The organism is Serratia proteamaculans (assembly GCF_004684015.1).
In the GTDB taxonomy this organism is placed as follows: Bacteria; Pseudomonadota; Gammaproteobacteria; order Enterobacterales; family Enterobacteriaceae; genus Serratia; species Serratia proteamaculans_F.
Genome location: NZ_SRIA01000006.1, coordinates 1 through 55,800, shown reverse-complemented (window position 1 = coordinate 55,800; position 55,800 = coordinate 1). Strand labels below are relative to the sequence as shown.

Annotated in this window: 58 protein-coding genes, 1 tRNA gene and 1 pseudogene; 21 read left to right on the top strand and 39 right to left on the bottom strand. The window is 56.8% G+C overall.

The features are described 5' to 3' along the window. Positions 1-42: 42 nt before the first annotated feature. Positions 43-1,071: an S-methyl-5-thioribose-1-phosphate isomerase gene (gene mtnA, locus E5C26_RS04690; RefSeq protein WP_135315272.1), complete on the top strand. Its 1,029-nt coding sequence runs from the start codon at positions 43-45 to the stop codon at positions 1,069-1,071. A 17-nt stretch (positions 1,072-1,088) separates the two neighbouring features. Here mtnA and E5C26_RS04685 read toward each other — a convergent pair whose 3' ends face one another. From E5C26_RS04685 to E5C26_RS04675, 3 genes are read right to left on the bottom strand one after another with little or no spacing between them, the layout of a single operon-like run. Continuing rightward, a complete protein-coding gene (locus tag E5C26_RS04685; RefSeq protein WP_135315271.1) occupies positions 1,089-1,631 on the bottom strand; it encodes a 1,2-dihydroxy-3-keto-5-methylthiopentene dioxygenase in 543 nt (180 codons plus the stop codon). Further along, positions 1,628-2,317, bottom strand: a complete 690-nt coding sequence (gene mtnC / locus E5C26_RS04680; RefSeq protein ID WP_135315270.1) for an acireductone synthase — start codon at positions 2,315-2,317, stop codon at positions 1,628-1,630. The genes E5C26_RS04685 and mtnC overlap by 4 nt, the downstream gene beginning before the upstream one ends. Beyond that, entirely contained in the window at positions 2,314-2,928 is a 615-nt protein-coding gene (locus E5C26_RS04675; RefSeq protein ID WP_135315276.1) for a methylthioribulose 1-phosphate dehydratase, read from the bottom strand. Before E5C26_RS04675 ends, mtnC begins: the two co-directional genes overlap by 4 nt. A gap of 160 nt (positions 2,929-3,088) precedes the next feature. Between E5C26_RS04675 and E5C26_RS04670 the strand changes: the two genes are divergently transcribed. After that, complete coding sequence (locus E5C26_RS04670; protein WP_135315269.1) at positions 3,089-4,249, top strand: pyridoxal phosphate-dependent aminotransferase; 1,161 nt, start codon at positions 3,089-3,091, stop codon at positions 4,247-4,249. Beyond that, on the top strand, positions 4,237-5,010 hold the full coding sequence (locus tag E5C26_RS04665) for an amidohydrolase (protein WP_135315268.1): 774 nt from the start codon (positions 4,237-4,239) through the stop codon (positions 5,008-5,010). Before E5C26_RS04670 ends, E5C26_RS04665 begins: the two co-directional genes overlap by 13 nt. Before the next feature lie 36 nt (positions 5,011-5,046). Here E5C26_RS04665 and E5C26_RS04660 read toward each other — a convergent pair whose 3' ends face one another. From E5C26_RS04660 to E5C26_RS04615, 10 genes are all read right to left on the bottom strand, one after another. Continuing rightward, positions 5,047-6,399, bottom strand: a complete 1,353-nt coding sequence (locus E5C26_RS04660; RefSeq protein ID WP_135315267.1) for a nucleobase:cation symporter-2 family protein — start codon at positions 6,397-6,399, stop codon at positions 5,047-5,049. Between the two features lie 37 nt (positions 6,400-6,436). Continuing rightward, positions 6,437-6,772: a hydroxyisourate hydrolase gene (gene uraH, locus E5C26_RS04655; protein WP_135315266.1), complete on the bottom strand. Its 336-nt coding sequence runs from the start codon at positions 6,770-6,772 to the stop codon at positions 6,437-6,439. After that, complete coding sequence (gene uraD, locus E5C26_RS04650; protein ID WP_135315265.1) at positions 6,765-7,265, bottom strand: 2-oxo-4-hydroxy-4-carboxy-5-ureidoimidazoline decarboxylase; 501 nt, start codon at positions 7,263-7,265, stop codon at positions 6,765-6,767. Before uraD ends, uraH begins: the two co-directional genes overlap by 8 nt. Continuing rightward, on the bottom strand, positions 7,265-8,521 hold the full coding sequence (gene hpxK, locus E5C26_RS04645) for an allantoate amidohydrolase (protein ID WP_135315264.1): 1,257 nt from the start codon (positions 8,519-8,521) through the stop codon (positions 7,265-7,267). The genes uraD and hpxK overlap by 1 nt, the downstream gene beginning before the upstream one ends. Further along, the gene (locus E5C26_RS04640) at positions 8,521-9,762 is read right to left on the bottom strand and encodes a pyridoxal-phosphate-dependent aminotransferase family protein (RefSeq protein ID WP_135315263.1); all 1,242 of its coding nucleotides are present in this window, start codon (positions 9,760-9,762) and stop codon (positions 8,521-8,523) included. Before E5C26_RS04640 ends, hpxK begins: the two co-directional genes overlap by 1 nt. A gap of 43 nt (positions 9,763-9,805) precedes the next feature. Continuing rightward, a complete protein-coding gene (locus tag E5C26_RS04635; RefSeq protein ID WP_135315262.1) occupies positions 9,806-10,549 on the bottom strand; it encodes an amino acid ABC transporter ATP-binding protein in 744 nt (247 codons plus the stop codon). Then, complete coding sequence (locus tag E5C26_RS04630; protein WP_135315261.1) at positions 10,530-11,186, bottom strand: amino acid ABC transporter permease; 657 nt, start codon at positions 11,184-11,186, stop codon at positions 10,530-10,532. Before E5C26_RS04630 ends, E5C26_RS04635 begins: the two co-directional genes overlap by 20 nt. Beyond that, positions 11,186-11,851: an amino acid ABC transporter permease gene (locus E5C26_RS04625; RefSeq protein ID WP_135315260.1), complete on the bottom strand. Its 666-nt coding sequence runs from the start codon at positions 11,849-11,851 to the stop codon at positions 11,186-11,188. Before E5C26_RS04625 ends, E5C26_RS04630 begins: the two co-directional genes overlap by 1 nt. Before the next feature lie 12 nt (positions 11,852-11,863). Next, positions 11,864-12,655 carry a transporter substrate-binding domain-containing protein gene (locus E5C26_RS04620; protein WP_135315259.1) on the bottom strand — a complete coding sequence of 264 codons (792 nt, stop codon included), beginning with the start codon at positions 12,653-12,655 and terminating at the stop codon, positions 11,864-11,866. Between the two features lie 218 nt (positions 12,656-12,873). Further along, positions 12,874-13,713, bottom strand: coding sequence for a MurR/RpiR family transcriptional regulator (locus tag E5C26_RS04615; protein WP_135315258.1), 840 nt, complete (start codon positions 13,711-13,713; stop codon positions 12,874-12,876). Between the two features lie 145 nt (positions 13,714-13,858). Here E5C26_RS04615 and E5C26_RS04610 point away from each other — a divergent pair, with 145 nt between their 5' ends. The 5 genes from E5C26_RS04610 (at position 13,859) to E5C26_RS04590 (ending at position 17,946) form a co-directional block, all read left to right on the top strand. Further along, positions 13,859-15,445 carry a gamma-glutamyltransferase family protein gene (locus E5C26_RS04610; protein ID WP_135315257.1) on the top strand — a complete coding sequence of 529 codons (1,587 nt, stop codon included), beginning with the start codon at positions 13,859-13,861 and terminating at the stop codon, positions 15,443-15,445. A 25-nt stretch (positions 15,446-15,470) separates the two neighbouring features. Then, positions 15,471-15,662, top strand: coding sequence for an oxalurate catabolism protein HpxX (gene hpxX, locus E5C26_RS04605; RefSeq protein WP_135315256.1), 192 nt, complete (start codon positions 15,471-15,473; stop codon positions 15,660-15,662). Then, positions 15,659-17,059 (top strand): AtzE family amidohydrolase, encoded by a 1,401-nt coding sequence (locus E5C26_RS04600; protein ID WP_135315255.1) that lies wholly within the window; start codon positions 15,659-15,661, stop codon positions 17,057-17,059. Before hpxX ends, E5C26_RS04600 begins: the two co-directional genes overlap by 4 nt. 3 nt (positions 17,060-17,062) lie before the next feature. Then, positions 17,063-17,449, top strand: coding sequence for an oxalurate catabolism protein HpxZ (hpxZ, locus tag E5C26_RS04595; protein ID WP_135315254.1), 387 nt, complete (start codon positions 17,063-17,065; stop codon positions 17,447-17,449). A gap of 296 nt (positions 17,450-17,745) precedes the next feature. Further along, on the top strand, positions 17,746-17,946 hold the full coding sequence (locus E5C26_RS04590) for a CopG family transcriptional regulator (RefSeq protein WP_409513898.1): 201 nt from the start codon (positions 17,746-17,748) through the stop codon (positions 17,944-17,946). Between the two features lie 9 nt (positions 17,947-17,955). Here the strand turns inward: E5C26_RS04590 and E5C26_RS04585 are convergent, their stop codons facing one another. Both E5C26_RS04585 and E5C26_RS04580 read right to left on the bottom strand, forming a co-directional pair. Continuing rightward, positions 17,956-18,840, bottom strand: coding sequence for a siderophore-interacting protein (locus tag E5C26_RS04585; protein WP_135315253.1), 885 nt, complete (start codon positions 18,838-18,840; stop codon positions 17,956-17,958). A gap of 5 nt (positions 18,841-18,845) precedes the next feature. Then, entirely contained in the window at positions 18,846-20,069 is a 1,224-nt protein-coding gene (locus E5C26_RS04580; RefSeq protein WP_135315252.1) for an MFS transporter, read from the bottom strand. A 137-nt stretch (positions 20,070-20,206) separates the two neighbouring features. Here E5C26_RS04580 and E5C26_RS04575 point away from each other — a divergent pair, with 137 nt between their 5' ends. The 7 genes and pseudogenes from E5C26_RS04575 to E5C26_RS04545 all read left to right on the top strand — a co-directional run bounded on the left by E5C26_RS04575 (position 20,207) and on the right by E5C26_RS04545 (position 29,023). Then, positions 20,207-21,952 (top strand): IucA/IucC family protein, encoded by a 1,746-nt coding sequence (locus E5C26_RS04575; protein WP_135315251.1) that lies wholly within the window; start codon positions 20,207-20,209, stop codon positions 21,950-21,952. Then, complete coding sequence (locus E5C26_RS04570) at positions 21,949-22,899, top strand: GNAT family N-acetyltransferase (RefSeq protein ID WP_135315250.1); 951 nt, start codon at positions 21,949-21,951, stop codon at positions 22,897-22,899. The genes E5C26_RS04575 and E5C26_RS04570 overlap by 4 nt, the downstream gene beginning before the upstream one ends. After that, the gene (gene iucC, locus E5C26_RS04565) at positions 22,896-24,644 is read left to right on the top strand and encodes an IucA/IucC family protein (RefSeq protein WP_135315249.1); all 1,749 of its coding nucleotides are present in this window, start codon (positions 22,896-22,898) and stop codon (positions 24,642-24,644) included. Before E5C26_RS04570 ends, iucC begins: the two co-directional genes overlap by 4 nt. Then, complete coding sequence (locus E5C26_RS04560; protein WP_135315248.1) at positions 24,641-25,969, top strand: lysine N(6)-hydroxylase/L-ornithine N(5)-oxygenase family protein; 1,329 nt, start codon at positions 24,641-24,643, stop codon at positions 25,967-25,969. Before iucC ends, E5C26_RS04560 begins: the two co-directional genes overlap by 4 nt. Positions 25,970-26,005: 36 nt before the next feature. Next, on the top strand, positions 26,006-28,231 hold the full coding sequence (locus E5C26_RS04555; RefSeq protein ID WP_135315275.1) for a TonB-dependent siderophore receptor: 2,226 nt from the start codon (positions 26,006-26,008) through the stop codon (positions 28,229-28,231). 100 nt (positions 28,232-28,331) lie between these two features. Further along, positions 28,332-28,707, top strand: a pseudogene (locus tag E5C26_RS04550) (type II toxin-antitoxin system RelE/ParE family toxin). Continuing rightward, complete coding sequence (locus E5C26_RS04545) at positions 28,694-29,023, top strand: helix-turn-helix domain-containing protein (RefSeq protein ID WP_135315247.1); 330 nt, start codon at positions 28,694-28,696, stop codon at positions 29,021-29,023. Before E5C26_RS04550 ends, E5C26_RS04545 begins: the two are co-directional and overlap by 14 nt. Before the next feature lie 165 nt (positions 29,024-29,188). Here the strand turns inward: E5C26_RS04545 and puuE are convergent, their stop codons facing one another. Both puuE and hpxA read right to left on the bottom strand, forming a co-directional pair. After that, entirely contained in the window at positions 29,189-30,127 is a 939-nt protein-coding gene (gene puuE, locus E5C26_RS04540; RefSeq protein WP_135315246.1) for an allantoinase PuuE, read from the bottom strand. Positions 30,128-30,144: 17 nt separating this feature from the next. Next, entirely contained in the window at positions 30,145-30,876 is a 732-nt protein-coding gene (gene hpxA, locus E5C26_RS04535; protein WP_260516237.1) for an allantoin racemase, read from the bottom strand. Between the two features lie 288 nt (positions 30,877-31,164). On the opposite strand from hpxA, the gene E5C26_RS04530 reads away from it, so the two are divergent. Next, the gene (locus E5C26_RS04530; protein WP_135315245.1) at positions 31,165-32,625 is read left to right on the top strand and encodes an NCS1 family nucleobase:cation symporter-1; all 1,461 of its coding nucleotides are present in this window, start codon (positions 31,165-31,167) and stop codon (positions 32,623-32,625) included. Between the two features lie 46 nt (positions 32,626-32,671). Here the strand turns inward: E5C26_RS04530 and E5C26_RS04525 are convergent. Beyond that, positions 32,672-32,748: transfer RNA gene (locus E5C26_RS04525), tRNA-Asp, on the bottom strand. Positions 32,749-32,894: 146 nt separating this feature from the next. After that, a complete protein-coding gene (gene dnaQ, locus E5C26_RS04520) occupies positions 32,895-33,635 on the bottom strand; it encodes a DNA polymerase III subunit epsilon (RefSeq protein ID WP_135315244.1) in 741 nt (246 codons plus the stop codon). A gap of 72 nt (positions 33,636-33,707) precedes the next feature. On the opposite strand from dnaQ, the gene rnhA reads away from it, so the two are divergent. After that, entirely contained in the window at positions 33,708-34,175 is a 468-nt protein-coding gene (rnhA, locus tag E5C26_RS04515) for a ribonuclease HI (protein ID WP_135315243.1), read from the top strand. Here rnhA and E5C26_RS04510 read toward each other — a convergent pair. After that, positions 34,172-34,891: a class I SAM-dependent methyltransferase gene (locus tag E5C26_RS04510; RefSeq protein ID WP_135315242.1), complete on the bottom strand. Its 720-nt coding sequence runs from the start codon at positions 34,889-34,891 to the stop codon at positions 34,172-34,174. The two genes, rnhA and E5C26_RS04510, sit on opposite strands and share 4 nt — an antisense overlap. A gap of 44 nt (positions 34,892-34,935) precedes the next feature. On the opposite strand from E5C26_RS04510, the gene gloB reads away from it, so the two are divergent. Together gloB and mltD are read left to right on the top strand one after the other, a co-directional pair. Beyond that, positions 34,936-35,691 (top strand): hydroxyacylglutathione hydrolase, encoded by a 756-nt coding sequence (gene gloB, locus E5C26_RS04505; RefSeq protein ID WP_135315241.1) that lies wholly within the window; start codon positions 34,936-34,938, stop codon positions 35,689-35,691. Positions 35,692-35,762: 71 nt separating this feature from the next. Continuing rightward, positions 35,763-37,151, top strand: coding sequence for a murein transglycosylase D (gene mltD / locus E5C26_RS04500; protein WP_206194237.1), 1,389 nt, complete (start codon positions 35,763-35,765; stop codon positions 37,149-37,151). 62 nt (positions 37,152-37,213) lie between these two features. Here the strand turns inward: mltD and E5C26_RS04495 are convergent, their stop codons facing one another. Together E5C26_RS04495 and E5C26_RS04490 are read right to left on the bottom strand one after the other, a co-directional pair. Further along, entirely contained in the window at positions 37,214-38,008 is a 795-nt protein-coding gene (locus E5C26_RS04495) for an endonuclease/exonuclease/phosphatase family protein (RefSeq protein ID WP_135315239.1), read from the bottom strand. Positions 38,009-38,250: 242 nt separating this feature from the next. After that, a complete protein-coding gene (locus tag E5C26_RS04490; protein ID WP_135315238.1) occupies positions 38,251-39,426 on the bottom strand; it encodes an MFS transporter in 1,176 nt (391 codons plus the stop codon). 105 nt (positions 39,427-39,531) lie between these two features. Here E5C26_RS04490 and yafC point away from each other — a divergent pair, with 105 nt between their 5' ends. Beyond that, the gene (gene yafC, locus E5C26_RS04485; protein WP_135315237.1) at positions 39,532-40,416 is read left to right on the top strand and encodes a DNA-binding transcriptional regulator YafC; all 885 of its coding nucleotides are present in this window, start codon (positions 39,532-39,534) and stop codon (positions 40,414-40,416) included. A 47-nt stretch (positions 40,417-40,463) separates the two neighbouring features. Here the strand turns inward: yafC and dkgB are convergent, their stop codons facing one another. The 17 genes from dkgB to E5C26_RS04400 form a co-directional block, all read right to left on the bottom strand. Next, the gene (gene dkgB, locus E5C26_RS04480; RefSeq protein WP_135315236.1) at positions 40,464-41,267 is read right to left on the bottom strand and encodes a 2,5-didehydrogluconate reductase DkgB; all 804 of its coding nucleotides are present in this window, start codon (positions 41,265-41,267) and stop codon (positions 40,464-40,466) included. 140 nt (positions 41,268-41,407) lie between these two features. Then, positions 41,408-42,637 carry a beta-ketoacyl-ACP synthase gene (locus E5C26_RS04475; protein WP_135315235.1) on the bottom strand — a complete coding sequence of 410 codons (1,230 nt, stop codon included), beginning with the start codon at positions 42,635-42,637 and terminating at the stop codon, positions 41,408-41,410. Beyond that, positions 42,634-43,365 (bottom strand): 3-ketoacyl-ACP reductase FabG2, encoded by a 732-nt coding sequence (locus tag E5C26_RS04470; protein ID WP_135315234.1) that lies wholly within the window; start codon positions 43,363-43,365, stop codon positions 42,634-42,636. The genes E5C26_RS04475 and E5C26_RS04470 overlap by 4 nt, the downstream gene beginning before the upstream one ends. Continuing rightward, the gene (locus E5C26_RS04465) at positions 43,362-43,835 is read right to left on the bottom strand and encodes an ApeP family dehydratase (protein ID WP_135315233.1); all 474 of its coding nucleotides are present in this window, start codon (positions 43,833-43,835) and stop codon (positions 43,362-43,364) included. The genes E5C26_RS04470 and E5C26_RS04465 overlap by 4 nt, the downstream gene beginning before the upstream one ends. Next, the gene (locus tag E5C26_RS04460) at positions 43,832-45,001 is read right to left on the bottom strand and encodes a beta-ketoacyl-[acyl-carrier-protein] synthase family protein (RefSeq protein ID WP_135315232.1); all 1,170 of its coding nucleotides are present in this window, start codon (positions 44,999-45,001) and stop codon (positions 43,832-43,834) included. Before E5C26_RS04460 ends, E5C26_RS04465 begins: the two co-directional genes overlap by 4 nt. Continuing rightward, entirely contained in the window at positions 45,001-45,573 is a 573-nt protein-coding gene (locus E5C26_RS04455) for a DUF3261 domain-containing protein (RefSeq protein WP_135315231.1), read from the bottom strand. Before E5C26_RS04455 ends, E5C26_RS04460 begins: the two co-directional genes overlap by 1 nt. Further along, complete coding sequence (locus tag E5C26_RS04450) at positions 45,573-47,879, bottom strand: MMPL family transporter (RefSeq protein WP_135315230.1); 2,307 nt, start codon at positions 47,877-47,879, stop codon at positions 45,573-45,575. The genes E5C26_RS04455 and E5C26_RS04450 overlap by 1 nt, the downstream gene beginning before the upstream one ends. Further along, positions 47,869-48,474 (bottom strand): LolA family protein, encoded by a 606-nt coding sequence (locus tag E5C26_RS04445; protein ID WP_135315229.1) that lies wholly within the window; start codon positions 48,472-48,474, stop codon positions 47,869-47,871. The genes E5C26_RS04450 and E5C26_RS04445 overlap by 11 nt, the downstream gene beginning before the upstream one ends. Beyond that, the gene (locus tag E5C26_RS04440) at positions 48,471-48,899 is read right to left on the bottom strand and encodes an acyl-CoA thioesterase (RefSeq protein WP_135315228.1); all 429 of its coding nucleotides are present in this window, start codon (positions 48,897-48,899) and stop codon (positions 48,471-48,473) included. The genes E5C26_RS04445 and E5C26_RS04440 overlap by 4 nt, the downstream gene beginning before the upstream one ends. Then, a complete protein-coding gene (locus E5C26_RS04435; RefSeq protein WP_135315227.1) occupies positions 48,896-50,614 on the bottom strand; it encodes a glycosyltransferase family 2 protein in 1,719 nt (572 codons plus the stop codon). The genes E5C26_RS04440 and E5C26_RS04435 overlap by 4 nt, the downstream gene beginning before the upstream one ends. Beyond that, positions 50,605-50,949 carry a 3-hydroxyacyl-ACP dehydratase FabZ family protein gene (locus tag E5C26_RS04430; RefSeq protein ID WP_135315226.1) on the bottom strand — a complete coding sequence of 115 codons (345 nt, stop codon included), beginning with the start codon at positions 50,947-50,949 and terminating at the stop codon, positions 50,605-50,607. The genes E5C26_RS04435 and E5C26_RS04430 overlap by 10 nt, the downstream gene beginning before the upstream one ends. Further along, positions 50,946-52,319: an AMP-binding protein gene (locus E5C26_RS04425; RefSeq protein ID WP_135315225.1), complete on the bottom strand. Its 1,374-nt coding sequence runs from the start codon at positions 52,317-52,319 to the stop codon at positions 50,946-50,948. The genes E5C26_RS04430 and E5C26_RS04425 overlap by 4 nt, the downstream gene beginning before the upstream one ends. Further along, positions 52,286-52,843: a hypothetical protein gene (locus tag E5C26_RS04420; protein WP_206194235.1), complete on the bottom strand. Its 558-nt coding sequence runs from the start codon at positions 52,841-52,843 to the stop codon at positions 52,286-52,288. The genes E5C26_RS04425 and E5C26_RS04420 overlap by 34 nt, the downstream gene beginning before the upstream one ends. Before the next feature lie 42 nt (positions 52,844-52,885). Further along, positions 52,886-53,137, bottom strand: a complete 252-nt coding sequence (locus E5C26_RS04415) for an acyl carrier protein (protein WP_012005336.1) — start codon at positions 53,135-53,137, stop codon at positions 52,886-52,888. 9 nt (positions 53,138-53,146) lie between these two features. Next, on the bottom strand, positions 53,147-53,407 hold the full coding sequence (locus E5C26_RS04410; RefSeq protein WP_017891685.1) for a phosphopantetheine-binding protein: 261 nt from the start codon (positions 53,405-53,407) through the stop codon (positions 53,147-53,149). Positions 53,408-53,411: 4 nt separating this feature from the next. Further along, positions 53,412-54,230 carry a lysophospholipid acyltransferase family protein gene (locus E5C26_RS04405; protein WP_135315223.1) on the bottom strand — a complete coding sequence of 273 codons (819 nt, stop codon included), beginning with the start codon at positions 54,228-54,230 and terminating at the stop codon, positions 53,412-53,414. Beyond that, on the bottom strand, positions 54,230-54,946 hold the full coding sequence (locus E5C26_RS04400) for a beta-ketoacyl synthase chain length factor (RefSeq protein WP_135315222.1): 717 nt from the start codon (positions 54,944-54,946) through the stop codon (positions 54,230-54,232). The genes E5C26_RS04405 and E5C26_RS04400 overlap by 1 nt, the downstream gene beginning before the upstream one ends. A gap of 285 nt (positions 54,947-55,231) precedes the next feature. Here E5C26_RS04400 and E5C26_RS04395 point away from each other — a divergent pair, with 285 nt between their 5' ends. Further along, positions 55,232-55,621 carry a hypothetical protein gene (locus tag E5C26_RS04395; protein WP_135315221.1) on the top strand — a complete coding sequence of 130 codons (390 nt, stop codon included), beginning with the start codon at positions 55,232-55,234 and terminating at the stop codon, positions 55,619-55,621. Positions 55,622-55,800: the final 179 nt, after the last annotated feature.

Below are 55,800 nucleotides of genomic sequence, written 5' to 3'. Positions count from 1 at the left end.
CTTTCCAGATGCAATAACTACGCAACAAGGAATTAACCGCCGATGCAAGCGCTTAACACCACCAGTTTGACCTTGAGTGACAATCGACTTTGGATCCTCGATCAGCAGGCTTTACCGCAGGAAAAACAGTGGCGCAGCTGCGACAGCGTGGAAGAACTGGTCGATCATATCCTTACCCTGCGTGTACGGGGTGCACCGCTGATCGGCCTGTCCGCCAGTCTGTTATTGGCCTTGCTGGCAGAGCGCGGCTTGCCGCGTGAAGAACTGGAGCAGGCACTAATCACTCTGCGTGCCTCACGGCCGACGGCAGTCAACCTGATGAATAATCTGGACCGCATGAAGCTGGCACTGGCACAGCCGCAATGGGTAGCTGCGATGGTGGAAGAAGCGCTGCGGTTGGTGGAAGAAGACCGAAAATTGTGCGATCGCATTGCCGATCACGGTGCCGAGCTGGTGAAGCCCGGCAGCCGCCTGCTGACCCACTGCAATACCGGAGGGCTGGCTACCGCCGGTATTGGGACCGCTATCGGCGTACTGTTACGTGCGCATCAGCAGGGCAAGGTACAACAGGTGTGGGTCGATGAAACGCGTCCGCTATTGCAGGGTGGCCGACTGACCGCCTGGGAGCTGGGTGAACTGGGGATCCCTTACCGGTTGATTTGCGACTCCATGGCGGCCAGCCTGATGGCGCAAGGCCAGGTCGACGCCGTATGGGTGGGGGCCGATCGCATCGCTGCCAACGGTGACGTCGCCAACAAGATTGGCACCTATAGCCTGGCGGTACTGGCGCACTATCACCGCATTCCATTCTACGTCGCCGCGCCACACACCACGCACGATCCGCACTGCCCGAACGGGGCTGCAATCCCGATTGAGCAACGGGCCGCAGCCGAAGTGACCGGTGTCACCGGCAGCTTTGGCTCATGCCAGTGGGCTCCTGTCGATGCTCCGGTTTATAACCCGGCGTTTGACGTGACACCGGCGGCATTGATAAGCGGTTGGGTCTTCGACAGCGGCGTGATCACGCCACAACAGGTTAATGAAGGGATTTTCCAACGGGCGTTGGGTTAACGCCCGCGTTATCGTTGTCAGTCGAGACGCGGATAGGCATCGGCGATGTTATCGCCGGTGAAATGCGCCACCCAGCCTTCCGGGTTATCGAACACGCGGATCGCAGTGAAATTCGGTGCTGAGCCCATATCGAACCAATGACGGGTATTGGCCGGCACCGAGATCAGATCGTTCTTCTCACACAGGATCTGGAGGATCTTGCCCTCCAGATGCAGGCAGAACAGCCCGGCACCCTCGACAAAGAAACGTACTTCATCTTCGCCGTGGGTGTGCTCGGACAGAAACTTGCTGCGCAACACTTCGCGCTGGGCATTATCCGGACGCATGCTGATCACATCCCAGCTCTGGTAGCCCTTCTCCGCCACCAACCGGTCGATTTGATGCTGATAGGCGGCGATCACCGCTGCCGGCTCCGGGTTTTCACCCAGTTCACGATCCGCCTGCCAGCGTTCAAAACGTACGCCAATCTTCGCCAGTTGCTGCTCAATGGCCTGCGCGTCACGGCTCTGCCACAACGGCTGTTGCGGCTCTTGATCGCTGAAAATGGTCAATCCACTCATGAGGCAAACTCCCCTAAATCGATGTGATCAAAACGGTTAACCTGCGGATGCCGGCTCTGACTATCGGCTTCATCGCGGATCAGTTGGCAGGTATGCCAACCAGCGGCACGCGCGGCGTCCAGCTCTTGATGAATGTCGGAAAGAAATAACAGTTCATCAGGGGCGATACCGATTTTACCGGCGATATTAAGGTACGAAGCGGTTTCACGCTTGGCACCGACGTGAGTATCGAAATAACCGCTGAACAACGGCTGCAGATCCCCGGCATCGCTGTAGCCGAACAACAGCTTTTGCGCCTCTACCGAGCCGGAAGAATAGACGTACAGCTTCAGCCCCTGCTGTTGCCAGGCGGCCAACTGCCCGGCCACCTCGGGGTACAAATGCCCGCGAAAATCGCCGTTCTGATAACCGCTGCGCCAGATGATACCTTGCAGCGCCTTCAGTGCGGTGGATTTGCGGTCTTCGTCCATAAAGCGATACAGCGCAGTAATCAACTGCTCAATATCCGCCTGCGGCTGGTCAAGCTCCTGGCGTAAGGCGGCCAATGGCGCCGCGACTTCGGCATCTTCAGCGTGAAGACGGAGAAAGGTGGCCAGGCGTTCACGTGCGTAGGGGAACAGCACCTGATGAACGAAACGGATATCGCTGGTGGTGCCTTCAATGTCGGTAACGATGGCGCGGATCATTTTGCCTCCAGTAAACGGCGTTGCAGTTCGCACTGGAACAGGAATTCCAGCCCTTCAAGATGACGACGAGCCTCCGCGACCTGACGGCCCCAGCAATACAGACCGTGGCCACGCACCAGAAAACCGTACTGCAACGGCGTAGCTTCGGCATGGGCTGCCACACGCGCCGCTAATCGCGGGATATCCTGATCGTTATCGAAAATCGGGATCACCACGCTGTCCAGATGCGTGGTCTGCCCACCGAGTGATTTTTGCATTTCATAGCCCTGCAATACCAGTCCATCGCCGCGTTCAACCCGCGACAGCACGGTCGCATTTACCGAATGCGTATGCAGCACCGCGCCAATCTGCGGGTACAAACGGTAAATAAGGGTATGCAGACCGGTTTCCGCCGATGGGGTGCGGCCGCTCGGCACATGGTTGCTGGCGGTTTCCACCAGCAGGAAGTCAGTTTCGGTCAGACTGCCCTTATCCTTGCCGGATTCGGTGACCAGACAATGTTGGTCATCGAGACGCAGCGACATATTGCCACCGGTTGCCGGGCACCAACCCTTTTCACCAATCCAGTGACAGGCCGACAATAACGCTTTAAGTTGCTGATTTTCTGTCATTAACATTTTTTGACCTGTAGGTTATAAGCAAATGATGTCTAGAATGATTTGATTAATGGTCAGACTTTTTCTTCATTTAGCCATCTAAGCGTCTTGATTGCCAAATACTAACATCGTGTTATATTGACGGCAACATAAGCGCCAGGAGTATTAGCCTACGATGAGCACTTCAGCACTGATTCCCGAAAGTAAACTACCCGCGCTGGGCACCACTATTTTCACCCAGATGAGTGCGCTGGCGGCGCAGCATCAGGCAATCAACCTGTCGCAGGGCTTCCCCGATTTCGATGGTCCGGACTACCTGAAAGAACGTCTGGCCTGGCATGTCAGCCAGGGGGCCAACCAATATGCGCCGATGACCGGTGTCGCGCCGCTGCGTGAAGCCATTGCCGAAAAAACCGCCGCGCTGTACGGCTGGCTACCGGACGCCACTAACGAAGTCACCGTCACGGCAGGTGCCACCGAAGCCCTGTTTGCCGCCATCAGTGCGCTGGTGCGCCCAGGTGATGAAGTTATCTGCTTTGATCCCAGCTACGACAGCTATGCGCCGGCGGTGGCCCTATCCGGCGGCACGCTAAAACACATTGCGTTGCAGCCCCCGGCGTTCAGCGTCGACTGGCAGCAGTTTGCCCAAGTGCTGTCACCACGTACCCGGCTGGTGATCCTCAACACGCCGCACAATCCTTCTGCGACTGCCTGGCAAGCGGAAGATATGCAGCAACTGTGGCACGCCATTAGCGATCGCGAAATCTACGTGTTGAGTGATGAAGTCTACGAACACATTTGTTTCGCCAGGGGCGGCCACACCAGCGTATTGGCTCACCCGCAGCTGCGCCAACGCGCCATCGCGGTGTCTTCTTTCGGCAAGACCTTCCACATGACCGGCTGGAAAGTGGGTTACTGCGTAGCCCCGGCAGCGCTGAGCGCGGAAGTGCGCAAGGTGCATCAGTACCTGACCTTCTCGGTCAATACCCCGGCCCAGTTGGCACTGGCGGACATGCTGCGCAGCGAGCCGGAACACTGGCAACAGCTGTCGACATTTTATCGCGCCAAGCGCGACCGTTTTGTGCAGGCTCTGTCCAGCAGTCGACTGGAAATTTTGCCCTGCGAGGGTACCTACTTCTTGCTGGCAGATTACAGCGCCGTCTCCGATTTGGACGACGTGGCTTTCTGCCATTGGTTAACCGAGCACGTTGGCGTGGCGGCGATCCCGCTGTCAGTCTTCTGTGCCGATCCTTTCCCTCATAAATTGATCCGGCTGTGCTTCGCTAAACAGGATGCCACGCTGGATACGGCTGCGGAGCGGTTATGTCGACTTTAAAAATTACCCTGTTGCAGCAACCCCTGGTTTGGCGCGATGGCGAAGCCAACCTGCGGCATTTTGATGAGCTGCTAGCCCCCTTAAGCGGCCGCGATTTAATCGTGTTGCCAGAGATGTTTACCACCGGTTTTGCCATGGATGCCGGGGAAAGCGCACTGCCGGAACAACAGGTCGTCGACTGGCTGCACGGCTGGGCAAGCAAAAGCAACGCTCTGGTCGGCGGCAGTGTGGCGCTGAAAACTGCCGAAGGCGCGGTTAACCGTTTCCTGCTGGTGGAGCCGAACGGCCGGGTGCATGCCTATGATAAGCGCCACCTGTTCCGCATGGCCGGTGAGCACCTGCACTATCAGGCAGGCAAGAAACGTGAAATTTTCGAGTGGCGCGGCTGGCGTATCCTGCCGCAAATCTGTTACGACCTGCGCTTCCCGGTGTGGTCACGCTATCAGCAGGATTACGATCTGGCGCTGTACGTCGCCAACTGGCCGGCCCCGCGCAGTAAACACTGGCAAACGCTGTTGGCCGCTCGCGCCATCGAGAATCAGGTGTACGTGGCCGGTTGTAACCGTGTCGGCGAAGACGGTAACGGCCTGAACTACAGCGGCGACAGCCTGATCCTCAGCCCGCAGGGGGAAACATTGGCCCAGGCCGAGCCCGGCGTGGCCGCACGACTGGACGCCGAACTGTCGCTGGAAAACCTGCAAAGCTACCGCAGCGCCTTCCCGGCCTGGCGTGATGCCGACAGCTTCCTGCGCCACGATTGATATTCTCGGGCGCGGTTCTGAACTGCGCCCGTCATTTCAGGAAACCTCCTCTCCCGCCGCATTATCCTGTGTCACATCAATAGGGTTAAACAGCAGGTTCAGCAGCAACGCCACCAGACAAGAAGCGCTGATACCGGAATGCAATAAAGTTCGTACCCAGCCCGGGAACTGATCATAGAAACTCGGCATCACTATCGGGATCATGCCGAAGGCAATTGCCGTCGCTACCACCACCAGATTCATGTTGTCCTTATAATCCACTTTCGCCAGAGTACGAATGCCACTGGCCGCTACCGAACCGAACAGCACGACACCTGCGCCCCCCAGAACCGGCAACGGAATACAGGCCACCAGCCGCCCCAGTACCGGCAGTAACCCCAGCAGCACCAAAATGGCCCCTCCGGCACTGACCACAAAGCGGCTCTTCACGCCGGTGATCGCCACCAGCCCGATATTTTGGGCAAACGAGCTTTGCGGGAACGAGTTGAACACCGGTGACAGTGCGCTGGACAACATATCGGCGCGCAAACCATTGGCGATACGGCGCGCGTTCACCGGTGAACCGACAATCTCGCCGACCGCCATCAGTCCGGCAGTGGTTTCCGTCAGCAACACCAGCACGATCAATAGCATGGAGATAATCGCACTCAGTTCGAAGGTCGGCCAACCATAGGCAAATGGCTCGGGGAAGGCCAACCATGGCCCGTTGCCGACGGCGGCAAAGCTCACTTTACCTGCCAGCACCGCCGCCACGCAGCCAATCACCATCGCCAGCAATACCGACAGCCGTTTCAGCGCCGGAGAGCCCACCTTATTGAGTAGCAAAATCACCGCCAGCGTGAACGCCGCCAGGCCAATATTCCCGGTCGATCCCCAGTCTGCCGCCCTGGCGTTGCCGCCCATGGCCCAGCGCACCGCCACCGGCATCAGCGACAACCCGATCACCGTCACCACGGTGCCGGTCACCACGGGCGGAAAGAAGCGGATAATTTGTGAGAAGAACGGCGCGATCAACAGCCCGACCAGCGAAGCGGCGATCACCGCGCCGAACACCGCCGGTAGCCCGCCATCACCGGTGACAATCGTCACCATGGTCGCAACCCCGGCAAAGGAAACGCCCTGTACCAGCGGCAACCGCGAACCGAAGCCGGGTGTACCCAGGGTTTGCAGCAACGTCGCCAAGCCGCTGACAAACAGGGCTGCCGTCACCAACATGCCAATCTGCGGCGCACTTAACCCTGCGGCCGAACCGATGATCAACGGCGGCGCGATAATCCCACCGTACATGGTCAGAATATGCTGCAAGCCGTAGGCGAAGGTCTTTGTCAGCGGCAGTTTTTCATCTTCCGGGCAGCACGAAGCCGCGCCCTTATCCTGAGACAGAGCCATAGGTACCTCGTCAATGCGGGTTAACCGCTAAGGGCGTTTAACTGCCCCGATAGGTTGAGTAGGAATACGGGCTAATAAGCAGCGGTAAATGGTAATGCTGCGCCGCATCATTGATGACGAAATCGATAATTGCCGTGGCGTACAACGTGGCCCGCCGGTCAGCGGCAAAGTAAGCGCCGAGATCGGCAGACAGACGGTAATGTCCGGCGCCCAGACTGTCAGAGGTGAGATCACGCGCGCGGCCGTCGGCATCGGTTTGGCTTTCAGCCAGGGTTCGCCATAACCCGTCCTGTTGATGTTCCAGCCACACCCGCACGCCCGCAGCAGGTTTACCGAGTGAGGTGTCCAGAATATGGGTGCTGATATTACTCATCGTTAAGTAACTCCTTAAAACGCAACATGGTGATTTCACGCAGTTGTTCGGCCGTTTCCTGCCGTTCCTGTTCCGCACTGTTGCTCAATCGCCTTTGCAACTCGCGTAGAATACTCTGGCCGTCACGACCGGCGGCACGGATCAAAAATACCTGACCAAATTGCTGTTCATAGCGCCGGTTACCTGCCAGTAGCGCCGCGCCCAGCTCAGCATCCTGCGCATCAACCGCCGCTTGCTCGCGCTGCGAAAACTGCGCCTCTTGCCCCTGGCTTTTGGCACGTTCGCCGATACGCGGGTGCTGAGCCAGCGCCTGGCTGACCTCTTCCGGTTGCCAGCGCAGTGCCGCTTGCCAGGCCACCGCCAGCGCTGCGTCGAGGCTGCTGAACGGCCGCGCTACTATCACCGCTGCAACCCAGGCCGCAATATCCACGCAGGGCCGCAGTAAACGCTCTGCCTCCGCCACCGGTAATTGATTAAAGCGCTGCACATTCATCAGGCGTCCCCCCAGCCACTAACCGTCTGGCAGTAAGCCTGGATCGCCAGCGCCACGTCAGACTGGCTGACGGCTTCGGCCGGATGATGGCTGATGCCGCGGTCGCAGCGAACAAACAACATACCCACCGGCCAACAGGCCGCTACGGCAATAGCATCGTGCCCGGCCCCGCTCGGCAGCGCCATGCTGCGCCCCTGAACCGCCATCACGCTCTGCTGCCAGCGTTGTTGCAAATTTGCATCACAAGCCGTTGCATTTATGCGGTAAAACTCTTCACTGGCAAAACGCAGTCCCCGGCGAGAACAGATCGCCTGTGCCTGTTCCAGCAACTGCGTCAGCAACGCCGCCAGCGGGCCATCTTCCGGCCCACGTACGTCGAGGGTCAGTTTGACCTCTCCGGGGATCACATTGACCGCCCCCGGCAGGCTTTCAATCCGGCCGACGGTCGCCACCAGATGTCCATCACCGGCCGAGGTGATCGCCTCTACCGCCACCATCCACTCTGCCGCCGCCGCCAATGCGTCTTTGCGTTGCCCCATCGGCACAGTACCGGCATGCCCAGCCTGGCCGGTAAAGGTACAGTTAAGCCGACGGGCACCGTTAATCGCCGTCACCACGCCCAAAGCCAGATCGGCAGCCTCCAGGCACGGCCCCTGTTCAATATGCAATTCCAGATAGCCACAAATATCACCGGGTGCTCGCCGCGCTTCACCGACGGCTGCCGGATCCAGCCCAAACTCACGTAACGCCTGTGCCACGCTGATGCCGTCGGCATCGGTGCGTTGCAGCCAATCGGCCGGCCACTGGCCGGTAATACCCCGGCTGCCGAGCAGGGCGATACTAAAGCGTGTGCCCTCTTCATCGGCAAAGCCAATCACCTCCACCGCCACCGGCAAACGTCGCTGCTGCCGATGTAAATGCGCCACCACTTCCAGCGCAGTCAACACGCCGAGCATACCGTCATAGCGCCCGGCGTTGCGTACCGTATCCAGATGCGAACCGAGCAGCAGTGCGGGGGCATTGGGCGTTTGGCCTTCATAGCGGCCACAGAGGTTGCCGACGCTGTCCTGCCAAACCTCCATGCCGATAGTACGCATCCAGTCACCGACCAGCTGGTTGGCTCGCTGATGCTCCGGCGAGAGGTAGACCCGCGTCAACTGACCCGGCGTCGCGCTGATGGCTGCCAACGCATCGCAGCGGGCCATCACCCGTGCTGCGGCCTGCTCCGCCTCCTGGGCGGTTAACAGCGCGACCATCAGCGGCTGCCGTCGTCGTAGGTATTCCAGGCCGCCTGCAGCGCTTCGCCCTGTTGGCTGGCGAAACCCAGCCGGTTCAGCACCGCTTCCAGCGCGGTCAGGGTCTGCAGCACGCAGTCTTTACGCGCGTTATAGCCCATGGTGCCAATGCGCCAGATTTTGCCCTGCAGCGGACCGAACGAGGTGCCGATCTCAATGGCGAAGTCGTTCAGCATCATCTGGCGTACCTGCTCGCCATGAACCTGCGGCGGGATCACCACGCCGAGCACGTTATTCATTCGGTTCTCAAGGCTGCCGAACACTTCCAGCCCCATGCCCTGAATGCCGGCCAGCATGGCCGCGCCGTGCAGCTTATGCCGGGCGATGGTGTTATCCAGCCCTTCTTCCAGGATCACCCTGGCGCACTCGCGCGCGGCAAACAGCATGCTGGTGGCTTCGGTATGGTGGTTCAGGCGCTCCGGGCCCCAATAATCCATGATCATGCCGAGATCGAAATAGTTGGAGTAGATCATTTCGTCATCGCCGTCGGCGTGATCGGCGGTACGAATACCCTGCTCCACGCATTTGCGGCGGCGAACAATCTCTTCGAACTGCGGGCTGAGCGTGACCGGCGAACTGCCCGACGGGCCGCCCAGGCACTTTTGTAGACCGGCAGAGACCGCATCCAGTCCCCAGGCGTCAGTTTCCAGCGGGTTACCGCCAAAGGAGGCGGTAGCATCGGTGTAAAACAGCACGCCGTGGCGGCGACAGATATCGCCCAATTGCTCCAACGGCTGCAACATGGTGGTAGAGGTATCGCCCTGCACCGTTAACAGCAGGCGTGGGCGCACCTTCTTGATCGCGTCTTCAATTTGGTCGGCACTGAATACTTCGCCCCAGGGCACCTCAATGCTATGCACTTCGGCGCGGCAGCGGCGGGCTATCTCACACAATAAGTGGCCGAAACGACCGAATACCGGCACCAATACCTTATCGCCGGGGCGAATGGAAGAGACCAGCATCGCTTCTATACCTGAACGAGAAGTGCCATCCACCAGCATCGTCCAGCGGTTTTCGGTGCGGAACAATGCGCGATACAGTTCCATCACCTGGTTCATGTAACCGGTCATCGCCGGATCGTACTGACCAATCAACTGGCTCGACATGGCACGCAGTACACGCGGATCCGCGTTGATCGGCCCCGGCCCCATCAACAGGCGGGCGGGTGGATTAATCTGATCGAATTGGGTGATATCTAACATGTTAATTCCTTACCAGCTTAATAACTTAATAGAGTTGATGGCATCAGTTCTCAGACAGACCGCGGACCGACGCAATAAACTGTTTTAATTCCTGCGTTTGCGGATTGGCGAACAGCGTGCGGCTATCGCCCTGCTCCCAGACCTTGCCCTGGTGCATAAACACCACCCGGTCACCGACCTCGCGGGCAAAGTTCATTTCATGGGTCACCAGGATCAACGTCATGCCCTCTTTGGCCAGCTGTTCCAGCACTTTCAGTACTTCGCCCACCAGTTCAGGATCCAATGCCGAGGTAATTTCGTCACACAGCAACACTCTCGGGTTCATCGCCAGCGCTCGGGCAATCGCCACCCGCTGCTGCTGTCCGCCGGAAAGGTTGGCCGGTGAGTAATGCATCCGTTCGCCCAGCCCGACCTTGTTCAACATCTCTTCCGCCAGCTCGCGGCATTCGGCCGGGCTTTTCTTCAGCACCCGACGCGGCGCCAGCATCACGTTCTCCAGCGCGGTCATATGCGGGAATAAGTTGAAGTTCTGGAACACCATGCCAATGGAGCGGCTGATTTCACGCGCCTGCGAATCGCGATCGGTCACCGTCATACCGCCCAGTTTGATACTGCCTTCCTGATAACCTTCCAACCCGTTGATGCAGCGTAACAACGTACTTTTGCCGGAGCCGCTACGGCCAATGATTGAAATCACCTGGCCCATGTCGATATCCAGATCCACACCCTTCAGTACATGGTTCTGACCGTAATATTTTTGAACCTGATTAATTGTGATGAGCGGCATGGAATTTCTTCTCCAGATAATGACTGTAGCGCGACAGCGGATAACACATCAGGAAATAGCCCAGCGCGACCAGACCAAAAACTTTAAAGGGTTGATAAGTGACGTTGTTCAGCATGGTGCCGGCCTTGGTCAGTTCGACAAAACCGATGATCGACGCCAGTGCGGTCCCCTTGATCACCTGAACCGAAAAGCCGACGGTGGGCGCGATAGCGATACGCACCGCCTGCGGCACAATCACCCGCACCAACGTCTGGCCAAAACTCAGCCCCAGACAGCGCGACGCTTCCCACTGGCCTTTCGGCAAGGCAGCGATACTGCCGGACCAGATATCCACCAGAAAAGCGCTGGTGAATAACGTCAGCGCCAACGCGGCCGCGGTCCAGGGGCTAACATCAATGCCGAACAGTGCCAGCCCAAAAAAGGCCAGGAACAGCTGCATCAGCAGCGGCGTACCCTGAAACAGCTCGGAATAACCGCGAACCAACCGCAGCGCCCACTTACGTTTGCTCAGGCGTAGCAACAACAGCGGCAGCGTCACCAGGGTGCCGCCAAGAAACGCCGTCAGCGACAGCAGCAAGGTCCAGCGCGCCGCCAGCAGCAGGTTGCGCACAATGTCCCAGTCGGTGAAAGTCAGCATCAGCCCTGGCTCCCTAGAAAACGGCGTCCGGCAGCCAGCAACAGCTGGCGCATCAGTATCGACAACAGCAGGTAAAACAGCGCCGTCACCAGATACACCTCAAAACTGAGGAAGGTGCGGGACTGGATCAGGTTGGCGGCGAAGGTCAACTCTTCAAACGACACCTGCGACACCACCGATGATCCCAGCATGACGATAATGCACTGGCTGACCAGCGCCGGATAAATCCGCTGCAGCGACGGTGGCAGCACAATGCGCAAAAACGTCTGGCTGCGGCTGAGCCCCAGAACTCGCCCGGCTTCCCACTGCCCTTTCGGCGTCACCTGAATACCGGCACGGATAATCTCGGTGCTATAGGCCCCCAGGTTAATCACCATCGCCAGCAATGCCGCTTGCCCGGCGGTTAGTTTCCAGCCCAGGCTCGGCAGCCCGAAGACGATGAAGAACAGCTGCACCACGAATGGCGTATTGCGCACCACCTCGACGTAAATGCCCCAGACACGGCTGAGCAGATTGGCCTGACCGCTGCGGATCGCCGCACCGCAAATACCCAGCGCCACACCCATCAGGGTGGCCAGCGCCGTCAACTCAATGGTGGTCAACAGACCGGCCAGCAGCTCGGGCAAATAAGGCCACAGGGCGGGAAAGTTCAGCTGATAGGTCATCAGGCGCCCCCGTTATGCACCGAAGTCGGCAGGCAGCGGCGCTTTCAGCCATTTCTCGGACAGGCCATTAAGGGTGTTATCCTTCAATGCCTGTTCAATCAGTTGGTCCACTTTGGCTTTCAGCGCCGGTTCACCCAGACGCAGCCCTACATAGCAGGGGGAATCTTTCAGCATAAATTTGGCCACCGGTGCCTTGGTCGGGTTCTGCCGCGCAATCGCGCTCACCACCAGATTGCCGGTAGCAATGTATTGCACCTGACCGGACAGATAAGCCGAGAGTGTGGTGTTGTTGTCTTCATAGCGCTTAATCTGCGTACCCTTCGGCGCGGTGTCGCTCAGCACCATGTCTTCCACCGCACCGCGCGTAACGCCGATGGTTTTACCGTCCAGTTGCGCAGCGTCGGCCAGTACCGACGTTTGCGGGCCAAATACTCCCAGGAAGAACGGCGCATAGGTGCGGCTGAAGGCGATCGCCTTCTCGCGTTCCGCGTTTTTGCCCAGGCTGGAAATCACCAGGTCAACCTTGTTGGTCTGCAGATAAGGCACCCGGTTGGCGCTGGTGACCGGCACCAGTTGCAACTTAAGTTTCATCTTGTCGGCCAGGTACTGCGCCATATCGATGTCATAACCCTGTGGTTGCAGATCGGTGCCCACGGAACCGAACGGTGGGAAGTCCTGCGGCACAGCTACCCGCAGCACGCCGCGCTGCTGGATTTCCTGCAGTTGATCCGCCATCGCCGAGGCGGCCTGAGCCATCAACAGCACTGCACCTAATGCCACTACGCCGATTTTCTTGAAGTTCATAGACTATCCCCGATGGTGAAATGATGAAACAAAAGATTCTTTGATCACCACTTTGCAACTAATGTGCCAATCAGCGACATCAGCAACGATCGGCTTTAGTGTCGGTAAGTTAGGGGATTAAGATGGGAATTCCCCTGTCAACGTGATGACAGGGTGAATGAATAAAACAGGCAAATTGCGCACCATCAAAGTGCGAAAGCACCAAAATGGCGCTGGGATCAGCGCTGCTCCAGCTCATCCAGATCCGTATACAGATCGGCGATTTGGTGAATTCGTTGCCGGCCTTGCGCCAGCGTCTCGTGCAGCAGAGCGTTGCTGAGCAGGTTGGCCAGACTCATGGCAGCAGAATAACTGTCAAAGGCGGAAACGCTGTCGAGCGGTGCCGCCAGATGCCAGTTCGCCAGCGGGATTAGCGCCTGCGCCTGGGGTTCACACACCAGCAAAGTCGGCACCTGCTGAACCTGCAACTGCGTCAACAACGCCCGCATCTGGCGCGGTCGGCGGCGAAATGCCACCACTATCGCGACATCTCGCGGGTCCAGACTCACCAGCTCTTCCGCCAGTGTCTGGCCCGGCTGCGGCACCAGTAACACCTGCTCACGCACCTGTATCAGTTGCTGGCGCAGGTGCATTGCCACCGGATAGCTGTTGCGAAACCCCATTAACACCACTCGCCGCGCCTGCACCAAAGCAGCAATCACTGCGTTGAACTGGTCGGCATCAATATGGTTTACCCACTGGGTAAGGTTAGCCATTTCCTGCTTGTAGTGGCGCGCCAGCAAGGTATTGCCCTGCACCGCATCCCGGTTATCGGTCAGCGGCATACCGCTCTGGCGCAGGGTGCGCAATTCGTCACGCATAGCGCGGTAGCTCGGGTAGCCCAGGCGTTTGAACAAGCGGCTGACGGTGGCTTTGGATACCCCACTCAGCCGTGCCAGCTCAGCGCTGTTGTAGCTGATCAGGTCATCGAAGTGATCGAAAATAAAATCGGCCACCCGCTGTTCCTGCGGCGTGAGCTGCGGATATTCCCCGCGCAGGCGTTCATCAATCTGCTGCATTGCTACTCCTGCTGTAACCTTTGTTTCAGCGGAACATAGCACGGTCAATCCACCCGCTGGCAAGCGATTATTGTTCCAGCAGAAAACATGGAACATCTCTTGCTTGTGTTTGAGGCAGACGCTGACCTCAAACAAGGGCCAAGAAATGATTAACAGCAACACCGCGCCATTGGGCATGGCCGTCACGCCGCACCACCTCGCCAGCGAAAGCGCACTGGCGATACTGCGTAAAGGCGGCAACGCGATTGAAGCCATGGTCGCCGCCGCCGCCACCATCGCCGTGGTCTACCCACACATGAACGGCCTGGGGGGTGACGGCTTCTGGCTGATCGTGCCGCCGCAGGGCGACCCGGTAGCGATCGACGCCAGCGGCGCAGCCGGATCGCTGGCCACGCTGGATTTTTACGCTGGTGAAAGCCACATTCCCCACCGTGGGCCCAAAGCCGCGCTGACCGTCGCCGGTACCGTCGGTGGCTGGCAGGAAGCACTGGATTACTCCGCTGAATTAGGCGGCGAACAGTTGCCGCTGCCGCGCCTGCTGGCAGATGCGATTCGCTACGCCGCAGACGGCATTCCGGTCACCGCCTCACAAGAGGCCGCCACCCGCAGCAAATATCATGAACTGGCAGATCGGGAGGATTTTGCCCGCACCTACCTACCACACGGCGAAATTCCTCACGCCGGACAGCGTTTCTGTCAGCCACAGTTGGCAGACACCCTGATAGCGTTGGCCGAACAGGGGCTGGACAGCTTCTATCGCGGCCAGTTGGCGCAGAGCATGGCGGCGGATATGGCCAGGCTGGGCATGCCACTCACTGCGCAGGATCTGGCGGATTATCGGCCACGCCGCCGTACGCCGCTGCGGCTGGAGCACCAGAAAGGTGAGATCTTTAACCTGACGCCACCGACTCAGGGTCTGGTGTCGCTGGCGATCCTCGGGTTGACCGACCGCCTGCCGCTTGCCAGCCGTAGCGAAGGCGCGATGGTGCACGGCATTGTCGAGGCCACCAAACTGGCTTTCGGCCTGCGTGACCAATTCATTACCGACCCGCGTCAGATGACCCAGGATCCGCAGGCGTTGCTGACGGCCGAACATCTGGATGCCCTGGCCAAACGTATCGATCCTGAACAGGCCGCCGCCTGGGGGAAAGGCAAAGGGCCAGGCGATACCGTCTGGATGGGCGTGATGGACAGCAGTGGTCTGGCGGTGTCCTTTATCCAAAGCATTTATCATGAATTTGGCAGTGGCGTGGTGCTGCCGCAAAGCGGTGTGCTGTGGCAAAACCGTGGTGCGTCCTTCAGTCTGGATGCCGCACACCTGCTGGCACTGGCGCCGGGGAAACAACCTTTCCACACCCTGAACCCGGCAGCGGCACGCCTGTATGACGGGCGTACCCTGGTGTACGGCTCGATGGGCGGCGACGGCCAGCCGCAAACCCAGGCGGCGGTGTTTGTTCGCCATGTGGTGCAGGGGTTACCGCTACAACAAGCAATCAGCGCGCCGCGCTGGCTGCTCGGCCGCACCTGGGGCGAAAGCTCGGACTCACTAAAACTGGAAGGACGTTTTGGTGAAGAAACCCTGGCCTACCTGCGCCAACGCGGCCACGAGGTGGAACTCTTACCGGATTTCAGTGAGGCGGTCGGCCACGCCGGCGCCATTGTTCGCCATACTAACGGCATGCTCGAAGGCGCTTTTGATCCACGCAGCAACGGCAGCGCCGCCGGCTTCTAACCGCTCTTTCAAGAAGGGGACACTCATGAACCACCCACCTGCTGCCGACTGGGCGGCTTATATCAGCCAGATGGAGAACATACTGGCCCTGGAATTGAATGACGCACGCCGTCAGGAACTGCTGATCCAATTCAACCGCATCGCCGCAATGGCAGAGCCGCTGATGGCCCTGCCGCTCGATCAGCGCCTGGAAACCGCCGGAGTGTATCGAGCATGAATCCGATAAACGCACTGTCGATCGCCGAGATCCGCGCCGCCCTGAAGCAGGGCGCGATTTCCGCCCGCGAGATAGCCCTGCAAACGCTGGATAATATCGACACCCTCAATCCCTCACTGAACGCCTATACCCACGTCACCCGTGAACGCATGCTGACGGAGGCCGATCATCTCGATCGCGCCCGTGCCAAGGGACAAACATTACCCAGCCTGGCAGCCATTCCTTATGCGGTGAAAAATCTGTTCGATGTCACCGGGGAAACCACCCTGGCCGGTGCCAGTCTGTTTTGCGATAACCCGCCCGCCAAACAGGACGCCTGGGTGCTGAACAAACTGGCGGCGCAGGGCGCGCTGCTCTCCGGCATGCTGAATATGGATGCCTATGCCTACGGTTTCACCACCGAAAACAGCCACTACGGTGCAACGCGTAACCCACACGACACCACGCGTATTGCCGGGGGTTCTTCTGGTGGTTCAGCGGCGGCGGTTGCCGCCGGGTTGGTAACATTTTCACTCGGCAGCGATACCAACGGCTCAATACGCGTGCCCTCTTCACTGTGCGGTATCTTCGGGCTGAAGCCGACCTTTGGCCGCCTGTCGCGCAGCGGCAGTCAGCCGTTTGTCGCCAGTCTGGATCATGTCGGCCCCTTTGCCCGGCGGGTGCGCGATCTGGCGGCGGTGTATGACGTGATGCAAGGCACCGATATCGAAGACCGCTTCCAGGCGGAAAAACCGATCACCCAAACCGAGTCGCTGCTGCCGCGTGGCCAGCAGGGGCTGCGTTGTGCGGTGCTGGCCGGTTATTTCCAGCAATGGTGCAATGACGACGCCAAAGCAGCGGTGCAACAGATCGCTCAGGCGCTGGAGGCCATTACCGAAGTCGAATTACCTCAGGCAGAACTGGCGCGTTCGGCGGCGTTTATTCTCACCGCCGCCGAGGGAGGTAACCAGTATCTGCCCCAGTTGCGCAGCCAGCCTGAGCGCTTTGAACCGCTGTCGCGCGAGCGGCTGTTGGCCGGTGCCATGCTGCCCGCCGCCTGGTATCTGCAGGCGCAACGTTTCCGCTCTCATTTTCAGCAGCAGGTACTGCCGCTGTTTGAGCACTGGGACATTCTGATCGCCCCGGCCACGCCATGCGGCGCGACGGTTATTGGTCAGGAAACCATGCGTATCAACGACACCGACCTGCCGATCCGCGCCAGCATGGGCATGCTGACGCAGCCGATCTCTTTTCTCGGCCTGCCGGTGGTGACGGTCCCGCTGAAAACCGCGGCGGGGCTACCGATCGGCCTGCAGCTTATCGCACCGCCATGGCGTGAAGATTTGGCACTGCGAGCCGCCTATGCGCTGGAACAACGCGGTGTAGCCATCTGTGTTTTACCGGGGAAACAGGATTAACTAATGAAGAGTGAATATATCGACAGGCCAGCAGTGCTGGCAGAGGTGAATGCCGCCTTTTATCGTTACGAACAGGCGTTGACTGGCAATGATATTGAAGTTTTGGACGAGCTGTTTTGGCACGATGGGCGCACCGTCCGTTATGGTGCGACGGAGAATTTGTACGGTATCGATCAGATCCGCGACTTCCGCCAACAACGGCCATCAAAAGGGCTGGATCGCGTGCTGGAAAACACCGTCATCACCACCTACGGTGACGATATGGCCGTCGCCAGCACCGAATTCCGCCGCCCCGGCAGCGACAGTGTCGGCCGTCAGATGCAAACCTGGATCAAACTGCCCTGCGGCTGGCGCATCGTCGCCGCGCATGTGAGTTTGATGGCGGAATAATTGCGACTGAACAAAAATCGGACAGCTCGACGCAGCCCGCCGTATAGTAGCCAAAGGTATTATGAAAAAGTTATCTTTGAACCCGAGATACCCGGGCCTAGCGCACCGAGGGGCGCTCCGGCAGCCAAGGCTGCTACGACCCCTTCGGCACGCTCTCCCTAATAACGGGCTTTGTCAGCTGTCTGAGGTATTATTTTTAGCTAACAGGGAAGACCAATGACGAGTGCAACATTGATTAAAATTGATGTACAACTGAAGCTGCGGGTGCAGCAAATTGCAGCAGCGCGCACTGGATAATGCGTGAGGCGATCCGTGAATATGTCGAACGAGAAGAAAAACGCGAAGCGCTGCGCAAAGATGCGTTACAGGCATGGGAAGCCTATCAGGAAAATGGAAAATACCTGTCTTATGCAGATACCAATAATTGGCTTGCAGGTTTGGAAAAAGGTGACGATGCAGAGATCCCGTTTCGCCACCAAAGTGAAGCCGGTTATTGAGGGATTAACTCAACACCAATAGGCCATAAAGTTAACGGTGGAACGGTCCAAATCGCGTTCGCCAATCAGGTAACGGCGCAACGCCTTTACCGCTGAGGATTCTGCCGCGACCCAGGCGTAGAAACTTTTCGCCCCTTCGGCCCGTTCCCACAGCAGGTCGCTACCCAGGCTGTTTTCGGTCAGCGATTGTGACTGCGTACGCGCCGACTCTGGAATATTCACCCGCTGGCGCACCGATTCCACCAGCAAAGTGCCGTGCACCTGCTGATGCCCCACGTCACGCGGCAACCAATACACCTCGGCAAACGGGAAGCGCTCCATATTCAGGCAATCACCCGCCACCGGCACTTCAAAGAATGCCTGCACCCGTGGCGGATTGGCCTGCTGCGCCAGCTGTTCCAAAATCCCCACCGCCGCCGGCAGCGCAGTTTCATCGGCGATCAGCAGTGCCTGTTGCAAGGCGCTCGGCGGTGCCCATTCATAACCGCCACTGTCACCGTCGAAATCGGCATTGGGCGCAACCGCCTGCAGGGTATCGCCCGGTTTGGCATTGGTCGCCCAGGCAGAAGCCGGGCCATTGACGCCATGCAACACAAACTCGACGTCCATCTGATGGAGTTCAGTGCGCAAGGCCCTTAGCGTGTAAGTACGCATCACCGGGCGCTGTTCTTTGGGTATCGCCATATAATGACGATACCAGTCGTCGCTGTTTTCCAGACAGGAAAGTTGGCCATTCTCGGCCGGAAACAACAGTTTGATGCGCTGATCCGGCGCCTCCAGCTTCATGCGGTGGACGTCCGGTCCCTCGAAAACGCAGCGCAGTAAGGAAGGCGATAGGTTTTCTTTTACTTTCAGTGTGATATCAAAAACTCTGTAGCTTGATACGCCGGACATAGCTGTTACTCTCCCGCAGAATTTACCCTGATACGGTGCCGGCACCACAGCCAGCCGCTGATCCCACCCAGTAGGATCGCCATCGTCAGAGCCGCCGCAATCAGCTGCGACTCACCATAAAACCTGGCCACCACCGGCACCATCAGCGCGCTCAGACCATAACCCAACGTGTGGCTGGTGGCGATGGCACCCGACCCTTTGCCGGTAGACAATTTATCGTTCAGCAGCAGCTGGTAACCCGGTGTCGCCATCGCCGCGCCAAAGGAGGCCAAGGCACAACCGGCATAGAACAACGCCAGCGACTGAGCACACATCAGGCCCAGCCCGACCACCATCAATACCGCGGCAAGCAGCAGCAGTTGTGACGCGCTAAAGCGCTGTGGACGTACCACCAGGAACTGTGCCAACAAGGTACAACCCGCCGCGACGCTCAACAGCACCGCCACATGATGGCTGACGCTGGTGGCAGAGTGGCTGAACAAACGGCTTAAATGCGGTGCCAACCCAAGTTGCATCAGGCTGACCGAGGCCGCCAACAATACCGCACACAACAGGTAAGGCGCCATATTGAGACGCAGCCGGTTTTGCTGATGGGCCACCGGCGGCAAAGGCGGATCATTATGCTGACGGCATATCACCAACAAGGCGATTAATGGCGCAATCGCCATCAACCACAACGGAGCCATCGGGTGAATCGACAACGCCAATGCGGCGCACAACGGCCCAAGCAGCCGCCCGCAGCTCAGCCCGGAACTGATGGTCGCCAGCGCCGACATGCGTTGTTCGTAACCGGCACGTTGCAGGGCCCAGGTCTGGCTGGCCGGTACCATACCGGACACCGTCAAACCATAGATAATCCGCGCCACGATCAGGCCGCCCAGCCCCAGCATCGGCGAAAGCCAACCTGCCGCCAACCCCCAAACTGCCAGGGCCAGTAAAGCAAAACTGAACAAATACCCTGCTAATGCCATGGTTACCACAAACTTGCAGCCGCGAATTTCAGACTGCTTGCCCCACCAGGGCGAGCCAACCAGAAACAGCATTGAGCCAAGCGTTAATAGTCCGGCCCAGACGGAAAGCGACAGATGAGTCATGCCAACCAACACCGGCAATGCCACCAGCAGGCCATTTTGCCCGATGCCCAATAACCCGGCGCAAAGCGCCAGCGGCCAGTTGGAAGGAGACGTATTCCCAATTGTCGGCGATTTAGGGGAAGAAGAAATAGGCATCAAACGTAAATTTACCGTTAATAAAATTATAAGGTTATGTTCAATTCATTGAAAAATTGTATCATACGATGATTGATAACAATAAATATTATTGATATAAGAATCATTCTCAATTGATTCAACAGTGAAATGGGATCATGACTATCCAGTTTGAAACCGCGACGACCGACGTGGCTGCACAATGTTTTCTCAACGCATTGATGCGTGAAACCCGGGACTGGCAAATCGTTCCGGCGACCAGCCACCAACAGCATCCGCAACTGCACATTCCACTTTCGCCTTCCCAGGCTATTCGCATCGCTTTACGCCATACTTCCCCCACTCAACATCACCAGTATCTGTTCCCCGCTTATTTGTATCAGCAGGATGACGGTGCCGGCGTTGCGCTGAGCGTGGAACAGCTGGTGACTTTGCTGCTGGAAAAACCGGCGGTGAAAGGCGAACTGTCGGATGAAGTGGTCGCCCGCTTCCGTCAGCGAGTGCTGGAGAGTCATGACAACACCCAGCAGGCGATCAATATTCGTCTGGATTGGCCCGCACTGCGCGACAAGCCGCTGAATTTCGCCCAGGCGGAACAGGGCCTGCTGGTGGGGCACGCCTTCCACCCGGCACCGAAGTCTCATGAGCCATTCAACCATCAGCAGGCGCACCGCTATCTGCCGGATTTTGCCGCCAGCTTCCCGCTGCGTTGGTTTGCCGTTGACAAACGCCAACTGTGCGGCGACAGCCTGAATCTGACGCTGCAGCAGCGTCTGCAACGTTTTGCCGCCGAAAGCGCCCCGCAACTGCTGGCGCATTTTAGCGATGACGTCTGGCTGCTGCCGATGCATCCCTGGCAGGCCGACCATTTGCTGACACAGGGCTGGTGTCAGGATCTGGTGGCCCAGGGCCTGCTGTGCGATCTGGGCGAAGCTGGCGAACGCTGGCTGCCTACCAGTTCTTCGCGCTCGCTGTACAGCGCCAGTAACCGTGACATGATCAAATTCTCCCTTAGCGTGCGCCTGACCAACTCGGTACGCACCCTGTCGGTAAAAGAAGTGAAGCGTGGGATCCGCCTGGCACGTCTGGCGCAAACTCCACGCTGGCAACAGCTGCAGGCGCGCTATCCAACCTTCCGCGTCATGCAGGAAGACGGCTGGGCCGGTCTTCGCTCGGCTGACGGGACAATTCAGGAAGAAAGCCTGATGGCGCTGCGCGATAACCTGCTGTTCGAGCAGCCGCAAAGCCAGACCAACGTGTTGGTGACGCTGACCCAGGCCGCGCCGGACGGTGGCGACAGCCTGCTGGCTGCCGCGGTACGCCGTTTGGCCAGCCGCCTGAATCTGCCGTTGCAACAAGCCGCCCACACCTGGCTGGATGCTTACTGCCAACAGGTGCTGCTGCCGCTGTTCAGTACCGAAGCCGATTACGGGCTGGTGTTGCTGGCTCACCAGCAAAACATTTTGGTAGAGATGCAGCAGGACCTGCCGGTCGGCATGCTGTACCGCGACTGTCAGGGCAGCGGCTTTACCCGTGACGCCGGCCCCTGGCTGGAAGAGATTGGTGAAGCCGACGCGGAAAACCGCTTCAGCGAACAACAGTTGCTGCGTTACTTCCCTTACTACCTGCTGGTGAACTCCAGTTTGGCGGTCACCGCCGCACTGGCCGCGGCCGGTTTCGACAGTGAAGAGGCATTGATGATCCGGGTGCGCGATGCACTGAGCGGCCTGCGCGCCAACGCCAAAAACCCCCTGTGCCTGGACTACGTGCTCGACAGCAGCCACTGGAACTGCAAAGGCAACTTCTTCTGTTACCTGCACGACCATAACGAAAACACCATCGTCGACCCGGCGGTGATTTACTTCGATTTCGTTAACCCGCTGCGCCAGGGGGCCGCCCAATGATGCCGCACGCCAAACTGATGCATGCCGGCAGCGGCTTCCGCTGTGATCGACTGGAACAAGAGTTGCAGTTGGGTCTTGGTCTGGACGGTAGCGCCGTGCTGAACTATCCGGGTTCGTTGCCGCAAGGCTGGCTGGTACAGGCGCTGGACCAATTACTGGTGGCCGCGCCACAGCTCAGCGGTATCACACTGCCCTATGCGCAATGGCGTGAAGAACCGCAGGCGCAGGCGCTGTTCGCATTGGCCAGCGGTGACTATCTGGCACGTGAAACCTTTTATCAGTTACCGCTGTGGCTGATGGCTGAACGCAACCACGCCTCCGGCCAGATGCAGTATGACGCCGAACGCAGCCTGTGGTACCCACAGCGCCCGATGCGTCCCAGCGGTGAGGTGTATCGCCGTTACGACCCACAGTTGAAGAAAACCCTCAGTTTCCGCCTGCCGGAAGTGGAACGCGACGCTGAACAGTTCACCCGCTGGATGAATTCACCGCGCGTTGACGCCTTCTGGGAAATGAGCGGCCCGCTGGAAACCCAGGCCGCCTACCTGCAGCGTCAACTGGACTCCAGCTATTGCTACCCGTTGCTGGGTTGCTTTGACGATCGCCCGTTCGGTTATTTCGAAGTTTATTGGGCACCGGAGGATCGCATTGGCCGCCACTATCGCTGGCAACCCTTCGATCGTGGGCTGCATATGCTGGTGGGTGAAGAAGACTGCCGTGGTGCGCAGTACATCCGCAGTTGGCTACGAGGCCTGACGCATTACCTGTACCTGGATGAGCCACGTACCACGCGTGTGGTCGCCGAACCGCGCGCCGACAATCAACGCCTGTTCCGTCACCTGCCTGCCGCCGGTTATCACACCCTTAAAGAGTTTGACTTCCCACATAAGCGTTCGCGTTTGATCGTGAATCAGCGTGCCGAATTCTTCCAGGAGACCTGCGTATGATGACCCCAGATTACGCCGACTGGCAGCGCGTTAACCGCCAGATGATCGCCAAGATCCTCGCCGAGCTGGAATATGAGCGCGCACTAAAGGCCGAGCCGCACGACGGGCAATGGAGCATTACGCTGGCTGACGCCCACTACCACTTTAACGCCGAGCGCGGTATCTGGGGCTGGTTGCATATCGACCCGACCACGCTAACCTGCTCTCAATCACCTTTAGCCGCCGACCAAACGCTGCGTCAACTGGCGCAGGTGCTGAATATGGACGATGCGCAGGTTGCAGAACATCTGGAAGACCTGTACGCCACACTGCGCGGCGATATGCAGTTACTGTCTGCCCGCCACGGCATGAGTGCACAGGATCTGATCGCGCTGGACGCCGATGCGCTGCAATGCCTGCTGGCCGGACATCCCAAGTTTATCTTTAACAAAGGCCGCCGTGGCTGGGGCCTGACCGCGCTGCAGCAGTATGCCCCGGAATATCAGGGCCAGTTCCGCCTGCACTGGGTGGCGGCCAAGCGTGGCAGCTTCGTCTGGTGTGCTGATGAAGAATATCCACTGACCCAGTTGCTTGATAGCGCCATGGACAGCGCCGAACGCCAGCGCTTCGATCGCCGCTGGCGCGAGCTGAAACTGACCCATGACTGGATCCCGGTGCCCCTGCATCCGTGGCAGTGGCAGCAAAAGATCGCGCTGCACTTCCTGCCGCAGTTGGCCGAAGGGGAACTGGTGGAATTGGGGGAATTTGGTGACAGTTATCTGGCACAGCAATCATTGCGTACCCTGACCAACATCAGCCGCCGCTCCGCCTTCGACATCAAGCTACCGCTGACCATTTACAACACCTCGTGCTATCGCGGTATTCCCGGTAAGTACATCAGTGCCGGGCCGGCCGCCTCCCGCTGGCTGCAGCAGATCTTTAGCGAAGACAGCACGCTGCGTGCCAGCGGCGCCGAGATCCTGGGTGAACCGGCGGCAGGTTATATGACCCACCCAACCTACGCATCCCTGACCAAAGCACCCTATCGCTATCAGGAAATGCTGGGGGTGATCTGGCGTGAGAACCCTTCCTGCTATCTGCAGGAAGGCGAACAGGCCATTTTGATGGCGACGCTGATGGAAACCGACAACCAGGGCCAGCCGCTGATCGCCGCCTATATTGCCCACTCCGGTCTGAGTGCCGAAGCCTGGCTGCAGCAGATGTTCAGCGTGGTGGTCCTGCCGATGTACCACCTGATGTGCCGCTACGGCGTGGCGCTGATCGCCCACGGGCAGAACATCACGCTGGTGATGAAAGACCACGTGCCGCAACACGTGTTGCTTAAAGACTTCCAGGGAGATATGCGCCTGGTGGATAAGGACTTCCCCGAAGCGGCGTCGCTGCCGAAAGTCGTCAAGGACGTCACCGTGCGTCTGTCCGCCGACTACCTGATCCATGACTTGCAAACCGGCCATTTCGTCACCGTGCTGCGCTTTATTTCGCCGCTGATGCAAGCCTGTGGAGTCAGTGAAACCCGTTTCTATCAACTGCTGGCAAAGGTGTTGGAAGGCTATATGGCTCAACATCCGGACATGGCAGAACGCTTTGCTCTGTTTGATCTGTTTAAACCACAAATCATTCGCGTGGTGCTCAACCCGGTGAAACTCACCTATTCGGAGCAGGATGGTGGCAGCCGCATGTTGCCAAACTATCTGCAGGATCTGGATAACCCTCTTTATCTGGTCACCAAGGAGTTTGCCCAATGAATCAGCCCCTGGATTTCATCGGCATTGGCATCGGCCCGTTCAACCTCAGTATTGCCGCACTCGGCAGCGAAGTTACCGGTTTTAACGCGAAGTTCCTCGAGCGCAAACCGCACTTTTCCTGGCACCCCGGCATGATGGTGCCGGATTGTCATATGCAGACCAGTTTCCTCAAGGATCTGGTCAGCGCGGTATCGCCGACCAATCCCTACAGCTTTATTAACTATCTGGTGAAGCGGAAGAAATTTTATCGTTTCCTGACCACCGAACTGCGCACCGTGTCGCGCGAAGAGTTTGCCGACTACCTCGACTGGGCCGCCAATGGCCTGAAGTCGCTCGAGTTCAGCCAGGACATTCAAAGCGTGGATTTTGACGACCAGCAACGCCAATTTGTCGTCACCACCCAGCGCGCCACCTACCGGGCACGCCACGTCTGTCTGGGCATCGGCAAACGCATCAAGCTGCCGGACTGCGTGACCGAACAAAACGACCGCTGCTTCCATGCCAGCGAAATGACATTGCGTAACCCGGATCTCACCGGCAAGCGCGTCACCATCGTCGGTGGCGGCCAGAGTGGTGCCGATCTGTTCCTGAACATCTTCCGCGCCGAGTGGGGCCAGCCGGCGCAGCTGAACTGGATCTCGCGCCGCAACAACTATAACGCCCTGGATGAAGCCGCCTTCGCCAACGAGTATTTCACCCCGGACTACGTTGACAGCTTCTATGGCCTGAACGACAGCGCCAAACAGCGCATGCTGACCGAGCAGAAGATGACCTCCGACGGCATCACCAGCGACTCGCTGTTAGCGATTTACCGTGCGATGTATCACCAGTTTGAAGTGCTGCGCGAAAAGCCCTGGGCACACCTGTTACCCAGCCGCTCGCTGGCGGCAATCCAGGCCGCAGGCAACGGCTGGCAGTTAGTGACTCACCATCATCTCGATCAGGGCAAAGAAACCTTCGATACCGATGTGGTGATCTTCGCTACCGGCTATCAGCAGGATCGCCCGGCGTTCCTTGAACCGCTGGCGGACCGTCTGTTAACCACCGCCGATGACCAGTATCGCGTGGCCCCCGACTTCACCCTCGAGTGGGAAGGCCCCAAGGAAAACTGCCTGTTTGCGGTTAACGCCGGCATGCACAGTCACGGCATCGCCGAACCCCAGCTCAGCCTGATGGCCTGGCGTTCGGCTCGTATTCTCAACCGGGCATTAGGACGCGACCAGTTCGATTTAACGTCCACCCCGGCGGTGATCCAATGGCGTAGCCAGCAACCGGGCACCCCTGCCCGTGCGGCACACTCCATGCTCAATTACACCGAGTTTTAACTACACACCAATGATGGGAAACACTGGAAGATAATGATGAAGCGCAAACACCTCTGGGTATTAAATCCTTGTCTGCTGGCGATGATCGCACCGGCAGCAGCCTGGGCAGAAGAACAAAAAAGCGAAGAACAAATGGTGGTTTCCGCCAGCCGCGCGCACCGTACCGTAGCAGAAATGGCGCAGACCACCTGGGTGATTGAGAGCCAGGAAATTGAGCAACAGGTACAGGGCGGCAAAGAGATCAAGGACATGCTGGCGCAGTTGATCCCAGGGATGGACGTCAGCGGTCAGGGCCGAACCAACTACGGTATGAACCTGCGCGGCCGTTCAATGATGGTGATGATCGACGGCGTGCGTTTGAACTCTTCACGCAGCGACAGCCGCCAGTTGGACTCGATCGACCCGTTTAATATCGACCACATTGAAGTGATCTCCGGTGCCACCTCGCTGTACGGCGGCGGCAGCACCGGCGGGTTGATCAACATCGTCACCAAAAAAGGCCAGAAAGAGCAGCAGGTTGAACTGCAGATCGGCGGTAAAACCGGCTTTGGTGGCCATAACGACCACGACGAGAACGTGGCGGCGGCCGTCAGCGGCGGTAACGATAATGCCTCGGGCCGCCTGTCGGTCTCGTACCAGCGTTACGGCGGCTGGTACGACGGCAAGGGCAATGAAGTCCTGATCGACAATACCCAGACTGGCCTGCAGTATTCCGATCGCCTCGACGTGATGGGTACCGGCACCATTAATATCGACGATCACCAACAGCTGCAACTGACCACTCAGTATTACAAAAGTCAGTCCGATGGTGACCATGGCCTGTTCCTGGGGGAAAACTTCTCCGCGGTGACCGGCAGCGCCAAGGCCTATAACAGCGGCAACCTGAATTCGGATCGTATTCCTGGCACTGAACGTCACCTGATCAACCTGCAGTACTCCAACACCGATTTCCTCGGTCAGGATCTGGTGGCGCAGGTTTATTATCGCGATGAATCGCTGACCTTCTACCCGTTCCCGACGCTGACTAAAGGCCAGGTCACCAGTATCGGTGCCTCACAGCAGAAAACCGATTTTTATGGCGGCAAGCTGACGCTGAACAGCAAACCGATCGACGCGTTGACGCTGACCTACGGTATCGACGCCGAGCATGAAACTTTCAACTCCAACCAGCAGTTCTTCAATCTGGCGAAGGCCCAGCAATCCGGCGGGATGACGCTGGAGAATGCCTATAACACCGGTCGCTATCCGGGTTATACCACCAGCAACCTGGCCACCTTTATGCAGGCCAGTTACGATATCAATCCTATCTTTACCCTGAGCGGCGGTGTGCGTTATCAGTACACCGAAAACAAGATTGATGACTTTGTCGGCTATAACCAACAGCAGGCCATCGCCACCGGCGGCGCGACCTCTGCGGACGCGATCCCAGGCGGGAAAACCGACTACAACAACGCCCTGTTCAACGCCGGCCTGCTGGCGCACCTGACCGAACGCCAACAGACCTGGGTCAACTTCTCGCAAGGCTACGAGATCCCGGATCCGGGCAAATATTACGGCAACGGCACTTATTCGCTGAACAACGGCCACTATCAGTTGAACAAAAGCGTCAACGTCGGCGACTCCAAGCTGGAAGGCATCAAGGTTAACTCCTATGAGCTCGGCTGGCGCTATACCGGTGACAACCTGCGCACGCAGATCGCCGGTTACTACTCGCTGTCTGACAAGAGTATTTCAGTCAACAAAACCGATATGACCATCAACGTCAATTCGGATAAGCGTCGCATCTACGGTGTGGAAGGCGCGGTCGATTACTTCTTCGAAGACAGTGACTGGAGTGCAGGCACCAACTTTAACTTTATTCGCTCCGAGACCAAGGTCAACGGCGAGTGGAAAAAGTTGCTGGTGGACACCGCCAGCCCATCGAAAGTCACCGCTTATGTCGGCTGGGCTCCGGGCGACTGGAACCTGCGTCTGCAGTCACAACAGAGCTTCGACGTCTCGGATGACGGCGACTACACCAAAGCCAACTCCACTCAGGGCCGCAAAATTGATGGTTACAACACCATCGATTTCCTTGGCAGCTATGCCCTGCCGGTGGGTAAACTCAGCTTCAGCGTAGAGAACCTGCTGGACAAGGAATACACCACCGTCTGGGGCCAGCGCGCACCGATCCTTTATAGCCCAACCTATGGCTCACCAGAGCTTTACAGCTATAAAGGCCGTGGCCGCACCTTTGGTCTGAACTACTCCGTACTATTCTGATCCTTCGGGCGGAGGTCACTCCGCCCAATCTCCCTTCCCGCATTGCCGCTTTATATCAGTTGTGTAATAATCCAAAAATATGATCAAGGAGTGATCGTTCATGGACACACATCGGGTAAGACAGTTGGTATGGATCGCCAGCAGCAAAAAAGATCTGCTTTCGCTGCCGGATGAAGTCATTAAATCCGTCGGTTATTCCCTTCATTGCGCGCAGGCCGGATTAATTCCCCCCTGGTGTAAAAGCCCTCAAGGGATTTCAAGGCGCAGGCGTATTGGAAGTCGTAGAAGACCACGATACTAATACCTACCGAGCGGTTTATACCCTACGTTTCGAAGAAGCCGTGTTTGTACTGCACTGCTTTCAGAAGAAATCCAAGACAGGCGTGGCGACGCCAAAAGCGGATATGGAACTCATCAAGTCTCGCCTTAATAGAGCCAAACAGGTTTATGAGGACATGAAAAATGGCAAAGTATGACGAAAATGATTTTGAGCTCGGCTCGGATAACATTTTTGCCGATTTAAATCTGCCTGATGCCGACAATCTGCAACTTAAAGCCGATCTCGCTATCCAGATCATCCATACCATCAAACAATTAGGCCTCAATCAGGCTGAAGCCGGCAAACGTATGAACCTGCCACAGGCACGCGTCTCCGCACTGTACAACGGTAAGTTTTTTAATATGTCGGAAAAAAAGCTGATGGATTGCCTCAACCGCCTCGGCTATGACATTGAAATTATCGTCAGGCCAAGCCAGGATCCCGTTGGTCATCGAACCCTTTCGGTGGCATGAAAATCCAGGGCCACTTCGGCCCTTACTTTGATGACAAACACCCGAAAAACGTGGTGTTTGGGGTAAATCAGAAGACATAATCCTTTGTTTTTATGAGCACTGAGAACTGGTTTTTTAACTGCAAAGCGCTTTGTCAGCAGTCTAAGGGCCGTATCGGCCCTTTCTTCATTTCTTGAACGGGTGCTGCGCTACCCAGTGCTCGGCGATATCCTGCCGCCGGCATACCCAAACCCGATCGTGTTGCTCGATATAGTCCAGAAAACGCTGCAACGCACGGAACTTGCCCGGACGCCCGAGTAAACGGCAATGCATACCGACTGACAGCATCTTCGGCGACTCAGCCCCTTCGGCGTACAGCACGTCAAAGCTGTCTTTCAGATAGGTAAAGAACTGCTCGCCGGTGTTAAATCCCTGCGGCGAGGCAAAGCGCATGTCGTTGGCCTCTAGCGTATAGGGCACGATCAAATGCGGTTTCTTCTCGCCATTGGCGCACTGTACCTCGGTCCAGAACGGCAGATCATCACCGTAATAATCGCTGTCGTACAACAGGCCACCTTGCTCCACCACCAACCGGCGGGTGTTCGGGCTGTCGCGGCCGGTGTACCAGCCGAGCGGTGCCTTGCCGAACAAATCGCGCAGTACGGTGATGGCCTGCTGCATATGCTGCCGTTCGGTCGCTTCGTCCATATGTTGATAGTGGATCCAACGCCAACCGTGGCTGACTACGTCGTAGTCGGCATCTTTGATTGCCTCGACCACCAGCGGGTTGCGCGCCAACGCCATGGCCACACCAAACACCGTCAACGGTAGGCCACGGCGCACAAACTCATCATGGATACGCCAGAAACCGGCGCGCGAACCGTATTCGTACAAGGATTCCATCGACATATGCCGTTCGGGATAGCTGGCCGCGCCGATGATATCGGAAAGAAACTGTTCGGATCCGGCATCACCGTGCAGCACGTTATTTTCCGCCCCTTCCTCGTAGTTGAGCACAAATTGCACGGCGATACGTGCCTGCCCAGGCCAACCGGCGTGCGGTGGGCGGCCACCGTAACCGATCAAATCACGGGGATAGTCTTTATTGAACTGGTACTCAGTCATTGCCGTTTCCCTATTGATTACCCGTTAAAATCAGCAAACATGCCGGACAAAGGTTTCGCCAGCGGAAAATCCAGATCGCCGTGTTTGCTGGTGCTCAGTCCCAGTCCATGTAACGACTCGATCATTTTCACCGCTGCGCTGACGCCGTCGATCACCGGGATCCCCAGTTCCAGCGTCAGCTCACGCGCCAGGTCGGCCATGCCGCCGCAGCCTAGTACAATCGCCCCACTGCCGTCCTGTTGTTTTGCCTGAATACACCGCTCACGCACCTTTTGTTGCGCCAGGCCGCTGCCGTCTTCCAGCGCCAACACCGGCAGGTCGATCGCATGCAGTGCGGCACAATGGCGCTCAAAGCCATATTGATGCAGTAAATGCCGCGCAATCACCAACGTACGCGGCAACGTGGTGACGATGGAAAAACGCGTCGCCACCAGCGTCGCCATATGCATGGCCGCCTCGGCGATGCCAATCACCGGCCTGTTTGCCAGCTCCCGCGCTGCCAGCAACCCCGGATCGCCAAAACAGGCGATGATATGGCCGCTGACGCCCGCCTCCCGCCCCAACTTCACCTGCTGCAAGACGCCAATGGCAGCAATGGCTTCGTCAAAATGTCCTTCTATTGAAGCAGCTCCTTCCTGTGGGCAGACCGCCAGGATCTCGGTTCCCGGCGCGGCGACAGCTCGGGCAGCAGCGCCTATGGTTTCGGTCATCGCCCGGCTGGTATTCGGGTTGATCAGTTGAATTTTCAGCAAAGTAACCCCCCAGCCTGATTAGGCAACAAGCGTTGTGCACCATGTCCGGGCATTTTCCCCCCCCACTGCACTGCACCAATGCGCCGTGTTACCTTCAACCACATGTTGAAAATACAAATATGCCGCCGGTCCTCAGCCATTTGAATGCCCATTGCCATACTGCTCCTCCTGGATTGGATACATTAAACAGAGGCAGAAATATCGAGTTGGTCTGGATCCTGCAAAGCCCCTGCTAACCCCCGTTGATAAAAACGTTCGAATGCCATTTCGAGAGGAGCAGGATTTATGCCAATCCCTAATGAAAACTATAGCCCCAAGCTGTGTAACGACGATCTGGCCCCCACGCGTGACCAGAACTGGAGCTGGTACAACATCTTTTCTTTCTGGATGTCGGATGTACACAGCATGGGCGGTTATGTGGTGGCCGCCAGTTTCTTCGCCCTCGGCCTGTCGAGCTGGCAGGTGTTGGTTTGTCTGCTGGCGGGCATTTGCATCGTGCAACTTTGCGCTAATTTGGTGGCTAAACCCAGCCAACTGGGCGGCGTGCCCTACGCAGTATTAAGCCGTCAGGCGTTTGGGGTGTTCGGCGCCAATATTCCGGCGGTGATCCGTGGCATGATCGCCTTCGCCTGGTACGGTATCCAAACCTATCTGGCCTCCAACGCGTTGATGCTGACGCTGCTGAAATTCTTCCCGTCGCTGGAACCGATGACCCAGCCGCATTTCCTCGGGCTGTCACAACTGGGTTGGGTCTGTTACATCACCATGTGGCTGTTGCAGGCGATGGTGTTTTGGCACGGCATGCAGGCGATTAAGCGTTTTATCGATATTGCCGGCCCGGCGGTGTACCTGGTGATGTTCGCGCTGGCAGGCTGGATTGTTTACCGCGTCGGCTTCTCCAACCTTTCACTCACTCTCGCCAGTAAAAACCTGAGCACCGGTGAACAAGGTTGGCTGATGCTGACCGCCACCGCACTGGTGGTGTCCTATTTTTCCGGACCGCTGCTTAACTTTGGTGACTTTACCCGCTACGGTAAAAGCTATGCAGAAGTGCAGCGTGGCAACCGCTGGGGTTTGCCGTTCAACTATTTGTTGTTCTCGCTGGTAACCGTAGTGATCGTTTCCGGCACCCTACCGCTGTTCGGGCAGCTCATTACCGACCCGATCGCAACCGTCACCCGCCTCGACAGCGATATTGCCGTCGCCCTTGGCTTGTTGACCATGATTGTCGCCACTATCGGTATCAATATCGTGGCCAACTTTGTGTCGCCGGCGTTTGATTTTTCCAACTGCTCGCCGCAGAAGATCAGCTTCCGCACCGGCGGGATGATCGCCGCCGTTGGCTCATTCTTGCTGACGCCGTGGAACCTGTTCCAGTCACCCGAACTGATTCATTACACGCTGGATGTTCTGGCTGCCTTTATCGGCCCGCTGTTCGGCATTCTGTTGGTGGACTTTTACATCATCAAGCGCGGCGAACTGCACGTCGACGACCTGTATAACGCCACGCCAAACGGCCGTTATTGGTACAAGAATGGGTTCAACCCAAATGCGATTTGGGCTTTGGTGCCGTCGGTGATTATCGGGCTGGCGATCAGTTTCACGCCGAGCCTGCATCAGGTGGCAAATTTCAGTTGGTTTATCGGTGCGGCACTGGGTGGGGGATGTTATCGAGTCATTGCCCGCCGCGAATGGGCAGCCAATCAGGCGGTGACCTTTGCCAGGGCAGAATTGAGCAAAGATTAAAAACAACGAAGCCCTGAGTTATTGCTAACTCAGGGCTTCTTAATGTTGGCGGAACGGACGGGGCTCGAACCCGCGACCCCCTGCGTGACAGGCAGGTATTCTAACCAACTGAACTACCGCTCCGCGCCGTTCTTCTCTTTCGAGAGGAACGAGGCGCATATTACGGTTGAGCCACTAAGCCGTCAATGCCTTTTTCTTACCAAATGAACCGTTTGCACAGTTTTTCAGCTAACAGCGCCGAAAGATTATCGGCCCAGATTAAAACCGCGTTATTCCACTTCTGTACGCCAAAGGCAACTGCCTCCCTTTTTCGCCACTAAATCCAGACGCGCTTCATGGGCTACCACTTCTTCATCGCTGGCATAGACGACTTTCATCGTCGTCGCCGGGCGCACAATACGCTGAATGTCCTGCGTTGAATTGCTATTTTGCGTATCGCCTTCCATCTGGAATGCCATCGACGTCTGCCCACCGGTCATCGCCAGGTAGACTTCCGCCAGGATCTCGGCATCGAGCAAGGCGCCGTGCAGCGTACGCTTGCTGTTGTCTATCTCGTAACGGCTGCATAACGCATCGAGGTTGTTACGCTTGCCCGGGAACAGGCGGCGCGCCATTAACAGGCTGTCGGTGATGGTACAGAAGGTATCGGTCTTCGGGATGCCCTGCTGCAGCATGCGGAATTCGTGATCCATAAAGCCGATGTCGAACGCCGCGTTATGGATGACTAACTCACCACCGCGGATAAAGTCGAGAAACTCATCGGCAATTTGGGCAAAGGTCGGTTTATCCGCCAGGAATTCGTCGCTGATACCGTGAACCCCGTAAGCCTCGGGATCCACCAGCCGGTCCGGCTTGATGTAGACGTGGTAATGACGACCGGTCGGGCGACGGTTAATCACTTCCAGCGCACCAATTTCAATGATGCGGTGGCCTTCGTAATGTACCCCGAGTTTGTTCATACCGGTGGTTTCGGTATCGAGGACAATCTGTCTGGTGGTTGTAGAGATCATATTGCAGTGCTCGCAGCGCTCGTTTATGTCAGACTTGGCTTTTATAAAACTGATAGGAAGAGTCTACCAGAGATGCTCAAACAGGTAGAAATTTTCACCGACGGCTCCTGCCTTGGCAACCCGGGCCCCGGTGGTTATGGCGCAATATTGCGCTATAAGCAAACTGAAAAAACCTTCAGCGCGGGCTTCCGCCTGACCACCAACAACCGCATGGAGATGATGGCGGCAATTGTCGCGCTGGAAGCTCTGACCACCCCGTGCGAAGTGACTTTGAGCACCGACAGCCAGTATGTGCGTCAGGGCATTACCAGTTGGATCCACAACTGGAAAAAACGCGGCTGGAAAACGGCAGACAAGAAACCGGTCAAGAATGTCGATTTATGGCAGCGGCTGGATTTGGCCATTCAACGCCATACCATCAAATGGGAATGGGTCAAGGGCCACGCCGGCCATCCGGAAAACGAACGCTGCGACGTGCTGGCGCGCGATGCGGCCGGCAATCCTACCCAGGATGATGTCGGTTATAAACCGGAAAGTTAAGGCAGTTTACGATAACTCTTGGTCGCGCCGACGGCGCGGCTGAGAGAAGGCTTCCTCGCACCGAACTTCATCGGTGTTGGCGTCAGCGGCAAAGTACGCTTACGCGCCACAATCACGCTCATGCAGCCCAGCGCAGGCAAATGGGTGCATAAAAACTTCCCGCCTTTACGCTGCCACGGCAACACGTGAAAACGCGACTGGTGCAGTACTTCATAATTCAGCAGGCTCAGCCAGTCCAGCAGGCGCATTTGGGTAAACATCCGGCTGACATAAGGCTGACGATGGCGTAATCCGGGAACCAGTTTGCCTAACCCCAATAAACTGAACGGATTGAAACTGCTGATCACCAGCCAGCCGTCGTCAATCAACACTCGATCAACCTCACGCAGCATGCGGTGCGGGTCGTCAGCATAGGACAGCGTATGCGCGAGCAGGCAGGCATCCACCGATTTGGCGGCAAAGGGCAGTTGGTAAGCATCCGCGACCACCTGCAGGTTATCTCCTTCCAGGCCTACATTCACCTGATGAGAAATGGCGCATTTGTCGGTCGCCAGACTGGCACTGAGATTACCGAGCTTTAGCAGGTGGAAACCAAACAGCTTCGACCACCAGGGTTGCAACTGCCGCTCCAGCGCCTCACGATAGTATTCCCCCCACGGCAACTCCGCCCAGGACTGTGGGCCGGTGAGCTTTTGTAGAGTATGGGCTGGTTTCATGATTTATTATCTTCTTTCAAGCCGTTGCCAACGAGAGGTCCAACATGAATCTTATCAGCATTCCCGCCTTCCAGGACAATTACATTTGGTTATTGGATAACCAGCAGGGGCATTGCATTATCGTCGATCCCGGCGAAGCGCAGCCGGTATTGGAAACTCTGGATCGCCTGAGTCTGACACCTGACGCGATCCTGCTGACCCACCATCATCACGATCACGTTGGTGGCGTAGCGCAAATTGTGGCGCGTTATTCCGGGTTGAAAGTCTATGGCCCGCAGGAAACTGCCGACAAAGGAGCCAACCACATCGTTCATGACGGTGAAACCATCGAAATTAACGGCCAGGAATTCGCCACAATCGCGGTTCCCGGACATACGTTGGGCCATGTAGCATTCTATAGCGCACCTTATCTGTTCTGCGGAGACACTATTTTCTCTGCCGGCTGCGGAAGGCTTTTTGAAGGAACCGCAGAGCAAATGTACGACTCATTTCAACAACTCGCGCAACTTCCCGATAACACCTTAATTTGTTGCGCGCATGAATATACGCTTTCAAATCTTAAGTTTGCGCGAGCTATTTTGCCGGAAGATCGACACATTGAAACATATCAGCAACAAGTTGAGGCGTTACGGGCAAAAGGCCAACCCAGCGTGCCCACCACGCTACAATTAGAGCGTAAAATTAACCTATTTTTACGCTGCCATGACACTGATTTACAAAGTAAATTAGGCTTTCACACACCACCACAACAGCTTCATTCAGTTTTTTCCGAATTACGCCTGCGAAAAGACAACTTCTGAGCTTTTAGTTGTGTTGTTTGGCGAAGCAAAGTATGATTGCTCGTCTTTTAAGCAACTATATTGACACACACATGAAGGCTAAAGCGATATTTCTCGCCTCAGTCTTGCTAGTGGGGTGCCAGTCGTCCAGGCAGGACGCACCGGCCCCAGAACAGCATGCACAGAGTTTGTCTTCGGCAGGTCAAGAAGGTGAAGCAGGAGAGTACACAGCGAATGGTCGAGCGAGCTCGGCGCGGTGGCTAGATAACAATAGTGGTGCCGCGCAACAGAACCTGTGGAACTTCATTAGCGACGAGCTGAAGATGGAGGTTCCGGAAAATTCCCGGATCCGTGATCAAAAAAGAAAGTACCTAAAAAGTAAGAGCTATCTCCACGATGTAACATTACGGGCAGAGCCGTACATGTACTGGATAGTCGGGCAGATTAAGAAACGCAATATGCCGATGGAACTGGTACTGCTACCCATAGTGGAGAGCGCTTTTGACCCCCACGCCACGTCAAGTGCCAACGCCGCAGGGCTATGGCAAATCGTGCCGCAAACGGGTCGGAATTATGGTTTGAAAAACAACCAGTGGTATGACGGGCGACGCGATGTCGTGGCCTCGACGACTGCTGCGCTTGATATGATGCAGTATTTGAACCGCATGTTTAACGGTGACTGGTTACTGACCATTGCCGCTTATAACAGTGGTGAAGGCCGTGTCATGCAGGCGGTTAAGGCGAATAAACGCCAGGGTAAGCCAACCAATTTCTGGGCATTGTCGCTTCCACGTGAAACGTCAATTTATGTCCCGAAAATGCTGGCGCTGAGCGACATCATTAAAAACAGCAAGAAGTACGGTATCAATCTGCCCAAGACTGATAACACCCGTGCACTGGCGCGTATTGATGTTGGGCAGCAAATACAGTTAACTCAGGCGGCTGAGATGGCTGGGCTTTCACTGACCAAGATGAAGGCTTACAACCCAGGCTACAAAAAAGGCGTTACGGCACCCAACGGGCCCCATTACATTATGGTTCCCAAAGGTCATGCCGATCAGCTGAAAGACTCGTTGGCCGATGGCCAGATCGCAGTGACCAAGCCAACCACTCAGTTGGCGAAAAACAGCGGTTTGACTGGTGGCAGCTCGTATAAAGTGCGCTCTGGCGACACGATTTCGGGTATTGCCAAGCGGTTGAATATCAAGTCCAGCGATTTGCAGAGTTGGAACAATTTGCGCGCCAAGAGCACGCTAAAAGTTGGGCAAACCCTGCAAGTGGCCAGCAACACCGGCAGTAACAGCAGTATCACCTACCAGGTTCGTAAAGGTGATTCGCTTGCCAGTATTGCACGTCGTCACGGCGTCGATATTAACGACGTGATGCGTTGGAACTCAACGCTTGCCAAGGCTAACAACAGCCTGCAACCAGGTCTGAAATTGACCTTGTTTGTCAGCGATAAAACGTCGCCGGATACCTAAATTTTCGGCACAAAAAAAGCACCCTTCGGGGTGCTTTTTTATTGTCTGAATGCTAGCAAACATTACCAGTGTGGTTTGTCGGCCTCTGGGTGAAACTCCACCAGCAGCGGATTATGATCCGATGCACTGGTCACCAGCACCGAAGCTTCTGCTACCCCCATATTGCGATAAAACACAAAGTCCAGCGGGCGGCCAAATGCCTTGCGGCGGTGATCGTCGGTAAAGTTCACCTCACGCAACGCCATATCACTGGCAAACTGATACAGCGCATTAATTCGCTTACGGCTCCAGGCATTAAAATCCCCGGCCATGATCACCGGCCCATGGTGATTGGCAATCTGCTCACCAATCGGCCCCAGCTGCTTGCTGTAAACGTCCACGCCCAGGCTGAAATTCACCGCATGGATATTCACCACCATCAAAAGCTGACCGTTAAACAACGGGTAGACGGTAATCAGCGCCGACTTGGACAGCCGCAGCAATGGCTCACGTTCACGCAATGGGCAACAATAGACCGGATGCGCCGCCGCCAGCGTCATTACGCCGGAAGGATGCTGAGGCAACACAAATGCCGGCACCTGATCGGCAGCCAGATAGTTTGACGTGGCAAAGCTCACCAGCTCAGGCGTGGTTTGCGCCTCCTGCAACAGTACCAGCTGCGCATCCTTGCCATAACTTTTCAGCACCGAAAGCCAATCGGCCCGCTGCTGTTTAAAGATATTCCACACCATCACCCGTAATGCGCCGGACGTGGGCAATGCAGCCCCAAGCGGCAGCGGTTGGTTGATGGCGCCAGGGAAAATTCGCTCAACTGGCTGACCTGCAACATACCTCATTGCATAAGTTCGTTTCGGCACGCTATTCGCCTATTTCCCATTAGGATAAAACTGGCAGTGACATTCCCGCCAACAATGAATTGATTATACGCCTGCCCTCGGCTGACGGCATGGCTTTTAGGGGTTATACCCTTTCAGTTATAGGGGCGTGATTCAAGGATTTCAATATTCTGACAGTATATGTGTGTAAAGGTTGGCGGCAGCGTGTCATAAATGCGAAAAGGCCCGCAAAATGCGGGCCAGAGAAGAGAGCGTGAGGAGGTTTAGGCCAGTTGCGACCGGTATTTCTTATCCAGCCGCCCACTCAGGGCAACCAACAATAGAGCCACCAGCACAATCAAAGCACCAATCCACGGGGTCTGAGCCAGCCCCAGGGTGGCTACCGTTTGCCCACCAATCACCGAACCCAGCGCAATGCCCACGTTGAAAGCCGCAATGTTCAGGCCGGAAGCCACATCCACCGCGTTTGGCGTGTACTGTTCGGCTTTCTGTACCACATACACCTGCAGACCTGGAACGTTACCGAAGGCAAACACCCCCATCACGATTACCGTCAGCAGTGCGGCAATGCTGTGGCTGGCGGTGAACTGGAACACCAGCAGCAAAGCGGCTAATGCGGCAAAAATAAAGCTGAGTGCGCGTACCGCCCCGTGACGGTCTGCCAGTTTGCCGCCCCAAATGTTGCCAATCGCCACCGCAATGCCGTAGGCCAACAGGATCCAGCTGACTGCCGGGGCTGAGAAACCCGCCAGCTCCTGCATCATCGGTGCCAGGAAGGTGAAAGTCGTGAACACCCCGCCGTAACCCAGTGCAGTAATGGCGTAAATCAGCAACAAGCGCGGATGAGTCAGCACCTTGAACTGCTCGCCAATACTGGCGCTGGCCTGATTTTTAATGTTGTTTGGCACCAAAATAGCGCTGGCTACGGTGGCGATTACGCCAATCAGCGATACTGCCAGGAAGGTTTCACGCCAGCCAAAGTGCTGACCGATAAAGGTTCCCAATGGCACCCCTGTCACCAGCGCCACAGTCAGGCCACCAAACATGATGGCGATCGCCGAAGCGGCCTTCTCTTTCGCGACCAGGCTGGTCGCAATGGTAGAACCGATTGAGAAGAAGACCCCGTGAGACAGGCCGGTCAGCAAGCGAGCCACCACCAGCGTCCCATAGCCAGGTGACTGCCAGGCCAATAAGTTACCGAGAGTGAACAGCACCATCAGGCTGATCAGCAGCAACTTACGCGGCACGCGACCGGTTAACGCGGTCAGCACCGGTGCGCCGATGGCCACGCCGATAGCATAGATGGTCACCAGCAGCCCGGCAGAAGGCACGGTCACCCCCAGCTGTTCTGCGATAGTCGGGATAAGTCCGACAATTACGAACTCCGTGGTGCCGATAGCAAAGGCACTGATGGTCAATGCAAGTAATGCGAGAGGCATCTTTTTACTCCAAATAGCATTCAGGTTGATGGCGGCTATTATCGACCCGTGCTTAAATGATAAAAATGCTCAAAATATCAAATTAATTTTGCCAAAGGAGCAACAGTGAAAGCGAATTCTGATGAGTTAATTACCTTTGTCACCGTGGTGGAAAGCGGTAGCTTCAGCCGGGCAGCAGAACAACTGGGTCAGGCCAACTCGGTGGTCAGCCGCACGGTCAAGAAGCTGGAAGCCAAGCTGGGCGTGACGTTGCTCAACCGCACTACGCGCCAGATCAGTCTGACGCAGGAAGGGGAAAACTATTTCCGTCAGGTGCAGAAGGTACTGAGTGATATGGCTGCGGCGGAGAATGCGCTGATGGAGAGCCGTCAGCGCCCGCAGGGGCTGCTGCGCGTCGATGCCGCCACGCCGGTAGTGCTGCACGTCTTGACCCCACTGGTGGCCGAGTTTCGGGCGCTTTATCCGGAAATGTCGCTGTCGCTGGTGTCATCGGAGAACTTTATCAACCTGATTGAGCGTAAAGTGGATATCGCCATCCGCGTCGGCGAGTTGACCGACTCCAGCCTTAAGGCGCGCAAGCTGATGACCAGCTACCGGCGCGTCCTGGCCTCGCCCGCGTATTTGGCGCAGTACGGCACACCGGGCACCGTGGAGGAGCTGGAACAGCACAGCTGTATAGGGTTTAACGATTTGCCCAGCCTCAACCGCTGGCCACTGGCCTGTGCTGATGGCCGCCAGTTGGAAATTACCCCGAGCCTGACCACCAACAGTGGGGAAACCCAGCGTCACCTGTGCCTGCACGGCAACGGTATTGCCTGCCTGTCGAATTTTATGATTGATGCAGATATCCAACGCGGCGATCTGGTGCCGATTTTGGTTGAAGAAACTCTGCCGGTAGCAATGCCGGTTAACGCGGTGTATTACAGTGACAGCGCGGTCAGCAACCGGCTGCGCAGCTTTATCGATTTTATCAGTGAGCGCCTGGCGTAATAAAAAAGGCGCCCATTTGGGCGCCCCGATGTGTTCGCTGTGAAAAATCAATCCCAGTTGGGTGCCAGGCCTTCCGGGCTGACCAAGCGACCATTGTTTTCCAGCCTGGCGATCTCTGCCATTTCATCAGCGGTCAGCGTCAGTTGCTGAGCCAACAGGTTGCTCGCCAGGTTTTCACGCTTGGTTGATGATGGGATCACCGCGTAACCCAGTTGCAGCGCCCAGGCCAGGATAACCTGAGCCGGGGTGGCATGGCGGCGTTCCGCGATAGCCTTGATGGTCTCATCCTGCAGCGCCTGACCATAGGCCAGCGTCATGTAAGAAGTGATGGCGATACCGTGCTGCTGGGCAAACTCCACCACTTTTCGATTCTGCAGATAGGGCGACAGTTCGATCTGGTTAGTGGCGATCTGATCGCTACCCACGGCATCAATCGCCTGTTGCATCAGATCCAGCGTGAAGTTGGACACCCCAATCTGGCGGGTCAGGCCCAGTTTTTTGGCTTCCGCCAGCTCGGTCATAAACTCGGCCACCGAGACTTCGTCATTCGGCGAAGGCCAGTGGATCAAAGTCAGATCAACATAGCGGGTTTGCAGTTTACTCAGGCTTTCTCGCAGACTTGGGATCAGCTTGCCCTTTGCCAGGTTGGCGATCCAGATTTTGGTGGTGATAAACAGCTCGTCACGTGGCACGCCACTGGCAGCGATCGCCTGGCCCACTGCCGCTTCGTTTTCATAGATTTGTGCGGTATCAATGACGCGATACCCCAGTTCCAGCGCGGTACTGACCGAGTCGATGACAACCTGCTCCTGAAGACGGAAGGTACCTAAGCCAAATGCAGGGATGCTCATAATTTTATTCTCTCATTAGGATGTTGAAGCGATATGGGAGGATTATGGCAACTGTTTTGTTGATCAAAAACGCCCTATTGTGCATAAGACTTTTGATTAAAAGGCAACAATTGCCGGAGTGAGCCCCCGGCAACGCAAAATTACGCCCAGCGGCGCAGGATCAGTGAGGTATTGATGCCGCCAAACGCGAAGTTGTTCGATTGCACAAACTCGGTCTCAATCTGGCGATAGCCGCCCATGATGTAGTCCAGATCGCCACAGGCGCTGTCCGGCTCACTGAGGTTAATGGTCGGCGCAAAGCGGCCTTCACGCATCATTTCCAGCGTCATCCAGGCCTCCAGTGCGCCGCAGGCCCCCAGCGTATGACCAAAATAACTCTTCAGCGAGGAGATTGGCGTGCGATCGCCGAAAATCGCCGCCGTTGCCTGACTTTCTGCGATATCTCCACGATCGGTCGCCGTACCGTGGGCACTAATATAGCCAATATCGCGGCTCGCCAGCCCGGAGGCCTTCAACGCTTGCTGCATGCAGATTTGCATGGTTTCCTGCTGCGGCTGGGTAATATGTGCCGCATCGCAGTTGGTGGCGAAGCTGATAATCTCGCCGTAAATGGTGGCCCCCCGCGCCAGCGCGTGCTCCAATGACTCCAGGATCAGCGTACCCGCACCTTCGCCAATCACCAGTCCGTCACGTTGACGGTCAAACGGACGTGGCGAAAGCTCTGGGTGATCGTTCTGCTGGCTGGTGGCAAACAGCGTGTCGAACACCGCCGCCTCGGAAGGGCACAGCTCTTCGGCACCGCCCGCCACCATCACTGTCTGATAACCGTGGCGAATGCTCTCGTAAGCGTAGCCAATGGCCTGACTGCCCGAGGTACAGGCGCTGGAAGTCGGGATCACCCGGCCGCGCAGGCCGAAGAACAGGCCGGTATTCACCGCCGCAGTATGAGGCATCATTTGCACATAAGTGGTGCCGGTAATATTGCCGGTGTGCTTCTCGGTTAACATGGTGGCAAACTCGCTGACCGGCTTGGTACTGCCGGTCGATGACCCATAGGCGATGCCGGTCTCGCCATTGGTCAGTACCGCCTCCCCCAGCAGCCCAGCCTGCTCAAGTGCCAGTTCGGTCGCGCGGGTGGCCAACAATGAAACCCGCCCCATCGAACGAATGCGCTTGCGGGTATAGTGCTCCGGCAAGACGAAATTCTCGACCGGTGCGCCAAGGTGAGTGTTCAGCCCCTGGTACTCTTCCCATTGCGTCATGTAACGCACCGCATTCTTGCCCTGCTGCAGGCGGCTGGATACGTCTGCCCAGCTATTACCAAACGCGGTCACGCCGGCCATGCCGGTCACTACCACTCGTTGTGTCATACCATTCCTCCATTAATGGAAATGACCTGCCGCGTCACATAGCCGGCAATATCCGACATCAGATAGCTGGCCAGCCCGGCCACCTCTTCCGCCGAGCCCATGCGTTTAAGTGGGATAGCGCGCATCGCTTCATCCAGCGCCGCCGGCTCCATATCGATCATGCCGGTGTCAATCAGGCCAGGGGCGATACAGTTAACGGTGATTTTGCGTTTCGCCAGCTCAATTGCCAGTGCCTTGCAGGCACCGATCACCCCAGCCTTGGCCGCACTGTAGTTGACCTGACCACGGTTGCCCATCACGCCGGAAACCGACGACAGCGCGACGATCCGTCCGCCCTTGCGCAGGCCAATCATCGGCATAACGCAGGGGTGCAGCACGTTGTAGAAACTGTCGAGATTGGTATGGATCACGCCATCCCAGTCGTCTTCGCTCAGCGCAGGGAATGCGCCATCGCAGGTAATACCGGCATTGTTTACCACGCCATAATAGGCACCGTGAGTAGCAATATCCTGCTCCAGCACCTCGCGGCACTGGTTACGATGGCTGATATCAAACTGAATCAACCGCCCTTGCCCGCCGGCGCTGACAATATGCTGCAGTGTGTGTTCGGCCCCGGTCTTATCGCTGTGGTAGTGAACGGCTATCAAAAAGCCATCGGCAGCCAGGCGGCAGGCGATGGCCTGACCGATCCCTTTACTGGCGCCGGTGACTAAAACGGAACGCATCATGCGTCTCCCCTTAAGGTCGTCAATTGAATAATTTCTTGTTGATCAGGCTGATAGGTATTCAGCCTGCCCTGTGCGATGCGCACATTATCGATACTGATTTCACACTCGAAACTGGCTAACTTTTCGTCTTTCAACAGTTGCTGCACGCTAACCAACAGCTCGCTGCCAGCGGGAAAAGCCGGTAATTCGCAATGAATCGCCCGCCCCCCCAGCAGCATGCCGAGTTGCGGCGGCTGCGCGCTCTGGCGGCCATGCCAGCCACTCCAGACGCCAATCGCCTGCGCCATCAGCTCAATGCCATACCAACCCGGCAGTGCACCTTGTGCGTCAAGAAACGGCGCCAGCACGCCGTCGCTACTCACCGCAACAGCGCATCGGGCATGCTCTTCCCCCACTTCAAGCACCTGCTCCAGCAGCACCATGGGAGAGGCATGGGGCAGATAGTATTCGGCAGCATGATAATGATTCATCGGGCATCCCCCAGCAGCAGACAAGCATTGTTACCGCCAAAGGCGAACGAATTGGACAAAATCGCACGCTGGCCCAGCGGTTGCGGCTGACAAACCAGACCGATCGGTGCCAGTTCGGCATCGCGCGGCACGCGGCTGAAATCTTGTTGCGGCAGCGGCAACGGCTGAGTCAGCAATAGCCAACTCAATGCCGCCTCCACCGCACCGGCCGCCCCCAGCGTGTGGCCAGTGAGATGTTTGGTAGAACTGCAGGGCGTCTCGGGGCCAAACAGGCGATTGATTACCTGCGCTTCAACCTGATCGTTCAGCCGCGTAGCCGTGCCGTGCAGATTAATATAACCAATTTGCCCGGCATTGAGCCCTGCCTGCCGCAGCGCCATGCTGATGGCCCGTTCTGCCCCCTCACCGGCGGGATGCGGTGCTGACATATGCCAGGCATCGGATGATTCACCAACGCCCAACAGCGCCACGGCTGCCGGTTCGCGTGTTAACAGCATCAATGCCGCTGCCTCGCCGATATTAATGCCACTGCGCCCGGCCGCGAATGGCGTACAACGTTGTGCGGACAGTGACTCCAGGCTGTTGAAACCGTTAATCGGCATTTGGCACAGGCTGTCGGCACCGCCGACAATCGCGGCGTCCACCAGCCCGGCGTCGATCAACCGCTTACCACTGATGATGGCTCGCGCGCTGGAGGAACAGGCCGTAGACAGGGTATAGGCCGGGCCCGTCGTTGCAAGAAAATCACTGAGGAACAGGCCTGGGTCACCCAACTCCTGTTGCTGATAATCGTAACCCGGCGGCCACTGCCCTGCCTGATACTGTTGAAGCGCCAGCTCACCTTCGTGGATGCCGGAGGTGCTGGTGCCCATAATCACCGCGACACGATCCGCGCCGTAGCGGGCGATGGCTGCACGTACGGGTGTCTCGATCTGCGCCAGCGCCGCCAACAGCAGGCGGTTATTGCGCGAATTATGCCGCTTGAGGGGTTCAGGAATGGCGGGCAGCTCGCCCTGTACGTTACCGAACCAGGAAGGTTCCCCGCCAATCAGCCACTGCGTCTGCTGCTGCATGCCGGGCGAGACGCCAAGCGCCAGATTTTCCGCGATCTGCGACAGGCTGTTGCCCAACGCATTCACCATCCCTACGGCAGAGAAATAAACCATTATTCGCTCCCCAGATTCTGAATGGTGATGCGGTAGTGAAAGGCGGATTGGGCGATCGACTGCGGTTCACGCCGCCCATCTGCCTGTTGGTAATGGATTTCGCTGATGATCGCCCCTCGATCGTCATACAGCCGACGCACCTGCGGTTGCTCCTCCAGGCGCCATCCGGCGGGCAATAAAGGCTGCCAGTCAGTCAGCGGCCAGTAGCTCAGCATAATGTCGGCCAATACCTGACTGGCGGGCGGCAACTCGCCCACTTTGATCAACTGTTCGGTATGGATCCCCTGACGATCGTAGGTCAGATTGAACAACCGGATACCGAGCGGCGACATGCCCACCAGTTGCAGGCGCTGGCCGTCGGCATTGAGCAACACCAACATCGAATGCTGCTGTCCTTTCACTTCGGCGGTCAGCAACTGCTGCTGGCTGAATGACTGTGCCAGCGTCGGTGCGGGTAATGTCACCCGAGTGCCGGGTTTCAGCCACGCCTGCGGCAGGGTTTGATTCTGCGAACCGGCGCAGCCAACCAGCAGGGTGCCCAGCATTAACAGCATCATTCGTAAGCCACGCATCAGGCTTTTCCTCTTTTTCTTCTAGTTGCTAACGTCAATGGTGCCAACACAAAGGCCACGGCGATACCGCTGCTTAATACGATGCCAAAACTGCTGATGGCCTGAGTATGGCTCAGCACCAGCATGCCAAAGGTCAGTTGGGTGGTGAGTACCGCCATAAAGATGGCAAACATCGAGGTGGTCGGCGTGCCCCGGGGATTGGTAAAGAACAGCGTATAGTTAATGCCGATCCCCAATACCAGCACCAGTGCCAGCAGCGAGAACAGGTTCAGCGTATGGCCGCTCAAGGCCAATACCGCAATGCCGCTGCCCAGTGACAGCAGCGTCGGCACCATACAGCGCAGACCGTGACGCAGGCCAAAACGCCACAGATAAATCAATGCGATCGCCGTCACCGACAGCATCAGCAGATAGGAAAGATACAGCCGATACTGGCCAAAAAGCTCACTGAATTCGGTTTTACGGTCGATCCAACCCGTGCCCGGTACCTGTTCAGCCAGGGCCTGCATCGCCGCGCTGTTCTGCACGCCGTTGACCGGTACCAGCGCCGCACTGCGCCCATCGGGCAGAGACAACCACAGTAGCCGCCAACCCTCGCTGACCACGCTGCCCAGCCACTGCTCCGGTTGCACCCATTCCGGGGTTAAATCGGGAGCTTTCAGGGTCAGGTCTGCCTGCTGTAATTGCGTCATCACCTGCGGTGCCACCCGTTGCAACAGGGCGATGTTCTGCTGCTGGCGCAGAAGCGAAGGCAGAGGTAACAGACGATAATCCGCCAGCACGCCCTGCCGCTTTGCCTGTGCCAGCCTGGGTTGCAGCTGCTCGATGCGCTGCAACAACTGTTCGGCATTTTCGCCGTACACCACCAACCATTTCTGATCGTTATGCTGCCCGGTCAACGCCGCGATACGCTGTTCCTGTTGTTGCAACGCCGCGGGTAAAGCCTGCAATTGGCCAATATCGTCGTCGACCTTCAACTGACTGAAACCCGCCACCACCAGTAACAACACCGCCGTGGGCAGCCCGTAGCGCAGCAAGCGCCGATGGCGCCAGGCGTGCAGCCAGCCCAGGATCAGCCGCAGCCCCGGTGCCGGACGCACCGGCAGCCGACGCGACAAACCTGGGTACCAACAAATGACGGTGAGGCAGGCGGCGCTTAGCCCGGCAGCGGCAAACACCGCCAGCTGTTGCAGGCCCGGGAAGGGAGCAATTAATAGCGCCAGATAGGCAACCACGGTGGTCAGCAAGGCCATCGACAACGCGGGCAACAGCTTCTGCAAGCTGGCCAGCGGCGTTGATTGGTCACCGTGTACCATACGTTCAGTCAGGAAATAGAGCGTGTAATCGGCCGAGATGCCGACAATGCTGATGCTCAACACCAGCGTCATCAAATGTATTTCGCCAAAAGCCAATAGCGTGGCGACGGTGCCCGCCAGCGCCCCCATCCCCACGGATAATCCGCACAACAGCAGAGGCAGTGGCGAACGGAACATCAACAACACCAATAAGAACACGCCAACTACCGACGCCAGGCCAATAGTCGAAATATCTCGCTCGGCCTGTTGGCTGGCGTAGTTGCTGTAAAACAGCGTACCGCGGTTGAGTACCTCTGCCCCCGGCCAGCGCTGCTGCAGTTGCTGTTGCAACGCGCTCAGTTTGTCTACCGTGCGTCGGGCACTGCTGATGTCATACGAAGAGGCGCTCAACTCGGCGTGCAGCAGATACCAACTGCGGCCCTGCGCATCGCGCGCCACCAGCCAGCCATTGGACAGGCTCAGCAAGCCACCGTTTTGCTGCTGCGCCAACTGCGAGGCACGTACCAGCATCAGCGGATCATTAGCCAGCTCCTTGCCGCTGACCCCGGCGAAGGCGGAATAGAGTTGCCCGAGGATCCACTGACTTTGCGCGTCCGCGCCCTGCTGCAAGCGCTGCCGGGTAGTATCATCGAGCAGCACATTGCGGTGCTGATAGAAAAAACGCCCCCACTGCTGCTGACGCTGCGCATCCATAGGCCCGCCTACCTGCTGTAGTTCAGGCATCTGGCGCAACTGCTGCCACCACCAGCTTACCGCAGCGCTGTCCGCTCCCGGCGGCGGGCTGACCAACCACATCAGTTGCCGGTCGAGCCGACGGCTGAAACCTTCGGCCAGTTCATCCGGCACGCCCACCAGTTGCTGCTTCGGTAATAACGCCAAAACGCTGCTGTTGATCTGGCTGCGCGGCAGCAGCCAACACAGTGCCGCCAACAGCAGCAGGCAAATCGCCAGCCAGCCAAACGCCAGCCGCCGGTGCAGCTCAGGACGCAAAACGCTGTTGCTCCCCGGCGGTTAGCGTCTGGGGGGCCGTACGCTGGTTAAAGAAGCGGATATGGGTAGCGTCACTTTGCATATCATCGATATCAATGGTTTCCAGGAATTGCGCACCATTGAGGGTGATACGCCTGAAAAGCTTGTCGAGCGGTGTGGTTTTCGGTGTCAGCACCAGTCGCCATTGGTTATTACCCAGGTCGCTGAACTGCAAAGCAAAGTTTTGCTCCAGTGCCTGACTGTCGGCATGGAATAATGCGGTCAGCAAGTGGTTGAACTGGAACATCTGCGGATTGTTTTCTGCCGTCACCACCTGCGGCGGCTGGCCGGCCAGAGTTTGCACCATACGCTTATCATCCAGCAGCAGGGTCAGCGGGAAAGGTTTCTGTTGTGCCCACCACAGCCCTTTTTGTTGTGAAATCAGCAATTCACCGCTGGATTTCAGGGGTTTCACCATACCGCTGATGCTGCGCTGCTGTTCGAACTCGGCGCGCAGCACCGGCTGTTGGCTAAAGCGCTGTTGCAGCTCCGGCAGCGTGACCGCCTGGACGCTCAGGCTGAAAAAGGTGATAAAAAACAATATCCCGTACTTCATTGCGCCCCCTCAATGTTGTCTAACAGCACCTGCGGCGACACAAAGCACATCTCTTTGCTGTCGGCCTCTACCGCTACCTGAATGGTATGACCGCGAGTAGTGAGTTTGCCGTTATCCGCATCAAGAATGCGGTAACCAATGCGCAGGCGGTTTTCATACTCTTCCAGTTCGGCACAGACAATGATGCGCTGCTCAAACAGTACCGGCGCGATGTATTTCACGCGCGTATCGACGATCGGCCAGACATAGCCCGAAGCCTGCATCTGCCGATAACCGTAATTAAACTGTTTGAGTAGCGCTTCACGCGCGACTTCGAAATAACGGAAGTAGTTGCCGTGCCATACCACGCCCATGGCATCGGTATCATGGAAAGGGATAGCGATTTCAATGCTGACGGAAAATCGCGGATCGTCTTTTAGCTTCATGTCTCAGGCCCCTGTTGCGCTGACGGCTGTGCCGCCAAGTGCCAGAAATCGAAAAAATTAAACCAGTCGAGCGGTGCCAACAGGCAATAATGCTCCAGCCGCGCGGCATAATTGTCCACCGCATCTTGCAATGCCTGCTGGCGCTGCTGGCGGGGTAATAACAGCGGATCGGCAAAGGGTTCGAAATAAACGTTAAGACACCCCTGCTGCTTGAGGCCGAACATCAGAAATACCGGACAACGCAGAGCCGCGGCCAGGACAAATGGCCCCTGAGGAAACGGCGCCGGTTGGCCAAGGAAGTTGCTCCACACCACGCGCGGTTGCTCACCCCGCTGATGCTTGCCGGCCGAGGTGCGATCGCCGACGATCGCCACCCATTCACCGGCATCCAATTTGTCTTGCAGACGCATAGCCGTTTCTGGCCCCAGCGACGTCACCTGGATCATGTTCAGATTTGCTCGCGGATTGACCTCTTTCATCACCTGATTGAAGCGTTCGGCGTGCTCGGTAAACACCAGGGCATTTACCTTTACGCCAGAATCCAGCTCACCCAGTGCGCGGCAAGACTCGATATCCCCCAGGTGTGAAGCCAGGATCAGCGTGCCTTTTCCGGACGCTATCTGCCGTTCACAACATGTACGATCCACCAGACGAATGTCATTGAGCTCCCCGCGCCAGCTCGCCAGCTTGTCGAGCATCGCATCACCAAATCTCATAAAGTGACTGAAACTGTTGAGCGCTGCAGGCAATGGCTGTTGCCGCTGCTCGGCGAATTGCCGCAGGCGCTGCAGGTAGTCGCGTGATGCCTCACGCTGGCTACGCCCGGTCAGCCAGAAATAACCGATCACCGGATACAACAATAATTGAAATACCCGGCGGCCAAACAGTCGGTAGACTTGTAACATCAGCCGGATGCCCCACAGGCCGTGGCGCTCCTGGGTTGCCGACCAGTGTTGCGGACTGGCCGTTCGTCGGCGCTGGCGCAGCAGACGAGGAATACGCGGCAACATGCCGAAGAACAAACGGGTATGCATCCAGGAAATACGCAGGTTATCGCGTAGTGCGTCAAAATGAGAAACACCGTCAACCGGATAGGTCACGCGCGTCGGCAGAAAACGGCTGGGCACGCCCTGCCAGTACAGCCTGACCATCACTTCGGTATCGAAATCCATTCGTTTGCCGAGCGCATGACACGTCGTTAACGCCAGCGTCGGAGCCACCGGGTAAACGCGGAAACCGCACATGCTGTCTTTCAGCGACAGCGACAGGGTTTCTATCCACACCCAGACATGGGTGGCATAGCGACCATACAGGCGTGCTTTTGGCACTGAGCTGTCGTAAATCGGTCGGCCGGAAATCAGACAGTCTGGATGAGCGCGGGCTTCGTCAATCATTGCCGGAATGTCACTCAGTTGATGCTGGCCGTCGGCATCCACCTGTAGAGCGTGGCTATAGCCCTGCCGTTGCGCCAGTTGCAGACCGGCGATCACCGCCGCTCCTTTTCCCTGGTTTTTATCCAGCCGCATCAACCTGACCCACGGCCGGTCAGCAGCCAGTCGCTGTAGCTCCTTGGCGGTGCTGACATCGCTGCCATCGTCCACTATCAGGCATGGCAGGCGATAATCGGCTAACCGGGTCAGCACTGCAGCCATCATCTGTCCGTGATTGAAACAGGGGATAATAATGCAGGGAGTAAAGGGAGCTTTCACTGACATAATGAGATCTTGCCGCTGCTGGCGGTCGCCTCGCCCACGCGGTAGCTGAACAACAGCTTATGCCGCGCTGGCTGCCATTCAAGCTGCAATAACACGCTTTGCTCCGGCAGTAAGGGCTGTTGAAATTTCACCACTTCAATGCCTTTGAACCCGGCCTCGACAGCCAGCAACTGGCGGGCATACTGCATCACCCAGTTCAGTTGGGTGACTCCCGGCAGGATCGGATGTTCAGGAAAATGGCCGCGAAACCAAAATAGCTCTGTGGGCAAACGCAGCAGCAGGCTGGCATGGGTAGCATCGCTCACCTGCTGTTGCAGCACCTCAGGTTGCATCATAAAAACAGCTCCTGTAGTTCAGCATAGGCGCGCTTACCCTGCGGATTCAGAGGGATAGCCTCAATAATACGCCAACGGCGCGGCAGGGCCACCGGCTCAAGCCAGCCCCGCAACGCCTGATGCAATTCGCGGGTTAACTCCCCTTCTGACAATTTTTGTCGACGAGTTTCACCATAGGGGGACAACACTATCGCCGCGACCAATACTGTGCGCCCGGTTTGCTGCTGGGTTAGCACGGCAGCATCGGCGACCTCCGGCAGGGAAATCAGCCGGCGCTCAACTTCGGTCAGCGACAGACGTTTTTCTTCCAGCTTGATAATGCGGTCAGCGCGGCCGTTTAGCTGAAATTGCCGACCATCCGGCGCGAGCTGAATAACATCGCTTAGAGTAAGTTCACCGGTATCGGGTATCAGGGGCGACGCAACATTCATGCTGTTATCTGGATTTGCCGTTAACGTCACGCCGGCAAACAATCGCCACAGAGTGGCTTCCTGAACTTGTTTGCGCCATGCCAGCGTGCCGGTTTCCGTTGTGCCGTAAATTTCCAGCGGCAATACACCCAATGCTCGCTGCGACAGATTAGCTTCCGCGTAAGAGAGCGGGCCGCCGGCGGAAAATACCTCAACACACTCTGCCAGTGCCAAACGGTTATCCAAACGCTTAAGCCAGGCGGGGCTGCTGATAAACAGCAAACGCCGCCCCTGATGCAGGGCAATCAACTGCTCGTGATACTGCGTTAACTGCGCATCAAACGGCAGGCCAAAAGCCAGTGGCAGGAACACGCGAAAGCTCAGGCCATACATATGCTGGTGAGAGACCGACGCTGCCACGCTGCAACCCTGAAAGACATCCTTCCAGCTTGCGGCCAACAGTTCGCTTTCACGATCCATGCAGGCAACGGACTTGGTCACTGCCTGTGGTTGGCCGGTCGAACCGGAAGTATAAAGGATAAAACGCGGGTCTTGCGGCCAGGCAGGCAGTGCTACCTCCGTACTGCCCCCTTCTGCTACCGGTAAAACCGGTACATCGAGATCGAGGGCTAAATCAGTGAGCAGTGCGTCGAAGTCTGCCCGCTGCTCTTTGAGGATAGCTTCGCGCTGATGACCAAAAATTACCGGCATTCTGTTGGCATACAAAGAGGCCAACAACGCAACGGCAAAACGATAGCTATCATCAAAACACAGCGCCCAACGGCACTCTTCCCTGCTCACCAGTTTTGCAGCCAATGCGGCAACGTCACGGCGAAATTGGCCGAGATTGAATGTCTGATCGCCGCGCCAGGCGATCATCACTCCATTCTCACGCTTCGCGTTGAGCCATTGGCTCATCGGTAAACTCAGGCGCGTCTGACCCTTTTCCTGACTATCCATTCAATACCCATTAATGCCCCCATCAGCAGGTAGCTGATGCCGCCGTTATACAGCGTCCAGAGTGTGATATCCCCGGACAGACAGGTTGCCAGCGCTATTGCACCGTTAACAATAAAGAACCCGCACCAGACCTGAGTCACCTTGCGAGTATAAGCCACACCAGAGGCATCCAACTGTGGCTCGGTTATACGCGCCAATCGCTCCACCACTGTGGGGGGGGCAAACAACGAGTATGTAAACAGCAACAGCAGTAATGCGTTGACCAAGACCGGGTAATACAGCAGCCAATGGCTTTGCTTCAGCGCCCAACTGGCAAGCGCCAGCAAAATGCCGACAATCGCCAAGGCTTTGCCCAACCACATCTGCTGACGAAGTTTACCGCGTAGCAGTATTAGGCGTAAGGTGAAGACAGTCACCAGCATCGGGGCCAGGACGTTGGTGCCCCAGCGCGCCAAACCAAACCAGACCGCCAGCGGATAAAGCAGCAGCGCCAGCCAGGTCATGGCCTGTAACAGCCGCAACATCGGGTTTATCCAAAGGGACGTTTTCACCTTAACGCGGCGGCCTTAGCTGTCTGACTTAAGCAACTCATCAATGGCATCAACTACGTCTTGCACGGTGCGCACCGACTTGAACATTTCCGGTTTGATCTTCTTGCCGGTTGTTTTTTGCAGGTGCACCACCAGATCCACCGCATCAATGCTATCCAGCTCCAGCTCTTCGTACAGGCGGGACTCGGGCTTGATATCATCGGCATCCAGCTCAAACAGCTTGACCAGCAGTGCCTGAATTTGCAGGTAAATTTCTTGCTTATCCATGAAAACCCCTTATTTGCTACGCTGTGCAGAAACAAACTTTGCCAGCGTTTCCACGGAATAAAAATGTTGGCGCATATCCTGGCTTTCAGCCGACAGCACCACGCCATAACGGTTCTTTAATGCCAGGCCCAATTCCAATGCATCAATGGAATCCAGGCCCAGTCCATCACCAAACAGCGGTGCCTCGGCGTCAATCTCCTCCGGTGTCATACCTTCAAGATTGAGCGTATCAATGATCAATTGCTTGATTTCGGTGCTCAATAAATTCATTCCGCTATATCTCATTATTTATAGGTTCTGACTGTAAGGCGTCAGTTAAATGCTGGGTTAATCTTCTTGCCGCAAGGGCGGGAGAAACGTCATTTGCATGAATGAATGCGCGGGCGTCGATCTTATCCTGGACGGTGATATGGAACTGCGGCTTTATCGCCGGGATCTTATACCATTTACCTTGCTTCGTCAGCATGGGGGGATGGCAGTGAATATGCACCACCCGGATGCCACATTGCCCCCGTAGCGCAATATTGGCGGCCCCCCGCTGCAATGTCAGCGCCTTGCCCGGCGTAGTACGAGTGCCTTCCGGGAAGATCAGAATGGTCCCTCCGCTGGCCAGACGTTGGCGGCATTGTTCCAACAGAATATCCGACTGTGCATTAGCCAAATATCCCGCCGCTTTGATCACCCCACTGACAAACACATTATTCAGCAAGGCCTCTTTGACAATACAGTCGCAACGCGGCATTTGTGATGCCAATAGCACATAGTCCAACAGGCTGGGATGGTTGGCGATCACCAGACAGCCGCGATCCTCACTGAAGCGTTCTGCATTGTCGAAATGGTAATCCAGTACGCCGAAAAAACGCGTCGTTGCCAGGAAGAAACGGAAACTGTGACGGATTGAGTTCTGCGTTAAACGACTGCGCCGTGCGGGATCTCGCACTACCAGGCGCATCAGGTTAAACCAGACGCCAGACAGTAGCAGGCCACCCAAACCAAATAACGAAAAGCAAAACCCCGTAGCCACCACCCGCCAACAGCGATTAAACCATGAGGATTGTTCGGGAGCCGTTTGGGCAGGGATCGTTGTAGCCATCAGCGTTTCCACAACCAGCCGTGCCGCTGGCCCGGTACCGTAAATTCATCATCAGCGCCCAGCCATCCCCGTAAAAACGACAGGCCCTGTGGTTCCTGGTGATTCACCTGTTCGGTGGTTGTTGCCTGGCAGTGCAGCGTGCCACCACTTTCGAGCAGCAGGGCGACAGCATAGGGAATCGAATTTTCCGGCGCAAAAGGCCGGTAAACATCCGGTACGATCCCGTCGAAATCGATTAATAACACCCGTTCCGCACTGCCCGTGGCCAATACGGCCTGGGCCTCAATCATCCCCTGCTGAAAGCTGTCTTCGCCAGCGGCCAGTGAAGTGGTCGGCAAAGTATTCTTCGCCATAATAGTCAACCACCCCGCCGCTGTGTTGTGTACCGACATGGCAAAATCCGTTGGCGATAAAGGTTGTTGCTGATGCAGGTGCTGAAGAATTTTGTGCGTCCGTTCCAACTCGCCATGACGACTGGTAAATATCGCCATATCCGCCGGGGAATCCTTCAATAAGATCAGTCCGCTTTCTACCGCCAGGCGCGTTCCGATACTCATTCGACGCAGTGACATCATGGGGATATGAGAGCAACCGGGTAATACACCTGGGTATTCAGCGGTAAGAGCATTATCCGTAGCCCATTGGCGCCATGCATCACGCGTTCCACGATCGGGAGCCATTGCCCACCAACTGAGTATATTCATGTCGCCCGCCATTAAGGGTATTACCGGTCAGAAAAATTCCGTGGGTAAATTTATTATATCTAACCTCAGAATGCATTCCCAAAATTCCTATTTTTACGCGGAATATTCGATTAAACGATTAGGCTTACTTATCGACATAAGTTGGCAACACTTGAGAAAAAAGGGAATTATCACGATGAAAAGCAGCAGTATTTGTCGAATTATCCTGATGAGAGTATCTTAATCAGGGATCATCATGCATCACTTGCCCTGCATGATTAATACATTTCTTATTTACCAATACTCATGGACAAGAGAATGAAACCTTTAAGATTCATTTTGACAGGCGTTTTCGCCGCCATTCTGGTCACCGGTTGCGCAGGCACGTCTCCGGTGAAAAACGTCAGCCAAAATATTGCAGGTAGTCACAGTGATGCGCAGGTACGCCAGGCGATCCTCTCCGCTGGCCTGAGCCGCGGCTGGATCATGAACCCAACCGCTGACGGCGTGATTGACGGTAAGATCTTGCTGCGTGGCCACAGCGCAGACATCCGTATCACTTACAATACAAATAGTTATCAGATTAACTATATTGGCAGCGGAAATATGGATGCCAAAGACGGAAAGATTCACCCAAACTATAATCGCTGGGTAGCCAATCTCGATAAGGATATTCAGTTGGAACTGGCACGTCAGAATATTAAATAACGACAAAAATTTATTACCGGCAGGGATCCTACTGCCGGATATATTATCCTTTGTATTGGCATTCAACTCGGATAATTATTTATCAGAACAGATTTTCACCGCATAAATCACGCTGTGATATTCAATTTCGTTGGATTTTGCATATGAAAAAGCCCTGAGTCAGAGACTCAGGGCTTATC

Bases quoted from the DNA above. Each gene is read 5' to 3' on its own strand.
- hpxZ (WP_135315254.1), top strand. From the start codon at position 17,063: ATGAAGAGTGAATATATCGACAGGCCAGCAGTGCTGGCAGAGGTGAAT.
- mtnA (WP_135315272.1), top strand. From the start codon at position 43: ATGCAAGCGCTTAACACCACCAGTTTGACCTTGAGTGACAATCGACTT.
- E5C26_RS04435 (WP_135315227.1), bottom strand. From the start codon at position 50,614: ATGTCAGTGAAAGCTCCCTTTACTCCCTGCATTATTATCCCCTGTTTC.
- E5C26_RS04410 (WP_017891685.1), bottom strand. From the start codon at position 53,407: ATGAATTTATTGAGCACCGAAATCAAGCAATTGATCATTGATACGCTC.
- E5C26_RS04510 (WP_135315242.1), bottom strand. From the start codon at position 34,891: ATGAAACCAGCCCATACTCTACAAAAGCTCACCGGCCCACAGTCCTGG.
- E5C26_RS04630 (WP_135315261.1), bottom strand. From the start codon at position 11,186: ATGCTGACTTTCACCGACTGGGACATTGTGCGCAACCTGCTGCTGGCG.
- E5C26_RS04575 (WP_135315251.1), top strand. From the start codon at position 20,207: ATGACTATCCAGTTTGAAACCGCGACGACCGACGTGGCTGCACAATGT.
- E5C26_RS04465 (WP_135315233.1), bottom strand. From the start codon at position 43,835: ATGAATCATTATCATGCTGCCGAATACTATCTGCCCCATGCCTCTCCC.
- E5C26_RS04580 (WP_135315252.1), bottom strand. From the start codon at position 20,069: ATGCCTATTTCTTCTTCCCCTAAATCGCCGACAATTGGGAATACGTCT.
- E5C26_RS04475 (WP_135315235.1), bottom strand. From the start codon at position 42,637: ATGACACAACGAGTGGTAGTGACCGGCATGGCCGGCGTGACCGCGTTT.
- E5C26_RS04440 (WP_135315228.1), bottom strand. From the start codon at position 48,899: ATGAAGCTAAAAGACGATCCGCGATTTTCCGTCAGCATTGAAATCGCT.
- E5C26_RS04570 (WP_135315250.1), top strand. From the start codon at position 21,949: ATGATGCCGCACGCCAAACTGATGCATGCCGGCAGCGGCTTCCGCTGT.
- E5C26_RS04445 (WP_135315229.1), bottom strand. From the start codon at position 48,474: ATGAAGTACGGGATATTGTTTTTTATCACCTTTTTCAGCCTGAGCGTC.
- iucC (WP_135315249.1), top strand. From the start codon at position 22,896: ATGATGACCCCAGATTACGCCGACTGGCAGCGCGTTAACCGCCAGATG.
- E5C26_RS04675 (WP_135315276.1), bottom strand. From the start codon at position 2,928: ATGACAGAAAATCAGCAACTTAAAGCGTTATTGTCGGCCTGTCACTGG.
- E5C26_RS04665 (WP_135315268.1), top strand. From the start codon at position 4,237: ATGTCGACTTTAAAAATTACCCTGTTGCAGCAACCCCTGGTTTGGCGC.
- E5C26_RS04420 (WP_206194235.1), bottom strand. From the start codon at position 52,843: ATGTTGCGGCTGTTACAGGCCATGACCTGGCTGGCGCTGCTGCTTTAT.
- gloB (WP_135315241.1), top strand. From the start codon at position 34,936: ATGAATCTTATCAGCATTCCCGCCTTCCAGGACAATTACATTTGGTTA.
- E5C26_RS04415 (WP_012005336.1), bottom strand. From the start codon at position 53,137: ATGGATAAGCAAGAAATTTACCTGCAAATTCAGGCACTGCTGGTCAAG.
- uraH (WP_135315266.1), bottom strand. From the start codon at position 6,772: ATGAGTAATATCAGCACCCATATTCTGGACACCTCACTCGGTAAACCT.
- E5C26_RS04590 (WP_409513898.1), top strand. From the start codon at position 17,746: ATGCGTGAGGCGATCCGTGAATATGTCGAACGAGAAGAAAAACGCGAA.
- uraD (WP_135315265.1), bottom strand. From the start codon at position 7,265: ATGAATGTGCAGCGCTTTAATCAATTACCGGTGGCGGAGGCAGAGCGT.
- E5C26_RS04615 (WP_135315258.1), bottom strand. From the start codon at position 13,713: ATGCAGCAGATTGATGAACGCCTGCGCGGGGAATATCCGCAGCTCACG.
- E5C26_RS04625 (WP_135315260.1), bottom strand. From the start codon at position 11,851: ATGACCTATCAGCTGAACTTTCCCGCCCTGTGGCCTTATTTGCCCGAG.
- hpxX (WP_135315256.1), top strand. From the start codon at position 15,471: ATGAACCACCCACCTGCTGCCGACTGGGCGGCTTATATCAGCCAGATG.
- E5C26_RS04460 (WP_135315232.1), bottom strand. From the start codon at position 45,001: ATGGTTTATTTCTCTGCCGTAGGGATGGTGAATGCGTTGGGCAACAGC.
- puuE (WP_135315246.1), bottom strand. From the start codon at position 30,127: ATGACTGAGTACCAGTTCAATAAAGACTATCCCCGTGATTTGATCGGT.
- E5C26_RS04425 (WP_135315225.1), bottom strand. From the start codon at position 52,319: ATGGATAGTCAGGAAAAGGGTCAGACGCGCCTGAGTTTACCGATGAGC.
- E5C26_RS04405 (WP_135315223.1), bottom strand. From the start codon at position 54,230: ATGGCTACAACGATCCCTGCCCAAACGGCTCCCGAACAATCCTCATGG.
- E5C26_RS04660 (WP_135315267.1), bottom strand. From the start codon at position 6,399: ATGGCTCTGTCTCAGGATAAGGGCGCGGCTTCGTGCTGCCCGGAAGAT.
- E5C26_RS04600 (WP_135315255.1), top strand. From the start codon at position 15,659: ATGAATCCGATAAACGCACTGTCGATCGCCGAGATCCGCGCCGCCCTG.
- E5C26_RS04400 (WP_135315222.1), bottom strand. From the start codon at position 54,946: ATGGCGGGCGACATGAATATACTCAGTTGGTGGGCAATGGCTCCCGAT.
- rnhA (WP_135315243.1), top strand. From the start codon at position 33,708: ATGCTCAAACAGGTAGAAATTTTCACCGACGGCTCCTGCCTTGGCAAC.
- E5C26_RS04560 (WP_135315248.1), top strand. From the start codon at position 24,641: ATGAATCAGCCCCTGGATTTCATCGGCATTGGCATCGGCCCGTTCAAC.
- E5C26_RS04670 (WP_135315269.1), top strand. From the start codon at position 3,089: ATGAGCACTTCAGCACTGATTCCCGAAAGTAAACTACCCGCGCTGGGC.
- E5C26_RS04685 (WP_135315271.1), bottom strand. From the start codon at position 1,631: ATGAGTGGATTGACCATTTTCAGCGATCAAGAGCCGCAACAGCCGTTG.
- E5C26_RS04555 (WP_135315275.1), top strand. From the start codon at position 26,006: ATGAAGCGCAAACACCTCTGGGTATTAAATCCTTGTCTGCTGGCGATG.
- E5C26_RS04610 (WP_135315257.1), top strand. From the start codon at position 13,859: ATGATTAACAGCAACACCGCGCCATTGGGCATGGCCGTCACGCCGCAC.
- E5C26_RS04545 (WP_135315247.1), top strand. From the start codon at position 28,694: ATGGCAAAGTATGACGAAAATGATTTTGAGCTCGGCTCGGATAACATT.
- mtnC (WP_135315270.1), bottom strand. From the start codon at position 2,317: ATGATCCGCGCCATCGTTACCGACATTGAAGGCACCACCAGCGATATC.
- E5C26_RS04395 (WP_135315221.1), top strand. From the start codon at position 55,232: ATGAAACCTTTAAGATTCATTTTGACAGGCGTTTTCGCCGCCATTCTG.
- E5C26_RS04620 (WP_135315259.1), bottom strand. From the start codon at position 12,655: ATGAACTTCAAGAAAATCGGCGTAGTGGCATTAGGTGCAGTGCTGTTG.
- E5C26_RS04490 (WP_135315238.1), bottom strand. From the start codon at position 39,426: ATGCCTCTCGCATTACTTGCATTGACCATCAGTGCCTTTGCTATCGGC.
- E5C26_RS04430 (WP_135315226.1), bottom strand. From the start codon at position 50,949: ATGATGCAACCTGAGGTGCTGCAACAGCAGGTGAGCGATGCTACCCAT.
- mltD (WP_206194237.1), top strand. From the start codon at position 35,763: ATGAAGGCTAAAGCGATATTTCTCGCCTCAGTCTTGCTAGTGGGGTGC.
- hpxK (WP_135315264.1), bottom strand. From the start codon at position 8,521: ATGGTCGCGCTGTTAACCGCCCAGGAGGCGGAGCAGGCCGCAGCACGG.
- E5C26_RS04470 (WP_135315234.1), bottom strand. From the start codon at position 43,365: ATGATGCGTTCCGTTTTAGTCACCGGCGCCAGTAAAGGGATCGGTCAG.
- E5C26_RS04530 (WP_135315245.1), top strand. From the start codon at position 31,165: ATGCCAATCCCTAATGAAAACTATAGCCCCAAGCTGTGTAACGACGAT.
- E5C26_RS04640 (WP_135315263.1), bottom strand. From the start codon at position 9,762: ATGTTAGATATCACCCAATTCGATCAGATTAATCCACCCGCCCGCCTG.
- dkgB (WP_135315236.1), bottom strand. From the start codon at position 41,267: ATGAGCATCCCTGCATTTGGCTTAGGTACCTTCCGTCTTCAGGAGCAG.
- E5C26_RS04635 (WP_135315262.1), bottom strand. From the start codon at position 10,549: ATGCCGCTCATCACAATTAATCAGGTTCAAAAATATTACGGTCAGAAC.
- E5C26_RS04585 (WP_135315253.1), bottom strand. From the start codon at position 18,840: ATGTCCGGCGTATCAAGCTACAGAGTTTTTGATATCACACTGAAAGTA.
- E5C26_RS04455 (WP_135315231.1), bottom strand. From the start codon at position 45,573: ATGCGTGGCTTACGAATGATGCTGTTAATGCTGGGCACCCTGCTGGTT.
- dnaQ (WP_135315244.1), bottom strand. From the start codon at position 33,635: ATGATCTCTACAACCACCAGACAGATTGTCCTCGATACCGAAACCACC.